A 56,017-nucleotide genomic window follows, 5' to 3' on the forward strand; every position below is an offset into this window, starting at 1 on the left:
TACGAGGCCGTACGCCGCCCGTTCATCGAGGCCTTCCAGTCGCTGCAGGTGAGCAACACCCAGCAGCCCCCGGCCCAGGCCGCCGAGGAGGAGCGCGCCCCCGAGTTCGAGGTGCTCGCCCTCGGACAGCCGCAGATCCGCCCCCTGATCGCCGACGCCGCGGCCTTCCTGGCCGACGACTCCGACCAGCACCGGAGGTAGCCGCAGTGTTCCGTCTGGACGCCTACACACAGCGCATCGGCTACACCGGTCCGCTCACCCCGACCCTGGACGTGCTGCGCGCGCTCTGCCGGGCCCACGCGCTGAGCGTCCCGTTCGAGTCGCTGGACGCGATCGAGCGGAAGATCGTCCTGGCGGACGAGCCGCTCTTCGACAAGGTGGTCACCGAGCGGCGCGGCGGCGCCTGCTTCGAGAACCACACCCTCTTCCACCGGGTGCTGCGCGAGATCGGCTACGACGTGTCGATCCTCGGCGCGTACATGTGGCGGCCGCACCACAACGAGTACTCGCGGGTCTTCGCCCACATGCTGCTCAAGGTCCGCCTGGAGGAAGCGGACTGGCTGGTCGACGTGAGCTTCTCGCACGACACGTTCATCGAGCCCGTCCCGTACGTCCACGGTGAGTTCCGGCAGCGCGGCTGGGACTTCCGCATCGCGGCCGCACCCGGTGTCGAGGGCGGCGAGGGCGTGACGGGCGACTGCGACGTGGTCGAGCGCCGCGGGGCCGACGGCGCATGGGTGCCGCTGTACAAGTTCGCCGCCCGGCCGCGCGAGGTGCGCGAGTTCCAGGAGTGCCTGGACTGGCTGTCCGGCCCCGACTCCCGCTCGCAGATCATGAACACGCTGATCTGCGCCCGGACCCTGCCCGAGGGCAAGCTCACCGTCATCAACGATCTGCTGATCACCTCGCGTCCCGGCGAGGAATCGGTGCGCAAGCTGCGCGACAGCGAGGAGGCCGATGCCGTCCTCGACGTGATCTTCGAGGGCCACGCCCCGCTGTCCGAGCGCGCCCGCCGAATCTGGCGCGAGCGGTTCGGGGCCCGGGGACGGGACACGGCGCCGGCCGAGCCCCCGGCCGAGCCGCCCACCGCACCGGCCGTCGCGGCATCCAACTGGTGAGCCACCCACAACCCGCACCACGGAAGGAACGAGCATGACGACCGAAGCCGTCCAGCCCCTCGGGTTCGGGGCCTTCCTGTCCCCGCTGCATCCGCTGGGGGAGGATCCCACCCTCACCATGTGGCGCGACCTCGACCTCATCGAATGGGCCGACCAGCTGGGCCTCGAAGAGTTCTGGGTCGGCGAGCACCACTCCGCGGGCTGGGGCGTCATCCCCTCCCCGGAGGTGTTCATCGCCGCCGCCGCCGAGCGCACCCGGCACATCAGACTGGGCACCGGCGTGATCAGCCTGCCCTATCACCACCCGTACATGGTGGCCGCCCGGGCCGTGCAACTCGACCACCAGACCCGCGGTCGGTTCCTCCTCGGCGTGGGCGCGGGCTCGCTGCCGTCCGACATGCACCAGCTGGGCATCGCGCCGGCCGACACCCGGCAGCGGACCGCCGAGGCCCTGGAGACGGTGCTGCACCTGCTGCGTTCCGAAGAACCGCTCACCGTCGACCGCGGCTGGTACCGCCTGCACGACGCCCGCCTCCAGCTCCGCCCGTGGTCGCGCGACGGCGTGCCGGTCGCCCTGTCCAGTGCCACCTCGCCCTTCAGCATGAAGCTGGCCGGACAACACGGCGTCGCCCCGCTCTCCTTCGGCGCGCCCAGGCCCGGCAGCGGGCCCAGCGACCTCAAGGAGCAGTGGACCCACCTGGAGGAGTCGGCCGCGGCGCACGGCCGTAGCCCGGACCGCTCGCAGTGGCGCATCACCCTTCCCCTGCACATCGCGGAGACGCGTGCGGAAGCCTTCGACCAGGTCCTCGACGGATGGCTGCGCCACCGCAACGAGTACTGGGCGGACACGCTCGGCCTGCCGGTCGCGCTCTCCCGCGACGAGGCCCGCAAGGCGCTGGAGGCGACCGCCGACAACCTCGGCGCGATCATCGGCTCCGTGGACGACGCCGTCACCGCGATCAGGCAGGTCCAGGAGGTGACCGGCGGCTTCGGCCGGTTCCTGGTCAACGTCCAGGACTGGGCCTCCCACGCCCACGTCAAGCGCAGCTTCGAACTCCTCGCCCGGTACGTGATACCTCGCTTCACCGGTGCGCTGCGCGGCCTCGAAGCCTCCCAGCGGTGGACCGCCGAGCGCAGCGAGGCCTTCCTCGGCGCGGCCTTCGCGGCCCAGCAGAAGGCCATCGCGGAGAGCACGCGTGCGCGGGTGGGTGACTGACGGTGAGTGCCGCGGCGGCCCCGGATCTCGTCCAGTTGCTCACTCCGGACGGCGAACGCGTCGAGCACCGCCTGGTCGACGGCGAACTCGGCTCCAAGGTCCTGGCAGACGTGGCGGCGATCCTCGAACAACCCAAACGACTGATCACCTGGGCATAGACAGAAGGCCCCGGCCTCAGCCGATGGCGTACGCCCGGTACACCGTCTCCACCGAGCGGTCCCCGGCGGAGTCGGTCACCTCGGAGCGCAGGGCGACGGCGCCGGAGGCCGGGTTGTGGACGGACGCCTGCCAGGCCGAGCCGGATTGCCTGACCGTCGCCGCCTGCCAGGTCCTGCCGCCGTCGGTCGACGACCAGACCCGGACGGACCTGGCCGTCACCTTGGTGAACTTCAGGTCGGGGCCCTGGGAGTCGCGTCCGGCACTCACGTCGACCGTCGTGGTGCTGTTCGGTGCGGCCTGGTTGTGGGTGTTCAGCCCGGTGGGCAGGAAGCGGGTCAGGAAGACGGGCGCGACCATCGACGCGGCCGGGTCGGCCCTGAAGTACCAGTCGAGGGTGGCTCGCGACGACAGCATGCCGGCGGGGAAGGTGATGCCCGGGCGGTAGCGCTGGGCGTCGACGGTCAGGCGGTACCAGCCGGCCGAGCGGATGCCGGCGGAGAACTCGGCGTCGCTGGAGCCCCAGTTGCTCAGGGTCTGTTTCTTGACGGTGGTGCTTCCCTTGGACAGGACCACCGTCTCCTTCGTCGGGTCGGCCCCGCTGGTGCCGACGTCGGGGTCGCCGATCAGGGCGTCCGGAAAGAAGGTGACGGACTTCCGGTCGACCACCGGCAGGTAGTGCATCGGACCCCACGCGGCCCGGCCGAAGGACTGGGTGGAGCTCTGCCCCGCCTGCAGTGTCCTGAGCTTCGGGAAACCGCCGCCGACGTCGTCGCCGTTGCTCGCGAAGATGTCGTCGCGCGGCTGCCAGGTCCCGGGAGTCACATGGACGGTGGCGCTGTACGGTGCGTCGTCGTCGCGGACCCCGGCCATCAGGTCGGTCGTGCAGTCGTCGGTCTTCGGCCGTGCCTGGAGCGCGGTGTCGTTCTGACGGGCCATCTGCGTACCGCCGCTCACCGAGAAGCGCATCGTCGCCAGCCCGGACCGCTTGAACGACCCGCCGGGCGCCGCCGGGATGCCCGTGGTGTTCTTCACGGCGACGTAGCTGTCGTCGCCCGACCACTGCGCCAGGTACCCGAACTGCAGCAGCTTGGAGGAGTTCGGGATGGCGTAGAGGGATCCCTCGTCGTTCCAGCCGCCCACGCTGAAGGCGGAGGGCATGTCGCTGACGGCGGCGGCGCACACCTGCGCGCTGATCCGCGGCGGGGCGGTCACGTCGGCGGGCGTGTCGAGGGACACCTTGACGGCCTTGCCCTTGCGCGCGTCGAGCGTCACCGACGCGCTGCCCGACACCTGGACGACCTGCGCGCCGATGGTGTCGGTGCCCGGACCGTCCGTGGCGCTCTCGTAGATGTCGGTCATCGCGATGTAGCGCCCCGACGGCAGGCTGATCCGCTTGCCGGACTTGACGCTGTACGTCTGACCGGACGGCACGGCGACGACGGTGACCGTCGTGGAGACCTTGCCTCCGTGCCGGCCCAGTGTGGTGACGGCCAGTGAGGCCGACGCCGCATGCGCGGAAGCGGCGGAAGCGGCGGAAGCGACCAGCGGTACCAGCGCGGCCACGCCGACGAAAGCAAGCGATCTTCGTCGCACCATCATCAACTCCCCCTCGAGCCCCGAAGTCGGCCAATCCTAGTCATGTCGGGGACATGGCAGATCAAGGCGAGGGGTACTGCTGATCAAGCTGTGGCAAAGGGGCGCGGGGCGAGGACGGCCTGGAGGCGGCTCCGGCACCCTGACCTCCCCCCTGCTCGGCCTGCCGCGGGGCACGAGGTCTACGTGTAGTACCCGATCACCTCCCCGACCGTCGCCACGGGGATGCCCCGGTCCGAGATCTCCTTCAGCAGGGCCGCCAAGCCGCTCTGGCTGATCTCGGTGCTGCTGCGCGGCCGCCCGGCGACGATCCGGTGAAGACAGAGGATCAGCCAGTCGCCGTTGGCGGCACAGCGGTCGAGTCTGCCGCCCGGGCCTGTGAGCCGGGACAGCGGCGTGCCGCCGATGCCGTCGCCGTCGGTGATGCCCGTCAGCGCCTTCAGGCGGTACGGCATGGCCGGCGCGAACGACTCGGTCGTCTCCGAGACGATCGACCGGGCCGTGGTGAAGTGCCTGCCGGCGATGAGATCCACCGGTACGCCGTCCGTCGTCCTGCCGAAGGCGCCGTGCGGGTAGGCGAAGTGCTCGCTGGTGAAGCCGTTCGACACCAGCCACTCGCGCAGCCTGCGGAAGTCGTCGTCGACCCGGTGGGCGGACAGCCTGCCGTAGCCCGCGGTGTGGGCGCTCGTCGCGTACGCGTGCCCCGCCATCTCCCAGCCGGAGTGGTCCTGCAGCGACCGCATCCCGTCGATCGTCAGGGAGCCGCCGGCACCGATGGCGTCCGCGATGTTGTAACTCGTGCCCGGAAAGCCGTGGGGGTCCATCACCGGCCGCGCCAGATCGTGCACCGAGCTGTGCGAGTCGTCGAAGGTGACGGACACGACGCCCCTGGGGAACACGGACGTGGTGTCGGGGACCAGCTCGACGGCCTGCAACCAGTACGTCACCGGCCCACCGGCGTCGTCGTACACGGCCAACGACATGTCGGTGAAGCCGGACCTGGTGGACGGCGCCCCGGTCGGCGCGATCGAGCAGGCCCCGGCCGCCGAGGTGACGTCGGCCCATTGCAGGTGGACCGTCACCCACTCCCCCGACTGGACATAGTTGGTGGCCGTCCTGGAGTGGGTGTGGAACTGCCAGACGAAGTAGTTGGTGAACGACCCGGTGCCCACGTAGAAGGCGAGCCTCGCCAGGTGGGTGGTGTCCGCGACACGCAGGATCAGGCGGACCATCCTGCCGGTGAGGTTCAGCGCGGTCATGCCGGTCCTGCGGACGTACGACTGCTTGCCGGTGCCGTTGGTGGTCACCCGCACCGACCGGCTTCCGCGGGTGACCACCGCGGTGTCACCGAGGTCGCTGGACGCGGTACCGGCTCCGGCGGCCGTCCATCCGTGCCCCCGCTGGAAGAGGTCACCGGCGGTCGCACTGCCACGGGGCGCGGCGGCACCCGTCAGCAGTGCTCCCCCTGCCACGGCAAAGCCGGACGCACCTGCGAGACGCAGAACCGACCTCCGGCCGAAAGATGGTGCGGTCACGACGTGCCCCCTGGCATCCGGAATGCGCTGCGCCTGCCGACCCAGCGTCGCGCAGCCGGCCCCGGCTCCGCGGCGACTCTCGAGGACCAGTGCTCGACAGCCGGAAGCACGAACCCGGCCGGTGGTACAGGGGCGCGCGCACCGGCGCGCGCCCACCGCCGATGCTTCGGCTCAGGGACAGCGATATGGGAACAACGCTTCCGTTTGAGGGACACATCTTGAAACCTTGACCATGCATGAACGGGAAGAAATTGTGAAGATCAACCGATGAGGCCGCGCCTCATCGCGTCTTCCCGTCCGTGTGGGGTCACTCGGCAGCCCTTCGGCTGCCCGCACAGACCTCAGGGGCGATTCATAGGTATCGGCCCGGCAAAGGGGGTTCCATGCCGGGGAAACCTATCGAGGCCTTGAGGTCCACATATAGGGGGGAATTGTGAAGATCATCTCACGCGTCTGGCACAGGACACGAGGTCCTCAGATCCGCGGTTGAGATCGCCGGTGCATCGAACCCAGCGGATTGCCGTGGCCCGACGGGGGCTTCGCCACACCCGCTGACACACCGCGATACACGCAGTAACCGACGCCGCGGTTGCCTGCTTCAGGAACAGGCAGCCGCGTTTCAGGGGCGCCGTTTTCCGGTCTGCGCTCGTTCGCAGGCCGGCTCAAGGGGAGGAACCACCATGCACATCTGTGTGCTCGGGCAGGGCTATGTCGGCCTGCCCTTAGCCCTCAGTGCCGCCGAAGCCGGACACGTCGTGACCGGCTACGAACCCGATCGAGAGCGTTGCGACAAGCTGGCCGCCGGCGCGTCGTACGTCGAGGACATCCCATCAGCCCGCCTTCAGGCAGTGCTGCGGACGGCCGCCTACCGCCCCAGCCCGGATCCGAAGGACCTCAAGGGCTTCGACATCGCGGTCATCACCGTGCCGACACCCCTGACCGACAGAGCCCCGGACCTCACCTGCGTGCGTGAGGCCGGGCGGACACTGGCGAGGTGGCTGGAGCCGGGGGCCACCGTGGTGCTCGAGTCCACCACGCACCCCGGCACCACCCGCGACGTCCTCATACCCCTGCTGGAGGAGGGCTCCGGCCTCGTCGCGGGGCGGGACTTCCATGTCGGGTTCAGTCCCGAGCGCATCGATCCCGGAAACGCCGACTGGCGCCTGGACAACACGCCCAAGATCGTCGCGGGTCTCACCGACGCCTGCCTGCAGCGCGTGAAGACCTTCTACGACTCGGTCACGGACGTCACCGTGCCCGCGTCCGGACTCGAAGAGGCGGAGCTGGCCAAGGTGTTCGAGAACACCTACCGGCACGTGAACATCGCCCTGGTCAACGAGCTGTCCCGCATGGCCCACGCGCTGGGTGTCGATGTCTGGCACACCCTGGAGCTGGCGGCGACCAAGCCCTTCGGCTTCACCAAGTTCCTGCCCGGCCCGGGCGTCGGCGGGCACTGCCTGCCCATCGACCCCGTCTACCTCAGCCACCACGTCAAAGCACGGCACGGGCAGACCTTCCGGCTCATCGAACTGGCCCAGGACATCAACGAAAGCCAGCCCGACTACGTCGTCCGGCGTCTGCAGGACGCCCTCAGCCGCCGCTTCCGCCGCAGCGTGCACGGAGCACGGATCCTCGCCCTCGGTGCGGCCTACAAGCCGGGTACGTCCGATGCCCGGCAGTCGCCGGCCGTCCAGGTCATCGACCGGTTGCGGGCCATGGGGGCCGACGTCCTCGTCGTCGATCCCCATCTGCCCGAAGGCAGTTGCCGGCGCATTCCCTTCGCCGGCTCCGCCGGAGCAGCGAGCGGCGAGCGCGTCGCCGACTTCGACGCCGTCGTGCTGCTCACGCCGCACGCCGAGTTCGACCTCGCCCAGCTCGCCGACGAGGCCGCCTATGTGCTCGACACCCGTGGCGCCATGGCACCCGCGCCGCACGTCGAGCGGCTCTGACCCACCCGAAGAACAGCAGCCTGGGCAAGCGACGGCCGACAGGCGCCGGCGGTACGTCCGCAGCACGGACGACACCCGGCGCGGATTGCCTTCCCCACCCGTGGTGGACGCCTTCCGCTTCGCCATGCCCACGGCGCGTTCGACACCCCTGACAAGGACGGAAGCATGTACGGACACAACGGTGCGGGTGCCGCGATCGGCACCGCGGCAGGAGGAGCAGCACTGGCCGCCACCGGCGGCACGGGGCTGGGATGGATCGTGCTGGGAGCGATGCTCCTGGTGATCGGCGGGGCGGCGGTCTTCCGCCTGGCGACCCGCGGCAGGCGGGTGTCCGCTTGAACACCTCATCACGGGCCAGGTTCTCCGTGGTGACCGCTGTGGTGGCGGCGGCCCTGGCCGCTGCCACCGTGGTGGTCCACCTCCGGTCGAAGAGCCCGATCCTGACGCTCTACTGGTGGCTGGGCATGGTCGTGATCCTGCTCTGCCTGCTCTCGTTCCTCAAGGGCCGGTCCTTCGCTCACCTTCCGGTCGCTCCCGGCCGGACGGTCGCGATCATCCCGGCCTTCGAGGAGCCCACGGAGAATCTGCACCGCACGGTGCGGTCGCTCCTGGCGCAGACGCACCCGGTCGACGAGATCCACTGATCGACGACGGCTCCCGGCAACACCCCGTGGAGCCCTTCGACCACCCCCGGGTCTTCTGGCACCGGCAGGAGAACAAGGGCAAGCGCGGGGCCCAGGTCACGGTGCTCCGCCACCTCCAGGCGGAGGGGAAGCACTTCGACTTCGTCCTCACCATCGACTCGGACGGCGAGCCCTTCCCGGACGCCCTGGAGCAGCAGCTCCGCGCCATGAGCAACCCGAAGATCCAGGCCACTACCGGCATGATCTACATCCGGAACTTCGAGGAGACCTGGGTCTCCAGGGCCGCGGACATCGACATCGGCACGTCCTGCGTGATGATGCGTTCCTCGCGCTCCATGCTGGGAGCCCTGGAGACCACCTCGGGGGCACTGGCCCTCTACCGGGCCGAGCTGCTCTACGACCACCTGGACGCCTACGAGGTGGAGTGCGGCACCGGCGACGACCGGTGGCTCGCGTTGCGAGCCCTCATGCGCGGTGAGGTCGTGGCCGTCAACGAGGCCGGCGTGGTCACGGACATGCCGACCACGCTCCGCAAGACCTATCGCCAGCGACTGCGCTGGGCGCGGTCGTGGTGGTGGATGCTGCCGTTCGTGTACTCGCGGCTGTCCTTCAAGCAGCTCATATCGCCGACGTTCGGCCTGCTCCAGCTGGTCATCACGCCGATCATGCTGGCCTGGACCGTCGTCATGACGGTGCTGACCCTCGGCGGGCGGTACCACAACCCCGGCGTCGCCCTGGTGTACCTCGGGACGTACGTCGTCGTCCGCTACGGCCAGGCGGGGCTGTACGTACTCATGCGACCCGACCTGACCACTCGCCAGCGCTGGCACTCATGGCTCGTCGGGACGCCTTCGGCGGTGTTCATGAACATCGTGCTGCTGTGCCCCACCCGCTACTGGGCTCTGTGCAAACTGCGTGACAACGCCTGGCAGTCGCGCGGGCTGACGGCCAAGACCGCCCTGCCGGGCGGGCGCCACCGCACCCGCCCGCAGATCTCGTAAGCGGGCAGTTCGGACAGACGCTCGGCTGGGGTGACCCAGCCGAGCGCGCTCACATGGTCGTCGCCATGGTCGAGGCGTCCGGCTGCGGGACGAGGGTGGTGGGCAGGGCGACGTACGCCATCCGCTGCGCGGTCATCCCGAGCCCCCGGTCGACCACGGTGAGGCAGTACTCGCCGCCGTCCCGCCGGCCGTCCACCGCCACGGGCTGCCGGGGCGGGCTGTACATGAGCGCGTTCTCCACCAACTCGGCCACCAGATCGGCGAGTTCGGCGGCACAGTGACCCCGGATGCGGCACTGCTCGATGTCGGTGACGGCGACCCGCCTCCCGCTGTGCCTGGCCGGAGGTGCGCGGGCTGAGTCCACGCCGCAGCCGTTCCCGTACTCTTCCTCAGAGCCGTCGCGCAGGACCGGCTCCGGAGGGGGCACGGACAACCGCGAGGGAGACGGCATGGGAACCGCTGACCGGCAGAGTGCCGGGGACTGGAACCGGGTCGGCGACCCGCCCCGGCCCCGGGGTGCGAGCGAGTACGGCCACGACTACGGGTACGGGAATCCTCCCGAGCCGCTGCCTCACCCCGGCTACGGACCCGATGCCGGCGCGGGCCACCTCCCCCTCTCTCAGGCGACAGGCCATGGACACGCACCGGCGACCGCCGCCGGACATGGCTCCGGTCACAGCCCCGAAGCGGGAGCCGACGGTCACGGGCACGGCCACTCGCACGGCCACAGTCACAGCCACGGGCCCGCGGCGCCGGTCTCCCGGCACCTGCGCAAGGTCATCGCGGCGATCCTGATCCCCTTCGCCGCCGCCGTCGTAGTGGGACTCGTCATGCTCTGGCCGGGCGGAGCCCCGCCGCACAAGCACACCGGTGTCGGCTTCGACCAGCAGACCCAGCAGGCCACCGTCACCAACGTCGTCGAGATCAGCTGCGCGTCGGTGAACGCCTCCGGCGAGACCCCGACCGGCGACACCTCCACCGCCGAGGGCTCCTCCGCACAACAACAAGCGAACGGCACCTGCCACAAGGCCACGATCCGCATCGACACCGGCCACGACAAGGGCCGTACCTTCACCGAGATCGTGCAGCCCGACCAGGCACGGCAGCTGCACCAGGGCGAGCAGGTCGTCACCGCCTACGAACCCTCCGCCCCCAAGGACCTGCAGTACTCCGTCACCGACGTCAACCGCCGCTTCCCCCTGGGCCTGCTCGCCGGCATCTTCGCGCTCGCCGTCGTGGTCGTGGGCCGGCTGCGCGGCGTGATGGCCCTGGTCGCGCTGGCCATCAGCTTCCTGGTGCTGAACTTCTTCATCCTGCCGGCCGTCCTGCAGGGCTCCGACCCGCTGCTCGTGGCGGTGGTCGGCTCCAGCGCCATCATGCTGATCGCCCTGTACATGTGCCACGGCCTGTCCGCCCGCACCTCGGTGGCCGTGCTCGGCACCCTGCTCTCACTGGCCCTGATCGGCATCCTGGGCTCGGCGTTCATCGGCTGGGGCGCCCTCACCGGCAACACCGACGACCAGACCGGCCTGATCCACGGCCTGTATCCGAAGCTCGACATGAGCGGCCTGCTGCTCGCCGGCGTCATCATCGGCTCGCTCGGCGTGCTCGACGATGTCACCGTGACGCAGACATCGGCCGTCTGGGAACTGCACGACGCCAACCCCACGATGGGCTGGCGCGGACTGTACCGGGCAGGCATCCGCATCGGCCGCGACCACATCGCCTCCGTGGTCAACACCCTCGTCCTCGCCTACGCCGGCGCCGCACTCCCCCTCCTGCTCCTCTTCTCCATCGCCCAGAGCGGCGTGGCCACGGTCGCCAACAGCGAGCTCGTCGCCGAGGAGATCGTGCGCACGCTGGTGGGCTCCATCGGCCTGGTGGCCTCGGTGCCGGTCACGACGCTACTGGCGGCCCTGGTGGTCGCAGCCGACCGCCCCGGCCCGGAGAAGGAAACGACCACCGCAAGAGCGGCAGCGGGCCGGGGCGGGCGCCGGCGGAAGCGTTGAGATCGATCTCCGCAAGGCGGGCGCAGGCCGCGTCGTACCGCCCAGCCCGTGGATCTCTAGTCGGCCTCGTCCGGTGTCGGCCTGGCGATGATGACGTGCCCGGGCCTGCCGGGCCGCCCGGGTCTGCCGTTGCGCCCTCTCCTGCCGCGATGGCCGGGTCTCCCGTCCCGGCCCGGCTTGCCCGACGGGCCGGTGGGGCCGGGCGGGCCGGAGGGGCCTCGGGGGCCGGGTGAGCCGTGCTCGATGCCGCTCGCCTGGAGGGCGATGCGCCGTGCCTGGAGTCCGTCGATCTGCTGCTCATGGGAGACGATGGCGGCTGCCTGCGCGAGGAACGTGATCGTCAGCAAGGCGCCGAGCACAAGCCGACGCCGCGGACCACGCAACGCCTCGTTTACGCTGTTCACATTGCTCCTCACGCTCTGTGGTCGCGAAAGTGGGGGGAAGAGCTAGCTCGACGACGTCGGCGGGCAGACGGCGTCCTTCCCGTCCTTGCCGGGACTGCCGTTGGTTCCGTTCTGCCCGTCCTGCCCGTCCTTGCCGTCATGGCCGTCCTTGCCCGCCGGGCCGACGGGGCCGGGAGGGCCGGGGGGACCGGACGGCCCGCGAGGACCGGGCGCGAGGGTTTCCCCGACGGGCTGTGTCCGCAGGCTGTCGATCTGCGATTCCTGGGCGACGAGCACGGCTGACTGCGCGACGAGCGCGAGGGTCAGCACTGCGCCAAGCACATGGTGGCGCCGCGGGTTGCGCAGCGCTTCAATCACGCTTCTCACATTGCTCCTCACGCTGAGTGACGGCGAAAGTATAAATCAGAGAAGCTTCAAGGCGGTGGAACTCCACGGCGAGTGTCCGTGTGCCGCGAAAGAGGCCGGCGGCCGCCTGGGCGGTGATGACTGCCGCCTCTTCGGCACGCAGGAACTTGACCGCCACGGGGCTCCGCAGCTCCCGGAAAGATAGTAGCCATGGCTATAGTAGCCATGTAATCTATTCACCATGAGCAAGGGTTCCCCGGGCCCCACGCCCGGCTTCCTGGTGTGGCGGCTCGCCAACAAGTGGCGCGTCGCGGTGGATCGCGCGGTGGCTCCACTGGGCCTCACCCACGCGCAGTACTCCCTGGTCGCGTCGCTGTACGGCATGCAGCGCACCGGCGAGCGGCCCAGTCAGCGCCGGCTCGCCGACCACACGGGCCTGGAGGCGCTGTACGTCTCGAAGCTGGCGCGCGCCCTGGAGGCGGCCGGCCTGATCGAGCGCACCCGCGATCCCCGCGACCCGCGCGCCGTACAGCTCGCCCTCACCGAGCGGGGCCAGGACGTCACACGGCGGGCCGTCGCGGTGGTCCAGGAGCTGCTCCAGCAGTTGCTGGAGCCCCTCGGCGGCCTCGACGCCCCGCGGACGCGCGCGTTCACCGACGAGCTGACGACCCTGCTCGACGCACCTCTCACCGCATCCGTACCGAACGACGAGAGCACTCAGGGGACAACGCCATGACCACCCATGCGTCCAGCACCGCCGCATCCACGACCACATCCGCCGGCACCACGTCGACCACCACCGCATCCGCCCCCGCGCCCGTCGCCGACGCACGCGCCCTCGGGCTGGCCCACTACGCCGCCCGCGGCGTCCTGGAGCACGTCCTGGCCCGGCACGGGATCACGTTCCAGCAGCAGATCGCCCTGCGGGCCGCCGTCACCGCGGACGCCCCGCGGACGCCGGACGAACTCGTCGCCCAGGTCCGGGCCTCCCTCAAGGCCGATCCGGCCGGCATCCGCGCCACTCTCGACGAGCTGCTGGCCCAGCAGCTGCTCGTCGCGGACGGCGCGCACCTTCGCCCCACGGACGCGGGGCGCGAGCTGCTCGCCGCCGTCGGGGCGGAGACCGCCCCCGTCACCGCCCGCGTCTGGGGCGGCATACCCACCGAGGACCTGGCCGCCGCCGGCCGTGTCCTCGCCCTGGTCACCGAGCGCGCCAACGCGGAGCTCGCCGCGCTGACCGCCTGACCGGAAGCCGCCGTCGGCCCCGCCGGAGTCACGCGCGCAAAGGCCCCGGACCGGTCGCGATCCGGGGCCTTTGGCATCCACTTCACACATGAAGACGACCGACGTCGACACGCAATTCGGTGAGCCGGCCGACCGGCTACCCGCAATCGGTGACCTGCGCGCCTGGATTGCCCTCGCCGTTCAGCAAGTTGCCGAGGATACCGTTCCCGATGCCCACGTTACCCAGGATGTCGATGCAGTCGCCGCCGCGGTGCATCACCGCGCGCTGGGCGGTGGTTGCACTGGCTGCGGTGGTGGCGGTGCCGGTGGCTATGAAGCTCACGCTAGCGATGACCGCGGCCGCCGCGGCGGCCTTGGAGAGCTGGCGCATGTGTCCTCCTTGGGTCGACTGGAGCGCACTGTCCAAAGATCCTTTTGCGCTCATTTCGGAGGCTAATCCGATATGCACCACGGCGCTCATCGGTGGCGCCATCCGGGCTCACGCGCTCACCCGCCCAGACCGGGCCGCTCCCGGCTCGGTGCGGCGTCCTTCCACACCGTGTGGAAAGCCAGCCGCAAGCAGGCGGCCAGAGCCGGGTGTTCGATGAAGAGGGTGGTGGTGGAGTCGGTGCCGGCCACCGGGTCCGGCATGTCGCACAGGACGAGTGAGGCGTCGGCGATGACCAGTTTCAGGGGCAGTTCGGGGGCGAAGCGGGCCTCCTCGCCCGCTGCGGCGAAGCGCCGTACGTGGTCCATGGTCCCGGGATCGTCCAGGGAGTCGTCGAGGTAGATCGCCCGGACCGTGCCGCCCGCCTCGCGGAGGCGGTGGACCACCGCCAGTCCCTCCGTGTTCTCGGTGGGGGCGACGAACGGCGGTTTGCAGAAGGTGAGAAGTTCGTGCCGCGCCTGCCGCTGGATGTCGGCGAAGCGTTCGGCGATCGCCTTCGGGTCGCGCAGGATCTCGATGTAGTCCAGGGGGTCGGTGTGGTCCCGCCCCTGGGACCAGAGGGGTTGGAGGACGCCGGCGAGGTTCTGCGAGACCCGCTCCAGGCGGTCGACGGTCTCCCGTTGCGTCGTCATCAGGCGCGCGAGGGCCAACTCGGGCGTGACGGCGGAGTAGGTGGCCACCCGCCCGGGGTGGGTGGTGGCCAGTTGCCGTCGTACGAGCGCGTCCAGGACGTCGTACACGCGCTGGCGCGGCACGTCGGCCTCCCGGGCCACCTCGGCGGCCGTGTAAGAACCACGCCTGATGAGGGTCAGGTAGACCCGTGCCTCGTACCGGGCCAGGCCCAGCGACATCAGGTCGTTGATGGTTCCGTCTTCAAGCTCCATGGCTGCACAACGTACCGGTCGACGCCGAGGGGTTGGGGGCGACTTTTTTACCAACTGGCTCTGTTCTCTTCGGCAAATTGTTCATAGCCTCTTCATAGCCACCACTGACCGGGGTGGCAGCATCAGCAGGATGCCCGACTCGACTCCGACCGGCCACCCCCAACGGAAAGCGGTTGTCATGTACGCAACATGCCGCATGGCGCGCACACCGCTTCCGGCCGCCGGTACGGAGCCACCCATCCCCCCACGGAGGGCAGTTCGTTGCAGTCTCATCGCAGAAGGACCCTGATACGCCGCGGCGCGCCCGCGATCCTGTCTGCAGCAGCGCTGATCACCGGCGGACTCGCCGTCGCCTCGCAGTCGGCGGCCTTCGCCACCACACCCACCGCGGCGCACACGACGGCCGACGCGTCGGCCGCGGCCTCCGCGGTGCACACCCGGCCGCTGTGTTCCGAGCCGATCAAGCCCGGCTACATGGCCTGCCAGGCGGTCGTCCGCACCGACCTCACACCGCAGAAGTCCCTCGGCCGCCACGACACCCCCAAGGGCTTCGGGCCCGCCGACCTGCAGGCCGCCTACAACCTCCCCAAGGACGGCGGCAAGGGCGCCACCGTCGCGATCGTCGACGCCAACGACGACCCGAACGCCGAGAAGGACCTGGCGGCCTACCGGTCCCAGTACGGCCTGCCGGAGTGCAGCACGAGCAACGGCTGCTTCAAGAAGATCGATCAGGACGGCGGCACCAACTACCCGGCGCCCGACTCCGGTTGGGCCGGTGAGATCTCGCTCGACGTCGACATGGTCAGCGCGGCCTGCCCCCAGTGCCACATCCTGCTCGTCGAGGCCAAGTCCGCCAGCATGGACGACCTCGGCGCGGCCGTGAACCAGGCCGTCAAGCAGGGCGCCAAGTACGTCTCCAACAGCTACGGCGGCGGCGAGGAGGCCGCCGACACCCAGGCGGACGACAAGTACTTCAAGCACCCCGGCGTCGCCATCACCGTCAGCTCCGGCGACAGCGGTTACGGCACCGAGTACCCGGCCGCCTCGCAGTACGTGACGGCCGTCGGCGGCACCTCGCTCAAGAAGGACAGCAGCACCCGCGGCTGGTCCGAGTCCGTGTGGGGCACCTCCGCCGGCGGTGAGGGAGCGGGCTCGGGCTGCTCGCAGTTCGACGCCAAGCCGTCCTGGCAGAAGGACACCGGCTGCGGCAAGCGCGCCGTCGCCGATGTCGCGGCCGTCGCCGACCCGGCCACCGGGCTCGCCGTCTACGACACCTACCAGGCCAACGGCTGGAACGTGTACGGCGGCACCAGCGCCTCCGCGCCGTTCGTCGCCGGCGTCTACGCCCTCGCGGGCACCCCGGGCTCCGGCGACGTCCCGGCGTCCTACCCCTACGCCCACCCGGACAAGCTGAACGACGTCACCGACGGCTCCAACGGGTCCTGCAGCGACTACCTGTGCAAGGCGGGCAAGGGCTACGACGGTCCCACGGGCCTCGGCACCCCGAACGGCGTCGCCGCCTTCACCAAGTAACACGCACCACTGGACAGTTCGCACCGCCCCGCCGGCCTTCCGGCGGGGCGGTGTGCTGTCAACAGCACTTGTGCGGGCGGCACTTGGTATGGGCCGCGGGTGGCCCCGGCCTGGGCGCCGCCGTGGTGGCCGTCCGTCTGCCCAGTCTGCTGCCGGCGTGCTTGGCGGGGGCCCGGGTGGGCGAGGGCGAGGGGACTCCGGGCTCGTCGCTGCCGTGGCCCAGGGACGCCGGGTGCGAGGAACGGGAGGTCGGGCAGGCCGGCCAGGGCGTCGCGCAGGTAAACGGTCCAGATCGCGGTCGGGATGTCGCCGCCGAACACCTTCCGCAGGCCGCCGACACCGACCAGGGACTGCAGCCGCGGATGCGCCGGGTCCTCCTTGAACAGGACGACCGAGGTGGCGAGTTGGCGGGCGCAGCCGATGAATCAGGCCGAGCGGTGGTCGTCGGTGGTGCCGGCCTTGCCCGCCGCCGTACGGCCGAGGGCCCGGGCCCTGGTGCCGGTGCCCCGGGCGACGACGCCCCGCAGGACGTCGGTCACGTTGTCGGCGACCGCCGGCACGGCCCGTACGGGGGCGGGGGCCGTGAATCCGGGGAGGGCCGCACCGTCGTGGGTCACCCTGGTCACCGAGTACGGCTCGGCCCGCATCCCGGAGGCGGCGAACGTCGCGCAGGCGCCCGCCATGCGGATCGCGCTCGGGGTGGAGGTGCCGATGGAGAAACCGGCGCTGGGCGCGGCGAGGCTCTCCGGGCGAAGGCCGCCGCCCCCGGGAAACGTCACCCGGGGCGGGACCGTCGGTCACCCGCGGCCCCCTGAAGGGCCCCTGGTACGTTGTGACACTTCTGCTGGGGGCAGACGCTGATCACCACGGGGGCGTCGATGCGAGTCGATGCGACAGGTGCACGGCTGACGGCACACGAACTGGCTATGAACCGGCTGAACGAGGACATCTTGGGCCAGGTACGGCAACCCCGGCGCGTGCAGGCGTACGACGCGGAACTGGGCGTGGCGGTCGCGCGGGCCCAGGAGGGCGACGAGGCCGCCTTCGCGGTCGCCTACCGGTTCGTGCAGCCGGGCCTGCTCGCCTATCTGCACGGCATCGTCGGCGACGACGCCGAGGACGTGGCCGCCGACGCCTGGCTGGAGATAGCCCGCGACCTCGGACGCTTCAAGGGCGACGGCGCAGGTTTCCGCGGCTGGACGGCGACCATCGCCCGGTACCGGGCGCTGGACCATCTGCGCCGCCGGCGGGTGCGGCCCCGGGCGGGCGGGACCGAGCAGGACGTACTGGACCTGCCCGGTCCGCACAGCACCCATGAGCAGGCGCTGGAGTCCCTCTCCACCGAGCGGGCCCTGGAACTGGTCCGGGGGCTGCCCCGGGACCAGGCCGAGGCCGTGCTCCTGCGGGTCGTGGTGGGCCTGGACGGCCCCGCCGCCGCGCGCGTCCTCGGCAAGCGCCCCGGAGCGGTGCGCACAGCGGCCCACCGGGGGCTGAAACGCCTCGCGCGCCAGCTCGGCATCGACGGGCCGGCGGAGAAGGGTGTGACGGATGGGGCTTCCCGCACGCTGGGGGAGTCGACATGAACAAACCGGTGCACCGCACGAATCGAAACGGCCGCACGCGAACGGACGGGAACGGAAGACGGACATGGGTGAACGGCTGAGCGGCGACGGACGACCGGGCCGTCGACGTGCGCAGCCCGGCGCCGTGTCCGACGCGCCGGACACGGCTGACGCCACCACGCTGGAAACGGAGCTGGCCGCCGTCCTGCGCACCGGCGACGCCGACCCGCGGGCCGAGCAGCGGGCCGTGGCCGCTTTCCGGGACGCGCGCGCCGCGGGCGCGCATCAAGCTCGTACCCGGCGGCGGGACGACTGGCGGCCGGCCGCGGAGCGGAGGGCCCGGCGGCCGCTGAAGATGACGTTCGGCGCGGTGTTCGCCAGCCTCGCGCTGGGCGGTGTCGCCGTCGCGGCCATCGGTTCCGCCGGCTCGTCGGGCGGTACGGGTGCCGGCCCGCGGACCGGCCACCCCTCGGCGGTCGCCCCGGCTCGGCCGGGCGGTGCGCCGGCTCCGTCCGACGGCTCCCGGTCGGCGGACCGCCCGCCGTCCACCAAGGACACCGAGGCCCACTGCCGTGCCTACGAGCAGATCCAGGGCCGGGGCAAGGCACTCGACGCCACCGCCTGGCAGCGGCTCGTCACGGCCGCGGGCGGCAAGGACGAGGTCGCCGCGTACTGCTCGGAGCAGCTGAAGCGGGCCACCGCCACGGCGAGCAAGACGGCCGGCAAGGGCAACACGGGCAACTCGGGTAACACGGGCAAGTCCGGCGAAGGTGCCGGGCACACCCGCAGCGGCACGACGGGCAGGACCGGCGGCTCGGGCAACGGCACCACCTCCGGCAGGACCGGCACGTCCGGCGGCACCTCCGCGGGCGGCGGCGACTCGGGCGGGAACGGCCGGGCGGGCGGCGGCGACTCGGACGGGAACGGCCGGGCGGGCGGCGGCGACTCGGGCGGGAACGGCCGGGCGGGCGGCGGGAAGAGCGGCGGCAAGCACTAGCCGCGGCACCACCCGCAGGCCGACCGGCCGGGACTCGTCGCCCGGGCAGGCCGGCCGCGTGGCCGTCAGGGCGTGCCGCTGGTGATCACACAGCCCCTCACGGCCCGCTGCAGCCGCCCCTTGCCCATGCCCGGGCCACCGGTGAGGAGCACCACCGGAAGGTCGGGGCCGTACAGCGGTGCGGCGGGCGTCAGGCCTCTGCCGTGACCGGGGCGCTCGCCAGGGCCGGCCCGGCCACGACGCGGCGGCGCCGGGCCGGCATCCCGAACGTCGGGTGGGCCGCGTTCCAGGCCGCGCCCTTGCAGACCAGTTCCTTGTAGACGGCGGCGAAGCGTCCCGTCAGGGCCGCCCGGACGGCGCGGTCGTCGGCGGTGACGTACTGGATCAGGCCTTCCCCGCGGCCCAGCGAGACGCACTGGTTGAAGTAGCGGATCGGCACCTTCGGGAGCCGGCCGCCGGTCAGCCGGGCCACGATGGCGTCGGCGGCCTGCCACGCGGTGAAGCCGCCCGAGGCGCACGACATCCGCAGCGGCTTCTTCCCGGGGCCCATCGCCAGGGCCGCGTCGCCGACGGCGTACACGTCCGGGTGCGAGACGGAGCGCATGGTGCCGTCGACGACGATCTGGCCCGTGTCGCCGACTTCCAGGGCGGTGGCCCGCGCGATCGGGTGCACGGCGAAGCCTGCGGTCCACACGGTGACCGCGGCAGGTACGGACGTGCCCTCGGCGGTGGTGACGTGGTCGGCCCCGACGGCGGTGACGGCGGTGTGCTCGTGCACGGTGATGCCGAGCCCGCCGCACACCTTCCGCAGGTGCCGGCGGCCCTTCGGGGAGAGCCAGTCGCCGAGGCGGGCGCGGGCGACGAGGGCGACGTCGAGGTCCGGACGGGCCTCGGCGATCTCGGTCGCGGCCTCCACGCCGGTGAGGCCGCCGCCGACCACGACGACGGGCTGTCCGGCGGACAGGGCGGCCAGGCGCTCGCGCAGCCGGAGCGCTCCGGGGCGGCTCGCGAGCTGCTCGGCGTGCTCGGCGGTGCCGGGCACGCCCTGGTCGTTCCAGCCGCTGCCGAGGGCGTACACGAGGGTGTCGTACGGCAGCTCCCTCGTGCCGCCCGCGTCGCGGACGGTGACGGACCTGCGGTCCACGTCCACACCGGTGACCCGGCCAAGCCTCAGCTCGACGCCGGTGCCCGCGAACATCTCGGCGAGGGGCCGGGGGCGGAGGGACTGGCCGGCCGCGAGCTGGTGCAGCCGGACGCGTTCCACGAAGTCGGGCTCGGCGTTGACGAGGGTGAGGGCGACGTCCTCGGGGCGCAGCCGCCTGGCGAGGCGTCCGGCGGCGATGGCTCCCGTGTATCCGGCTCCGAGGACGACGATGCGGTGCTGCATGCCCATCTCCTTGCTTCTGTCTCCATCGGGTTCGCCCCTTGAACCGGGCGGCTCGCCGATTCCTGACAGGAGTCGGATGTGAAGCAGCTCACATTCAGGTCGGTGGATGCCGGAGCACGGCTGAGGACGTCAGAGGTCGCTGAGCAGGGGTGCGCCGTGGTCGGCGGCCGCCCAGCGCCGCGTCGCGCGTTCCAGCTTGTCGGGGTTGACCTGGTTGCGGAACGCGGCGATGCCCTCGGCGGTGATCTCCAGGCACATGACGCCGACGACCCGGCCGTCCACGACCGCGACGAGGGCGGGTTCGCCGTTGGCGGTCGTGGCGTAGACCTCGGACGGGCCGCCGACCAGGCGGCGCTTGGCCTCGCTGGGCCTGAACAGGCCCCGCAGGAACGTCGCGACCGCGAGGGCGCCCTCGAACGCCTTGGCGCGGGCCGGGACCTTCCCGCCGCCGTCGCCGATGGAGACGGCGTCCTGGGTGAGCAGCCGGACGAGCGGCTCGGTCTTCCCGCTGGTGGCGGCCGCGAGGAACTCCTCGACGACCCGCCGGGCGGCGGCCTGGTCGACCTCGGTGCGGGCCCTGCCGTCGGCGACGTGCCGCTTGGCCCGGTGGAAGATCTGCTGGCTGGCGGCCTCGGTCAGGTCGAGGATCTCGGCGATCTCCCGGTGCGGGTAGCCGAAGGCCTCCCGCAGCACGTACACCGCCCGCTCATTGGGAGAGAGCCGCTCCAGCAGGGCGAGGACCGCGTACGACACCGATTCGCGCTGCTCCGCCGTGTCGGCCGGCCCGAGCATCGGGTCCCCGGCGAGCAGCGGCTCGGGCAGCCACTGGCCCACATAGGTCTCCCGCCGCGCGCGGGCCGAGGCGAGCTGGTTCAGACACAGGTTGGTGAGCACCTTCGTCAGCCATGCCTCGGGCACCTCGATGCGCCCGACGTCGGCCCCCTGCCAGCGCAGGAACGTCTCCTGCACGGCGTCCTCGGCCTCACTCGCGGAGCCCAGCAGACGATAGGCGATCGCCTCCAGCCGGGGCCTGCACGCCTCGAACCGGTCCACGTCGTCCACGGTCAACGCCATGCCCGCGATCCTAGGACCTGGGCCGGGATTCATCAGAGGGTGAACAACGAGCCGTGCGCTCGTCGAACTCCTTTCGCGCGGCCTGGATCGCGGCGATGTTCGTCTGCGACCAGTCGGTGATGTTCTGGATCAACCCGCCCACCTCCCGGCCGAGTCCGGTCAGCCGGTACTCCACGCGCGGGGGCACGGTCGGGTACAGGGTGCGGGTCAGCAGCCCCTCGCGTTCCAGGGCGCGCAGGGTCTGGGTGAGCACCTTCGGGGTGACGCCGTCGAGGCGGCGGCGCAGCTCGGCGAAGCGCATGGGGCGGCCGTCCTCCAGCGCCACCAGCACCAGCATGGTCCATTTGCCGGCGATCAGTTCCAGCACGGCACGGGTGGGGCAGTCGCGCAGGAAGACATCCACGCCACCGTGTTTCCTGAGGTCGAAGCCGGTATCCATGAGGAACCTCGATATCAGACAAGTGCGTTCTTCCGCAGGTGATCGCTCGGGCCGAGCATGGAACCCCCGCCAACCGCGCATTCCCGACGAGGAGTTCCGATGCCCGGCCGCCGTATGCACGCCATCGTCCAGTCCGTCTTCGGCGGTCCCGAGGTGCTCACCCCCACCGAGACCGACGTGCCCGATCCCGGCCCCGGGGAGGTGCTGCTGCGGGTCGCCGGCGCCGGGGTGAACCCGGGCGACGCCGTCATCCGGGCGGGCGGGGTGCCGGGGCTGGTGGAGCTGCCGTGGACGCCGGGCAACGACGTCGCCGGTGTCGTCGAGCGGCTCGGCGAGGGCGTGACCCGGTTCGCGCCGGGCGACACGGTGTACGGCATGCTCCCGGTCGGTCGGCGCGGCGCGTACGCCGAGTTCACCGTGGCACCGGCCGGCGCGCTGGCTCCCGCACCCGCGAACCTCGACCTGGCGCACGCGGGGGCCGTACCCCTGGTGGCGTTCACCGCCTGGCAGGCGCTGGCCGAGCTGGCGCGGGTCCGGCCCGGCGACCGGGTGCTGATCCACGCGGCGGCGGGCGGCGTGGGGCATGTCGCGGTGCAACTGGCCAAGGAGCTCGGCGCGTACGTCATCGGCACCGCCCGTGCCGTCAACCACGGCCTGCTGCGCGAGCTGGGCGCCGACGAGCTGATCGACCACACCGCCGCCGACTTCCGGACCGCCGTGGCGCCGGTGGACGTCGTGCTGGACCTCGTCGGCGGCGCCTACGGGCCGCGCTCCCTCGACGTGCTGCGGCCGGGCGGCCTGCTCATCGGCGCGTCGATCGACCCGGGCACGGACGAACGGGAGGCCGCCGCGCGGGGTCTGCGCTACGTCTGGGTCACCGCCGAGCCCTCGGGAAAGAAGCTGGAGCGCATCACCGAACGCATCGAGGCGGGTCGGCTGCGGGTCCTCCTCCAGGGGACCTACCCGCTGTCCGAAGCCGCCGCGGCCCACCGCGCGATCGAGACCAGGCGCACCATCGGAAAGATCGTCCTCACGCCCTGACCGGGGCGCGGGCGCGGTGGGGTCGAGTTTCCGGGGGCGTACGGGGCTCGGCGTGTACTCGGCTCGGCGCAGCGGGCGTTACTCCCCCCGTCGGACGCGCCGGACCGGGGTGGCGGGCGAGCCTGGTGGGGTGCCCGGCCCCGGATCCGGAGGAAGCGAAGTGAGCCGTCGATTGTCGCCGAGGGCCCGGAAGATCTGGGTCGTCGTCCATGTGGTCGCCTCGGTCGGCTGGCCGGCGCTGATGCTCTGCCTGCTCACCCTCGGGGTAACGGCCCTGGCGACCGACGACGCGGACACCCTGCGGACCGTGTACCGGGCGATGGGGATGCTGGGCGACGCCCTGATCGTGCCGCTGAGCCTGCTCACCCTGCTCAGCGGGGTGGTGCTGGGCCTCGGCACGCCGTGGGGCCTGTTCCGCCACTACTGGGTCGCCACCAAGTTCTGGCTGACCCTCGCGGCCACGGCGGCCTCGGTCTTCGCCCTCACGGCCCGGCTGCACGACGCGGTGCGGGCCGTGGACCGCCGTCCGACCGGCTCGATCGCGGCCATGCACCTGGGATTCATCCGCTACATCACGGTGATCGTCCCGTCCGTCGCGCTGCTGCTGTATCTGGCGCTCGTCGTCCTGTCCGTCTTCAAGCCGTGGGGGCGGCGTTCGCCCGCACCGGTGGCGGGCAAGTCCCGGGTCGGGCAAGGAGCTTGAGCAGCGCTCGTCAGGTCTGGCGCGGGTCCGGCCGCAGGACCGCGAAGACCGCCTGGGCCGGGTCGGCCAGCCAGGCGATGCGGCCGACGCCGGGGACGTTCGCGGCCGGCATCAGCACGGAGCCGCCGCTGTCGCCCACCGCCGCGACGGTCGTGTCCGTGTCGGCCACGGCGAAGTACGGCACCCAGCGGGCGTCCTCCCGGTCGTCCCGCAGCGGGGCCACACCGCCGAAGGAACCCTCCTGCTGGTCGCACTCCCCGATGCTGAGCACCTGGTACGTCATGCCCGGCGCCTGCATCTCCTGCGACCGCCAGCCGAACAGCCCGCGGTAGAAGCCGATGGCCGCCCGCGGGTCACGGACGTGCAGCTCCACCCACACCAGCGCGTCGTCCTCCGAAGCCCGCTGCAGCCCCTGCCCGGACTGCAGCACCGCGAACTGCGCGCCCTGCGGGTCGGTGAACTGGGCGATGGTGACCTCGCCCATGCTCATCGGCTCGGCGCGCACCCTGCCGCCGGCCTCGGTCACGGCCCGGGCGGCGGCGCGGGCGTCCTCGGTGCGGAAGTACGTCATCCAGGCGGATCTCGCCCCCTGCTCGGTCAGCGGGCCGAGACCGGCCACCGTACCGCCGTTCTTCTGGAAGAAGCCGTAGCCGCCCCCTCCCGAGCCCGCGGAGGCGAACTCCCAGCCGAAGACGGCCCCGTAGAAGGCGACGGCCGCCTGGGTGTCCGGGCTGCCGAGGTCGATCCAGATGGGCGATCCGGTGCGGAAGTCTGTGCCGAGCATGTGTCTCCTCCTGCCGGTCCGGTGCGAAGCCGCCCGCCACTATGCCGACGGAAGCGGCCCGGACCCGGCCGGGACACGGGAAAAGAACCCCGCAAATCTGCGCAGGAGCGCCACACGGACTGCACACAGCCTTTCGAAAGGCTCGTTACCGTGACGGACGCCCGCTCCCCTGGACTCAGGAAGACCACTGATGGACTACTGCTCCTCGTGCCGTCGGCACCTCAACGGCGCCCTGGTCTGCCCTGGGTGCGGTGCCTACGCCCCGGACATAGCCCCGGCCCGCACCGACGCCGGTGTCACGGCCGCACCGCTCGCGGCCGACAGCTGGTTCGGCGCCGAGTCCCCCGCCGCCGAGCCGCCCGCCGGCCTCGCGGACACCGCCACGGACGCGCCGCCCGCGGACGTCACCGACGCCCCGCCCGCGCCGCAGGGACGCGCCGCCCGGCGCCGGCAGCTGGCGCGCTGGAAGAGGAACCAGCGCCGGGCCGTGGTGGCGACCGCCGTCGCGCTCGTCGGCGGCGGCCTGACGCTCGCCTCGCTGGACCGCGGCAACGGCGACAAGGCCCAGGCGGCCACCGCACCGGACCACCGGAGCATGGGCCTCACCGAGGACCCGTCGGCCGCCCCCAGCGACCCGGCGTCCACACCGGCACCGCCCGCCGCCACCCACCGGCACACGTCCGGCACGCCGACGGCGCACACGCCCGCCGTGAACGTCCCCCGGCAGCAGTCCCTCGCGCCCGCGCCGCACACGGCCGGGCCCGCCGCCCACCCGCACACCGCCGCGGCCGCCGCACACCAGGACGCACCGGCCGCCGCACTGCCGGTGAGCACCCCGACGACCTCGTCCGGAACGGCAGGTTCGACCGGAACGGCAGGTTCGACCGGAACGGCAGGTTCGACCGGAACGGCAGGTTCGACCGGAACGACGGGCACGACCGGCAGTACCGGTACGAAGACACAGCCGAGCCCCTCCACCGGCACGGGCAGCGGCACGGGCAGCGGCACCTCCACCTCACCGACGTCCCCGTCGTCGACCTCCTCCAACCAGCTCTGCCTGGTCCTGGTCTGCCTCGGCTGACCTCCGCCGACCGCACCCCGCGGACGCTCCCCGGTCAGCCCTCCCCCGCGGAGCGGATCGCCGATTCCACCGCCGCGATCCGGTCCGCGAGCAGGCCCAGTGCCGCCACCGCCCGGGTCACCGGATCCTCCTCGGGGCCGCCGAGCGCGCGGGCGCGCGCGTGGGCGGTCTTCACCTCGGCCCAGCGAGCGGCCTGCGCCGGGCTCAGCGTTCCGCGCAGTTCCGCCAGTTTCAGCAGGTTGGCCTCCGCACCCGTGGTGAGGGTCTGGGCCTCGGCCGTGTAGTGGTCGTCGACGACGGCCTCGCGTTCGGCGTCGTTCATGACCGGCCGCAGCCGCCCGGCGATCCTGTTCATGTCGCGGTAGGAGCCCTGGAGGCGGAAGGGCGGCTCCGTGCGGGCGGCCTCCGACTGGGCGGCGGAGGCGATGTAGGCCGCGTTGACCCGCAGCACCGTCTCGCGCACCGCCATCACCTGCCGCAACACGGCCACGGCGGCCTCCAGTTCGGCCGGCGGCATCGGCTGGGCGAGGCGGTCGGCGCGGGCCGTCGGGTCGGCGGCGGCGAGCCGGACCAGGAGGTCCAGGTCGGCGCGGTCGCGGGCGGCGAGCGGGGCCAGCACCGGGTTGGCGGTGAGGGCGTTCTCGACGAAGCTGAGCGCGAAGACGTCCTCCTTGCCGGTGAGGACGTCGCCGAGGTTCCACACGTCGGCCCGGTTGGCGAGCATGTCGGGGATGCGGAAGCGTTCGCCGGACTCGGTGTAGGGGTTGCCGGCCAGGCAGACCGCGAAGCGCTTGCCGCGCAGGTCGTAGGTGCGCGGCTCGCCGTCCCACACGCCGTCCACCCGCCGGGTGGCGTCGCACAGCGGGATGAACTTCTGCAGCAGCTCGGGCGAGGTGTGCTGGATGTCGTCCAGGTACAGGAGCGTGTTGTTGCCGGCCGCCAGCGCGAAGTTGATCTTCTCCAGCTCGCGGCGGGCGGTGGCGTCCGGGGCGTCGGCCGGGTCCAGCGAGGTGACGGTGTGGCCGAGCGCCGGGCCGCTGACCCTGACCAGCATCAGGCCGAGCCGGTCGGCGACGTACTCCATGAGCGTCGTCTTGCCGTAGCCGGGCGGGGAGACGAGGAGGAGCAGACCACCGGTGTCGGTGCGCTTCGAGTCGCCGGTGGTGCCCAGCTGCCGGGCCAGGCTGTCGCCGATCAGCGGCAGGTACACCTCGTCGACGAGCCGGCCCCGCACGAACGCCGGCATCACCCGGGGGCGGTGGTCGTCCAGGCGGAGCCGCTCGCGCTCGGCCGACACCAGGGCCGTACGGCGGCGCTGGTAGGCGCGGAAGGCGGGCATGTCCTCGGCGGCGAAGCGGGACGTGCGGGCGAGGAACTCGTCCAGCCTCAGCTGCAGCCGGCCGCCGGTCACCCGGGGGTGGGCGCCCAGCAGTCCCTCCGCCGTCGCGGTGAGCGGGGCGTCGCCGTCGTAGCGCGGCAGGCCGGGGCAGAGCTCGGCGGCGACCGCCTCGGCCAGCTCGCCGGGCCCGGTCTCGGTGCCGGTGGCGGCGGCGTACGCGGCGAGCCAGGCCTGCACCACCTGCCGGCGCGCGGCCAGGTCGGCCAGGCCCTCCAGATCGGTGCGGTAACTCCCCTCCGCGTGCCGGAACTTCTCCAGCAGGGTGCGCGCCGTGACCCCGAGCACGAAGCCTTCCGGGCCCCCGGTGAGCTCCTCGAAGAGGTACGCGGCGGCCGGCCCGCCCGCCACCCGCGCGTCCCAGGCCTCGATCGCCGCAGCCAGCTCCCGCTGCAGCTCACCGATGGCCGGTACGGCACCGAAGGCGTCCCGGGCCCGGGCCAGCGACACCGCCCGCCGGGACCAGGCGGTCCGGGCCTCCTGCGTCGTGCCGTGCGCCCAGAACAGCTGGGCGGCGGCGCGGGCGGCGGGCTCGTGGCGCAGGGTGCCGGCGCCCTCGTACAAGGGAAGCAGCGCCTGGAGCACGAGGGTCGCGTCGTGGTCGTGGACCCCGCGCTCGTAGCCCTCGTCGTACGCCTCCTGCGCCGCCCGGCGGACCAGGTCCGGCAGGTCGTCGGCGGCGGCGAGGGCGGCCGGGCCGTGCTCGGCGAGCAGCCGGGCGGCGAGGTGCTCGGCGCGGTAGACCTCGGGCGACTCGGACGGCAGGTGCCGGTCCCAGTAGGGGCGGTACGCCGCGAAGTCCGGGTCGGTGACCGGGGCGCGGTAGTCGGTGCCGGTGACCGCGAAGGCGAGCGTGTCGCCGTGCGGGACGAGGGTGAGGTCGAGCGGCTGGGTGTTGACGGCGAAGCGGTGGCCGCCGAGCAGCAGGCTGCGGCCGTCCTCGGCGTACAGGTCGGCGCGGTCGCGCAGGGCGCGGACGGCCTCCTGGCGGGCGGACTTCAGCCGGCCGTCGAGCTCCTCGGCGCGCACACTGTCGCCGAGGGCGCGCAGTTCGTCCGCGGTGCGGCGGACCTTGGCGACCAGCGGGTCGGAGGCGAAGTACGTGGTGACCGCGTCGGCGTCGGCGAGCGTGGCGGCCCGGCGGGCGACCGTCTGCAGCATGCGCCCCGCCGAGAGCGCGAGCTGCTCGGCGCGGCGGGCGCGGGCGTCGGCGAGGGACTGCTTGCGGGCGGCGAACGCCTCGTAGATCTCGGTGCGCCGGTCGGCGAGTTCGGTGAGGAAGTCGTCGAACTCGGCGAACCGGCCGTCCAGGTCCTCCAACCGGGCCAGCACGGAGGCGAGTTGGTCGTCGCACTCCTCGGGCGTGCCGGACGCGGCGAGCGCGGCGGTGACGGCCTGGGCGAGCAGCGCGGTCTCGGCGGCGAACTCGGCCCGGCCCTCGCTGTCCTGGAGGCTGCGGCGGCGGGCCTCCAGGGTCGCCCGGGCCCGGTTGACGCCCCCCAGCACCTCGGCGATCCGCTCCAGGACGGCCGTACGGACGACTGCGTCGGCGATGTCGAGTCCGGTCACCACCTCGGTGACCGTGCGCAGCCCGTCGGCCAGCTCGTCCAGCCGGGCGGCGACGGGCGCCCCGCCGGCCACGGTCTCGACGGCCGCCGCCTCCCCGACCAGCCGCTCGACCTCCGTCTGCTGCCCCGCGAAGGCGTCCTCGCGCGCCAGGAACTGCACCGCGCGCCGCCCGAAGGAGGCCAGGTCGTCCTCGGCGGCGGCCGCCAGTTCCTGCAGCCGGGCGGCGTCGACGTACCGCAGCTCCCGCAGGGTCAGCAGGTGCCCGTGCGCGCGGCGGAGTTCGGTCAGCCCGTGCACCCAGGCGGCGGCCTCGCGCGGGGCCTCGCCGCGCAGCCGGCGCACCACGGCGGCGATCCGCGCCTCGGCCTCGTCGAGGGCGTCCGCCGCGTGCCGGGTCAGCTCCCGTACGGTCTCGAACTCGCCCAGCACCTGCTCGGCGGCCGTACGGACCTCACCCAACGGGCCTGCCAGCAGGCCCAGTTCGGGATCGGCCAGCCAGTGATGGGCGTCGGCGGCCCGCACACAGGCCGCCACCAGCGCCCGGTACCCCTCGCTGGTCTCGATGCCGTCGGTGACCAGCCGGGCCACGGACAGGCAGTCGGCGAGCCCGCGCACGAGATCCGCGTTGCCGACCCGGGCGAACGCGCCGGTGCCGGTGCGCAGCGCGGCGGTGTGCGTGTCGGAGACGTACGGCGAGGTCCACCACTGCACCGGATGCGTGTGCGCGGGCTCCTCGCCCCCGTCGCGCAGCACGGCGAGCGCGCCGTCCTCGAACAGCGCCCAGCCCCGGCACGGCAGCGGGTTCGCGACCTCCTTGCGCAGGGTGTTGTACGACAGCAGCAGCGTGCGCCCGCCGGCCCGGGACCGGAAGGCGTACAGCACGTCCTCGCCGTTCGGCGCGCGGACCTCCCGCTCGAACTCAAGCCCGAAGGCGTCGAGTTCGTACGTCTTGTGGGTTCCGCCCGCCAGACAGTACCCGCCCGGGAAGACGATCCCCTGCTCCTCGGGCAGCCGCCGGCACGCCTGCCCGATCCCGTCGAGCCGGACGACGGTCCGGGTGAGTGTGTCGAACACCAGGTGCCGGTCGTCCTCCTCCTTGTACGGCCGCACCCGCAGCAGCACCAGCGCACCGACCCGCGCATGCGCGACGGCCGCGTCCGCGAGCGCCTGCAGCGGCTCCTGCACGGGTTCGGCGTACAGCTCCTCCCCTTCCGGGGTGCGGACGGTGAGGGAGCCGCCGACGGTACTCACCCCCAGTCCCCCGGGGACGGCCACATACTGCTCCCGGCCCAGGACGTGGTCCTCGCGGGTGGTCTCCGTCCAGGTCACGTCCTGGGCCGGCGGGAAGACGTCGTCGCGGTCGCCGCGCGCGTCCAGGAACGCCACGCGGCCGTCGTCGGCGACGCTCCAGCGCAGGACGCGGACGTCCTCGGCCTTCTCGCCGGTGCGGAACACCGCCAGCAGCCGGCCGTCGACCCGGCGCAGCCGCAGCAGGCTCGCTTCGCGGTAGTAGCGGCGCAGGGCGGTGAGCTCTTTGACGAACGCCGTGTCGTCGAGGAGCCCGGGTACGGCATCCTCGGGCAACCGCGCGCCGTTACGGTCGTACAGCGCGAGGATGTCCGTGGCTGTGCCGGTCGCGCCGAAGAGGAGAGCGTCCCCCACGGCCACGATGTCGCTCGGCACGCACGCCTGCGGCGTCCCCAGCCGGGCAGTGGCAACGAGGTCCAGTTTCGCCGACCCGAACTCCTCGCTCCGCCGCGCGTTGAGTGCGTCCGCCCTCCGGGCGAGGTCGGCGGCGTGCGCGGCGAGGCGGTCGCGGAGCACCTCGTAGGTACCGGCCTCTACGGCACCGTCGGTTGCCATGGCGGATGGGTTTCCCTTCGTGGACTGTGCGGCTGACAGCTCGGGGCTGCGGGTCGTCTCCCGACTGCGGGTGCGCGGTGGCTGGTCGCGCAGTTCCCCGCGCCCCTTCGGGGCGCTGGTAGCTGCGGGCAGTCGTGCCGCTGGGGCGATGGGGGTCCCCCCGCTCGAGCGAAGCCGAGAGTGGGGGAGGGTGGGCGCAGCGGCACCTCACAGCGAGCAGCGCCCCCCGCCTGGCCTCAGCTCCCCGCGCCGCTTCCGTTCAGGGCTGTGAGCGGGGTGTCCTGGAGGCCCAGTTCGCTCGCCCTGTCCAGGAGTTTCTGGAGTTGCCCGGTGTTCGGGCCGCCGCCCTTGATCTGCTTCATCAGCAGGGCCGAGACCGTCAGGTTGCGGATGTCCGCCGAGCCGAGCGAGCCCAGCACCCTGCTCAGGTCGTCCGTGAAGCTGCCCGTGCCGTCCAGCCACGGCTTCGCCAGGGCCTGGGCGGTGTGGGAGTTGTCGAGGAAGCCGTCCACGCCCTTGCCGAGGGCGATGGAGGACACCAGCCGGTCGAAGAAGACGGACTCCCCGCCGACGATGTCGATGTCGGCGTGCTCCAGCCCGGTCGCGAGCACCGTCGCCTGCGCCTCGGCCACCTGCCGCTGGGTCTCCAGGCCGGCCAGCCGGATCTCCTTCTCCGCCTGGAGACGCAGCCGGTACTCCTCGTGGCCCCGCGAGGCCTCGTCCAGCGCGGCCATCGCCGCGGCCTTCTCGGTCAGACCGGCGGCCTCGGCCTTCAGCTTCTCGCCGATCGCGGTGGCCTCGGCGAGCGCCTTCGCCTTGGTGCCCTCCGCCTCGGCCACGCCCTTGGCCCGGGCACCCTCCGCCTCGGCCCGGAGCCGCGCCTCGGTGGCCTCCGCGGCCGCCCGCGCGCCCTCGGCCTCCGCGAGGCCCTTCGCCCGCGCGCCCTCGGCCTCCGCGAGCGCCTTGGCCTGGGTGCCCTCGGCCTCGGCCCGCAGCCGTGCCTCGGTGGCCTCCGCCTCGGCGCGTCCGGCCTTGACGGTGACCTCGGCCTCCTTGTCCCGGACCTGCACGGCGGCGAGACCCTCGGCGGCGGCCTCGGCCTGGACGCCCTCGGCGAGCCGCAGCTTGGCCCGGGCGTCGAGGTCGGCGGTCTTCAACCGGGCCTCGGCCAGGGTGAGTTCCTCGGCCGCGCGGTGCGTCGCCGCCTGTTCCGCCGCCTCCGCCGCCTTGATGTCCTTGACCAGCTTCTCCTGCGCCTCCGCCTCGGCGGCGATGACGAGCGCCTGCCGCTCGCGCTCGGCCTCCTCGACCACGCGCAGCTTCTTGATGGACTCCTCCTGCTCGGCGACCGTACGGTCCACCGCGACCCGCTCCCGGATGACCTCGGCGATCTCCCGCTTCTCCGCCTCGACCTCCTTCTCCGCGGCGATCTTCGTCAGCTGGGTCTCCCGTTCCCGGGCGATGACCTCCAGCAGCCGGTCCTTCTCGATGCGCTCGTTCTCGACGGCGAGGACCCGCTCGCGGTTCTTCGCGGCGACGGCGATCTCCCGGGCCTGGTTCTCGCGCTGGACGCCGAGCTGTTCCTCGGTGCGCAGGAAGGCGGCCTGGGCGCGCAGCCGTTCCTCCTCCACCACGCGGGCGGTCTCGGCCTCCTCGCGGGCACGGGAGGTCTCGATCTCCCGCTTCTGCTTGATCTCGGCGTCCGCCTGCCGGCGCTCCAGCTCCAGGATGGCCTCGCGGGCGTCGACGTCCTGACGGGTGATCTCCTTCTGCTCGTTGCGGCGGGCCTCGTTGGTGCGGACGTGCTCGACCGCCGTCAGCTCGGTGATCTTGCGAATGCCCTCGGCGTCGAGGACGTTGGCCGGGTCCATCTGGGAGAGCGGGGTCTGCTCCAGGTAGTCGATCGCGGCGTCCTCGAGGTGGTAGCCGTTGAGGTCGATGCCGATCAACTCGATGATGTGGTACCGGAGTTCCTCGCGCTTGGTGTAGAGGTCGGTGAAGTCCATCTGCTTGCCGACGGTCTTCAGCGCCTCGGAGAACTTCGCGTGGAACAGCTCCTGCAGCGTGTCCTGGTGGCTGGCGCGCTCGGTGCCGACGGTCTGGGCGACCTTGATGACGTCCTCGACGGTCTTGTTGACCTTGACGAAGAACAGGATCCGGATGTCGGCGCGGATGTTGTCCCGGCAGATCAGCCCGTCCCGGCCGGAGCGGCTGATCTCGATGGTCTTCACCGAGATGTCCATGACCTCGGCCTTGTGCACGATCGGCAGCACGACCTGCCCGGTGAAGGACACGTCGACCCGCCGCGTCTTCGACACGATCAGGGCCTGGCTCTGGTCCACCTTGCGGTACAGCCGGGAGAACGCGAGCACCGCGAGCACCACGACGACGAGACAGGCGGCGACGAGCACGCCGAGGGCTTCCATGGCATACGTCCTTGCGTCAGACGATGAAGTACGGAGCCCCCCGGGATCGCGGTGCCGGACGTCGGTACCGGACCCCCGTACCGGTCCTTGAGTACCGGTCCTCGGCCGGTGCCCGGCACCGCGACCCTCCGTAGTGCTCCCCGCTGACGATGGTGCGGCCGGGGCGTACACCCGCGCATTGCCGGTGTCCGGCAGTGTTCACTAGGGTCTTGATGCCGGACAGGCGCTAGGAAAACGTCACCGGCGCGTCAAGATCGCGGTACACGGGGCACGCGGCACGGGGGACCAGGACGGGGGCCGGGACCGGCAATGGGGGACAAGCACGACATACGCGACACCTCCGAGCAGTATCTGGACGGTTTCGCCCGGACGCTGGCCGAGGTCTCGGCCACCGGCCGGCGGCTGACCAGGGAGGAACTGAAGGCCCGGCGGACCCTGGGCGAACAGGCCGCCGAGGCCGGGCACGGGCTGCGCGCGCTGATCGTGGCCCACCTGGCCGCCACCCGCGCCGCCTGGCCGGCCGTGCCCGGCTCGGCGGAGAGCAGCCTGGCCACGCTGGCCGCCGTCGAGCAGGCGATCGACGCGTTCGCCGAGGGCTACGAACGCGCCCAGCGGCTCTCCGTGCGCCGCGAGGAGGCCGCGCGCCGGGAGTTCATCGACGACCTGCTCTACGGCCGCAGCGACCTGGGCCGCCTCGCCGAGCGCGCCGAACGCTTCGGTCTGCACCTGTCCCGGGCGCACGCGGTGGCCGTCGCCGAGGGCCCGTCCGCGTATGTCGAGGGGGGCCCGCTCGCCCGCCGGGTCGAGGCGGCGGTGCTCGCCCGCTTCGACTCCCGCAGCATCCTGCTCACCACCAAGAACGGCCGTCTGCTGTGCGTGGCACCCGGCGACGAGGACGAGATCCTGCTGCACTTCGCCAAGCAGGCGTACGCGGCGTCGGACGGTGTCCGGGTCGCCGTCGGCCGCCCGCAGCACGGCGCCGGCGGGGTCGTGCAGTCGTACGAGGAGGCCCTCGCCGCGCTGGAGATGGCCATCCGGCTGGGCCTGGCCGGTCCGGTGCTGCGCGCCGCCGACCTGCTCGTCTACCCGGTGCTGGCCCGGGACCGGCAGGCGCTGGTCGACCTGGTGACCCACACCCTCGGCCCGCTCACCAGGGCGCGCGGCGGCGCCCTGCCCCTGCTGGAGACACTCGGCGCCTACTTCGACTCCGGCTGCGTGGCCGCCGAGACGGCCCGCCGGCTCTCCTTGAGCGTCCGCGCGCTGACCTACCGGCTGGAGCGCATCCACAAGCTCACCGGCGCCGACCCCGGCGACCCGGCGCACCGCTACATGCTCCAGACGGCCGTACTGGGCGCCCGCCTGCTGGACTGGCCGAACCAGCCCCTCTGAAAGTACTTGCATTCTAGGAAAGTAATGTCCATGCTGACACCATGACCGGGGCGGACCGACCAACCGCCCCTGCCCATACCGGAGGTGCACACATGGACAGCACGGGGGAACCGATGGACGCCCAGCAGGCGGAGCGGGCACTCGCCGCCGCACGCGCGGCGCAGTGCGCGGCCCGGACGGCGGGCGACGAGCGGAACAGGCCCAGGTGGTACGCCATCGCGCAGGGACTGACCTGCGCGCCCGGCTTCATCGCACTGGGCCTGGCCGAGAAGTACCCACAGTGGGGTGCGTGGCCGGCGGTCGCCGGAGGGCTGTCCCTGGCCGCCTTCCTCGTGCTGGTCTGGCTCGGCGCGCACCACGGCGGGGTGACCGGCTGGTTCAGCCGGGACTGCGGGTCCGGCCGCCGCGGCTGGCGCGCCTGGGTGGTCCCCCTGCTCCCCTGCACCGTGGCCTTCCTGGCCTACCTCCTGTACGGCCCCGCCGCCTGGCTCATCGCCATGGGCCTGGCGAGCGGCATCGACTACCTCCTGCGCGCGACACGGCAGGGCCGCACCGCATGACCGGCTCCACCGGCGGCACCCCTCCCGCTCTCGACCGCGAGTTCCACCACCCCACCCGGCTGGCCCTCGCCGCCTATCTCTCCGCGTGCGGCGAGGCGGAGTTCGCCGTCCTGCGGGACTACTGCCAGGTCTCCGACTCCACGCTCAGCAAGACCCTCTCCGCGCTGGAGAAGACGGGCTACGTCGGCATTCGCAAGGGGTACCTCGGCAAGCGCCCGCGTACCTGGGCCGCGCTCACGCTCACCGGCCGCAGGGCCCTCGCCCGGCATCTGGCGGCGCTGGAGGAGATCGCGGCGACGGCCCGCCGGGCCGCGGGTGCCGGCGCGCAGGACACGGGCGACGTCTGACGGACGCCGCGGATCTACCCCTCGTCGGTGGTGCGCACCGGAGTCGCCCGGCCCGGCTCCGGCAGCTCGGCCAGCTCCGCCCGGACCAGCAGGACGTCACCGATGAAGAGGTCGTACACGGCGATCCCGACCACGCCGCCGACCAGCGGCCCGACGATCGGGATCCACCAGTAGCCGCTGTACCCGCCGGACACGCTGCCCGGGAAGGCGAGGCTGCCCCAGCCCGCCGCGTAGGTGAGCAGGCGCGGCCCGAAGTCACGGGCCGGGTTGATGGCGTACCCCGCGTTGGCGCCGTAGGACATGCCGATGGCAGCGACGACGAAGCCCACGACCAGCGGGCCGAGGTTGGCCTGCACGGCCTGGTTGCGCAGGTCGAGGACGGCGGCGATCAGCATCAGCAGGAACGCCGTACCGACGATCTGGTCGATCAGCGGCCCCCAGATCCCGCCGTGGTAGTAGGCCGCCGGGAAGGTGGCGAAGATCGAGAAGGTGGCGTTGGTGTGCCCGTTCACCTTCGGCGCGGGCGAGACGGCGTCATACGCGTTGATGGCCTGGTGGTACACGAGGTAGACCAGCGCCGCGCCGGTGAGCGCGCCGGCCACCTGCGAGAACCAGTACGGCAGGACCTTGGCCCAGGAGAATCCGCGGCGCACCGCCATGGCCAGGGTCACCGCCGGGTTGATGTGGGCACCGCTGACGCCACCGGCCACGTACACGCCGAAGACGACCGCGAACGCCCAGCCCCAGGTGATCAGCAGCCAGTCACCGGCCGCCAGGAAGATCGTGGTGGGCGTCGCCGCACGGCCGGAGCCGGGCAGCGCGGCGACCGCCGTCGCGACCACACCGCAGCCGAAGGAGATGAGCACGAACGTCCCGAGGAACTCGGCGAGGCACTCGCCCAGCAGTCCGCCCCGGGCTCTGAGCCGGGACGGCTTGATGATCGCGGGGATTTCGACAGCCACGGAGGCCCCCTTGGAGAGAGCAATACGGCCAACATCACCATATTGGCTTACAAAGCCCCGCCCCGCAGGGTGACAGTGCTCCGTCAGCCCCAGGGCCCCGGCTCAGCTGTCGAGATCGTCGGCGAAGTGCCGGAACCCGTGCCGGTCCCGGTGCAAGCCCCACAGCGTCTCCGCCAGCACGGCCGGGTCCTTGCGCGCGTGCCCCGGGGTGATCGCCCCCGGGATCACCAGCTGCGCCACATGGATGCCCTCGCCGGCCAGCCGCTCGTGCAGCAGATGGCCGTACGCGCTCTCCGCGGCGAACGCGATGGACGTCCCCGCCCGTTCGGTGTGCGGGACGACGGCGGTGCCGCCGTTGACGAGGAGGATCGTCCCGCGCCCCAGCCGGCGCATCCCCGGCAGCACCTGCTGCACGGCGGCGACCGGGCCGTACACGGAGAACTCGATGGGCCCGACCAGATCCCGGTGCCGGGTCTCCAGCACCGGCCGCATGAAGTCCCGGTGCGGCACGGGGCTGTACTGCAGCACCTCGACGGTCCCCACCTCGGCCGCCGCCCGTCCCAGCGCCGCGGCCAGCTCCTCCGGCCTGCGCACGTCGGCGACGAACCCCCGGGCCGCCACCCCACTGCCCTCGAGGTCCCGCACCAGCGTGTCGAGCCGTTCCCGGTCCCGGGCGAAGAGGGCCACCGTGAACCCCTCCCGCCCGAACCGCCGCGCGACGGCGGCGCCGAGCCCGGGCCCGGCGCCCACAATGGCGATACTGCTCATGCCCCCATTCTGGTGGCCCGGCGTGCGGCGCGCGGCCTGGACGCCCTGGGCCCCGGGGGCCCCGTGCGGGCGGACGCCATCGAGCCGGTGCGCCGGCGGCCGGCCACTGCTCCGTCCGGGTGCATCCGTCACGCGGTCGGCCGCGCGTCGGGGGGCGCGTGCGGCGCTCCGCGGCAAAGGATGGCCAGTAGCAGACGTATGGCGTGCGCGGACCGCGAGCATCAGGAGACAGACGAGTTGTGAGCATCCTCAACGAACCCCATGGTGCCGCCGCGGCCGAGGACGCCTACGAGAGCGAGGTACCGGTCCGGGGCAGGCGGCCCGGCAGCGTCGTGGTGAAGTGGCTGACGACCACCGACCACAAGACGATCGGCACGCTGTATCTGGGCACGTCCTTCGCGTTCTTCCTGATCGGTGGCTTGATGGCCCTGATCATGCGCGCCGAACTGGCCCGGCCGGGCCTGCAGATCGTCTCGAACGAACAGTTCAACCAGCTGTTCACGATGCACGGCACCGTGATGCTGCTGATGTTCGCCACCCCGCTGTTCGCCGGCTTCACCAACTGGATCATGCCGTTGCAGATCGGCGCGCCGGACGTGGCGTTCCCGCGGCTGAACATGTTCGCCTACTGGCTGTACCTGTTCGGCTCGCTCATCGCGGTGGCCGGCTTCCTCACCCCGCAGGGCGCGGCCTCCTTCGGCTGGTTCGCCTACTCCCCGCTGACCGACGCGGTCCGCTCGCCGGAACTCGGCGGCGACCTGTGGATCATGGGGCTGGCCTTCTCCGGCTTCGGCACGATCCTCGGCTCGGTCAACTTCATCACCACGATCATCTGCATGCGCGCTCCCGGTCTGACCATGTTCCGCATGCCGATCTTCTGCTGGAACGTGCTGCTGACCGGTGTCCTGGTCCTGCTCGCGTTCCCGGTCCTCGCCGCCGCCCTGTTCGCCCTGGAGGCCGACCGCAAGTTCGGCGCTCACGTGTTCGACGCCGCCAACGGTGGACCACTCCTGTGGCAACACCTCTTCTGGTTCTTCGGCCACCCGGAGGTGTACATCATCGCCCTGCCGTTCTTCGGCATCGTCTCCGAGATCATCCCGGTCTTCTCCCGCAAGCCGATGTTCGGCTACATGGGCCTGATCGCCGCGACCATCTCCATCGCCGGTCTGTCCGCGACGGTGTGGGCCCACCACATGTACGTCACCGGCGGGGTGCTGCTGCCGTTCTTCGCCTTCATGACCTTCCTGATCGCCGTGCCGACCGGCGTGAAGTTCTTCAACTGGATCGGCACCATGTGGAAGGGCAGTCTGTCCTTCGAGACGCCGATGCTGTGGTCGGCGGGCTTCCTCGTCACGTTCCTCTTCGGCGGCCTGACCGGTGTCATCCTGGCGTCCCCGCCGATGGACTTCCACGTCTCCGACTCGTACTTCGTGGTGGCCCACTTCCACTACGTGGTCTTCGGCACGGTCGTCTTCGCGATGTTCGCGGGGTTCCACTTCTGGTGGCCGAAGTGGACCGGCAAGATGCTGGACGAGCGCCTCGGCAAGATCACCTTCTGGACGCTGTTCGTCGGCTTCCACACCACCTTCCTGGTCCAGCACTGGCTGGGCGCCGAGGGCATGCCCCGCCGCTACGCCGACTACCTGGCGGCCGACGGCTTCACCGCTCTGAACACCGTCTCCTCCATCGGCTCGTTCCTGCTCGGCCTGTCGATGCTGCCGTTCCTCTACAACGTCTGGAAGACGGCCAAGTACGGCAAGCCGGTCGGCGTCGACGACCCCTGGGGCTACGGCCGCTCCCTGGAGTGGGCGACCTCCTGCCCGCCCCCGCGGCACAACTTCCTCACCCTCCCCCGGATCCGCAGCGAATCCCCGGCGTTCGACCTGCACCACCCCGACATCGCGATGCGCGAGCACGAGCACCAGATCCCGGCGCGGCCCTACCGAGGGCAGGGGTGAGCGGTCCGCCGGCGCGGGGAGCCGACGACGCGCTCGCCAACGAGGTGGAGGGATACCTGCTCTGGCAGGCCCGAATCGCCGAGGCGGAGCAGCGAGCGCACGAATTCACCGGTCCCCTGGAGTGGCTGACGACCGCACAGCGCGAGGAGATCGAGCGCCGGTACGTCACCGACGCCCTGGCCCGCTCCCGCGCCGACCTGGAACGCATCGCGGCCCGCTGCACGTCCCTGCGCGCCGAGTACGAGCACCGCTACCGGGAACTGAAGCGCCGCTGCCTGGCCGTGACCCTCGCGGTGTGCGCGGGCTGCACGGCCGTGGCGACACTGTTGCTGCTCCTGTGACCCGGGCTCACGCCATCCAGAAGAAGACCGCCGTCATCCGCTTGTCCTCCAGCGTGGTGCCGCAGTAGTCCGTCGCGCTGTGCACGAGGTTGGCGTTGTAGAGGAGGAGGCGGTTGTACTTGTGGGGGACGCGGACGTCCTCCTCGAAGTGGCCGGCCGGGACGAACCTCGTGCCGAGGGCCTCGACGAGGTTGTTGTGCGGGGCCTGGACGATGTTGCCACCGAGCCGGCCGCCGGGCAGTGACTGGCGGTAGAAGGCGGTGCCGCAGTTCTTGGGGACGCCGGGATTGAGGTACAGCACGGCGGCGTACCGGCACAGCGCCCGCGAGTCCGTGTGCGGGCGGGGCTCGCTCTCGCCCTCGCCGACCACCTGCACGCAGTTGTGGTTGAGGGTGCCGCCGCCCGGCGCCTGCTGCACCCACAGCTCCTTCGCCCCGGTGGCCTGCTTCACCAGCCGCTCCACCCGGGCGAGTTCACCGGGTTCCAGACCGGGCATGGCCCGCAGGCCGGGCCAGGTCTCGGAGGTGTACGGATAGCCCTTCACCCAGTCGTCCTTGGCCAGGCACCGCTCCCGTACGGCGTCCACGTCGGGCAGGACGTCGTCGAACACCCAGTAGTCGCGGCCCTTGGTGGGCTTGCGGTAGGGCAGGACGGGAAGGGCGCCGGAAGCCGGGGGCCGGCCGGCCGGCATGCGGGGCGACGGTGGCTGTGGGGGCATGCGGCGAATCTATGCCAACGGTTCCTCTCGCCTCTCCCGAGGAATGGTCAACTCTTCTTTTACCTGCCGCACCGATACGAACGGCGTCCGCATCCGTACTGCTGTGCGTCCGAACCACCCCGAGCCGTCATCGGGGCGGGATCCACGACCGGGCAGGAGGCACGGTGCGCTTTTCGCGGAACGCGACGGGAACCCTCTTCGTGGGCGGTGCGATGGCCATGACCCTCGTCGCACTCGCCTACCCGAGCATGCTCGGCGTGACCAAGGTGACCACCGCGCAGGACCGCGTCATCGCCAACACCCAGTGGGGGCCGCTCACCGAGCAGGACCGCGACTTCGTGGTGAAGGTGCGGGCCGCCGGTCTGTGGGAGTACCCGGTGGGGCAGATGGGGCTGCAGAAGGGCACCACTCCGGGGGTCATCACGGCCAGCAAGCACCTGGTCGACGGGCACGCGGCCCTGGACACCACCTGCCGCAAGATCGCGCCGATGCTGAACATCACGCTGCCCAATCTGGCGAGCCCCCAGCAGCAGGGCTTCGTCAGCCAGTTGAAGGCGGACAGCGGGAAGAAGTTCGACAGCGACTTCGCCAACATCCTGCGGATGACGCACGGCGCGATCTTCAACACCATCTCGAAGATCCGGTCCACCACCAAGAACTCGCTGGTGCGCGCCCTCGCCGACCAGGCCAACAACACCGTGCTGGACCATATGACGGTGATGGAGAAGACCGGTCTGGTCGACTTCGACCAGACCCTCTTCCAGCAGACGACCCCGCCCAAGCTGCCCGCCTCCGACCTGACCCCGCCACCCCCGGCCGCCGGTCAGCCGGAGGTGGTGCTCACCCCGCCGCCGAACCCCACGTCGACGCCCGTCGACCTCAGCGGTCTGACCGGCGGCAACGCCCCGGCGGCACCGAGCCCCGGGCCGACGGCGGGTTAGCCCCTGGGGGCCAGCCACACGGTCGTGTCCGGCGGGAGCGCCCTGCCGTCGAGCGGGCAGCTGGCCAGCAGCACCTCGCCCGGCGGCAGCGGCAGCGGTCGCTCGCCCAGGTTGGTCACGCAGCGCCAGGCCGCCGAGCGTGTGAAGTCCAGCACGCCGGCGGGGGCGTCCGGGGTCCAGGTCAGCGCCTCGCCCTCCAGCAGCTTGCGGCGCAGCCGCAGGGCGGTGCGGTAGAGCTCCAGGGTCGAGCCCTCGGCCTCCGTCTGCGCCTCGACGGCGTACGCCGCGAAGGACGGAGGCTGCGGCAGCCAGGCGGCGCCCGGCCCGAAGCCGTACGAGGGCCCGGTCGTCGTCCACGGCAGCGGCACCCGGCAGCCGTCGCGGCCCTTGCGGACATGGCCGGTCTGCTCCCAGATGGGGTCCTGGAGCACCTCGGTGGGCAGGTCGGCGACCTCGGGGAGGCCGAGTTCCTCGCCCTGGTAGAGGTACGACGAGCCGGGCAGCGCGAGCATCAGGAGGGTCGCGGCGCGGGCCCGGCGCAGGCCGGCGGCGGGGTCGACGGCGGGCGCGGTGCCGCCGGACAGCAGCCAGGCGGCCGGATCGGTGCCGGGCGGAAGCATCAGGCGCGAGGCGTGGCGTACGACGTCGTGGTTGGACAGCACCCAGGTGGCGGTGGCGCCGGCGGCGTGGGCGGTGGCCAGCTCGTCGGTGATGACCCGGCGGAGCTCACCGGCATCCCAACGGGCTTCGAGGTATTCGAAGTTGAAGGCCTGGCCGAGTTCGTCCGGGCGGGCGTACAGCGCGCGGCGCGGCCCGGGGACCCAGGCCTCGGCGACGGCCGTGCGCGGCGGGCGGTAGGCGTCGAAGACCTTCCGCCAGTCCCGGTAGATCTCGTGGACCTCGTCGCGGTCCCAGTAGGGGTGGCTGCCCGGCGGGACGAGCGGCAGTGCCTCCTCGCCGGTGGCGCCGAGGTTCCCGGTGTCCCGCAGGGGCTCGCCGAGGTCCTTGGCCAGGCCATGGGCGACGTCGATGCGGAAGCCGTCGACGCCCCGGTCGGCCCAGAAGCGCAGGGTGGTGCGGAAGTCGGCGCGGACGTCCTCGTCGTCCCAGTTGAGGTCGGGTTGTTCGGCGGCGAAGAGGTGCAGGTACCACTCGCCGTCCGGGATCCGCTGCCAGGCGCTGCCGCCGAAGACGGACTGCCAGTCGGTGGGCGGGAGTTCGCCGCGCGCGCCCCGGCCGGGGCGGAAGACGTAGCGCTCGCGGGCCGGGGAACCGGGGCCGGAGCGCAGGGCCTCCTGGAACCAGGGGTGCCGGTGCGAGGTGTGGTTCGGGACGATGTCGACGACGACCTTCAGGCCGAGCCGGTGGGCCTCGCCGACCAGGGCGTCGAAGTCGTCCAGGGTGCCGAGGCGGGGGTCGACGTCCCGGTGGTCGGCGACGTCGTAGCCGCCGTCGGCCAGTTCCGAGGGATAGAAGGGGCTCAGCCACAGGGCGTCGACGCCGAGGCGGGCGAGGTGGTCCAGGCGCAGGGTGATGCCGCGCAGATCGCCGAGCCCGTCGCCGTCGGCGTCGGCGAAGCTGCGGGGATAGACCTGGTAGATGACGGCCTGACGCCACCAGTCGGGGCTCTTGGAGGAGAGGTCCGGGAAGCGGTCTGCCATACGGGATCCCTTCGGGAAGGACACGACGGTACAGGGAATCTGTCCATATTGCCCGGAAAAGGAACCTTCGGCCGACGCGGAGCGGCACCCGACCGCCGACGCCTAGCGTGGCGCGGCGCAGTGCTCCAGCAGCCCCGCCACCTCGCCGTCCACCACCCGGTACCGGACGACCCGGCCCTCCTTCTCGCCCGCGACGACACCGGCCGCTCGCAGCAGCCGCAGGGCCTGGGAGACGGCGGGGTCGTTCATGCCCGTGGCGATGGCGAGGTCGGAGACGGCGAGGGGACCGGTGTGATGGAGGGCGAGCAGGAGGGAGAGCCGGTTGGGGTCGGCCAGCAGGGAGAAGCGGTCGGCCCAGGTACGGACGTGGCCCGCGTCGCCGATGGCGGCGATCGCCTCGCACACCCGGTGACCGTCGATGGTGCGGCGGTCGGCTCGGTCGGCAGGCACGAGATGCATGGCCTCATCCTCGCAGCCCTGCATGTGATCTTGAATACCTGCTCGGTTGTGCAGCTATGCAGAAGACCGCCGGCACCCCTACGGTGGTCGGGCCGTGGTGTTCGGGAAGTCGATGCAAGGTCGACGCGGCCCTCGCCACTGTGATCGGGGAGTTCCCGTCCCGTCCGGCACCCGCCGGGCCACTGGTCGGTCGTACGACTGGGAAGGCAGGGACGGCGAACGCACCACCCCGTAAGCCAGGAGACCGGCCACGGCAGCTCACGAAGTGATCCACGAGGTGCTGGAGCGTGAACCGATGGCCAATGCTGCCGATACCCCTGCTGTGACGGCTTCCTTCCGCTGGCGGCGCGAGGACACGATCAGGACGGCGGGGCTGCTGGCGGTCATCGCCGCCCTGCACGTCGTGGCGTTCGGCGTCCTCTTCCTGCTCGTCGCCCCCGAGCACTACAAGGTCGGCCGGGACGTCTTCGGCATCGGCCTCGGCGTCACCGCGTACACGCTGGGCATGCGGCACGCCTTCGACGCCGACCACATCGCGGCGATCGACAACACCACCCGCAAGCTGATGGCCGACGGCAAGCGGCCGGTGTCGGTGGGGTTCTGGTTCGCGCTCGGCCACTCCAGCGTGGTGGTGGTCCTGGCGCTGCTGATCGCGGGCGGCACCGCGCTGGCCGGGAAGGTCATGGACCAGCACTCGCACACCCACCAGGTGCTGGGTTTCCTCGGTACGACGATCTCGGGTGGCTTCCTCTACCTCATCGCCGCCCTCAACCTGGTCGCCCTGGCGGGCATCCTGCGGGTCTTCCGGGCGATGCGGGCGGGAACGTACGACGAGAAGGAACTCGAACAGCACCTGGACTCCCGGGGGTTCATGAACCGCATCCTCGGGCGCCTGACCAAGTCGATCTCCCGCCCCGGCCAGATGTTCCCGCTCGGCTTCCTCTTCGGGCTCGGCTTCGACACGGCCACCGAGGTCACGCTGATGGTGATGGCGGGCTCGGGCGCGGCGGCCGGCCTGCCCTGGTACGCGGTCCTCTGCCTGCCCCTGCTCTTCGCCGCCGGGATGAGCCTGTTCGACACCCTCGACGGCACGTTCATGAACTTCGCCTACCAGTGGGCCTTCTCCAACCCGGTGCGCAAGGTCTTCTACAACCTCACCATCACCGGACTGTCCATCGCCGTCGCCTTCTTCATCGGCACGATCGAGCTGGTCGGCGTCCTGCACGACAAGCTCGCCCTGAGCGACTCCGTGACCGGCTGGATCGCTGGGCTGAACCTGGACAGCGTCGGCTACCTCATCGTCGCCCTGTTCGTCGTGGTGTGGGCGGCGGCGCTGGCGTACTGGCGCCTCGCACGGGTGGAGGAGCGCTGGACGGCCCCCGCGCCCGGCGGCCGGTGACGGGACGTCACGCAGGCTGCGGAGCCGCGCGTTCGACCGTCTCCAGGTACAGCTTCACGTAGCGGTCCACGGCGACCTCCAACGCCACGTCCGCCATGGCCTGTTGGCGCCTGCCCTCGTGGATCTCGGACTCGCCGGGGCGGGGACGGCGGTCGACGATCGTCTGGCCCCGGGTCGGGCCGGGGGCCAGGGACACCTCGACCGGGAGCAGCCGGGTGGTGATGCCCTGCGGGTCGGCGACCGCGCACACCGCGCCCGCGTCACCCAGGCCGCCCGCCTCCTCCGCCTCGGGCGCCTCGCCCTGTGCGGTCGGCCGGTGGGCGAGGAGTTCGCCGGCCAGGCGGGTGCCGGGCTCGGCGCTGGCGCGCAGCCGGTGCACCTCCGGGGCGGGCACGACCACCTGCATGAAGACGTCGAGGCCGTACATGGTGAGCGGCACCCCGGCCGTGAGCAGGATCGCCGCCGCCTCCGGGTCGTGCCAGACGTTGAACTCGGCGACCGGAGTCGCGTTCCCGACGGCCACCGCGCCGCCCATGAAGACGATCCGCTCGATGTTGCGGGTCACTTCCGGGTGCGTGCGCAGCAGCAGGGCGATGTTGGTCAGAGGGGCGGTGGGGATCAGGGTGACCGGGCGCGGGGAGGCCAGGATCTCGCGGCGGAGGAGGGCCACGGCGTCCAGCTCGCAGGCGCGGCGCTTCGGCGCGGGCAGACCCAGGTCGCCCATGCCGTCGGCGCCGTGCACATGCTGCGCCGGGCGCGCCGGTTCGATCAGCGGACGTTCGGCGCCCCGGCCCACCGGGATGTCCGGGGCGCCCGCCTGCTCCAGCACGGTCAGGGTGTTGCGGACCACGCCGTCGACGTCCGTGTTCCCGGCCACGCAGGTCACCGCCCGCAGGTCGAGGCCCGGATGGCGCACGGCCAGCAGCAGGGCGAGGGCGTCGTCGACCCCGGTGTCGCAGTCGATGATCACGGGGATGGGCTGACCGGTCACGGCGGGCTCCTTCCGTCAAGCCGACCTTAGATCAGTACGGTCACTCCCACAGCGCGGTGCCGCGTGCGGCCACCCGTGCGCAGATCCGCCGCAGCAGCTCCGGCACCGGCAGCTCCCCGGGCCTGCGGCCGTCCCGCAGCCGTACGGCGGCCAGGCCCGCCTCCGCCTCGCGGGCGCCGATCACCGCCTGGTACGGCACCAGGCGGGCGGCGCGGATCCGGGCGCCCAGGGTGCCCTCGGCGGGCCCCGCGAGTTCGGCGCGCAGGCCCAGCCCGGCCGCCTCGCGCACGAGCTCGGCCGCCTGCCCCAGCTGCTCCTCGCCGACCGGCAGGACGGCCAGCTGCACCGGGGCAAGCCAGGCCGGGAAGGCGCCCGCGTGCGCCTCGATCAGATGGGCGACGGCCCGCTCGACGCTGCCGATGATGCTGCGGTGCACCATCACGGGCCGGTGTTTCGCGCCGTCGGCCCCGATGTAGTGCAGGTCGAAGCGGGCCGGCTGGTGGAAGTCGATCTGCACGGTGGACAGGGTGGACTCGCGGCCGGCCGGGTCGGCGATCTGCACGTCGATCTTCGGGCCGTAGAAGGCGGCCTCGCCCTCCGCCTCCTCGTACGCCACGCCGGAGGCGTCCAGCACCTCCCGCAGCAGCTCGGTGGCCCGGCGCCACAGCTCCGGATCGGCGACGTACTTGCCGCCCTGACCGGGCAGCGACAGGCGGTGCCGTACGGCCTCGATGCCGAGGTCGGCGTAGGCGCGGGCGATCAGCTCCAGCGCGGCGCGGGCCTCCTCCACGGCCTGGTCCAGGGTGCAGAAGATATGGGCGTCGTTGAGCTGGATGACGCGGACGCGGGTCAGGCCCCCGAGGACGCCGGAGAGTTCGGCGCGGTGCATGCTGCCCAACTCGGCGAGCCGCAGGGGCAGTTCCCGGTAGCTGTGGGAGCGGGAGCGGTAGATCACGGCGTGGTGGGGGCACAGGCTGGGCCGCAGCACGACCTCCTCCGCACCGAGTCTCATCGGCGGGTACATGTCGTCGCTGTAGTGGTCCCAGTGCCCGGAGATCTCGTACAGCTCCCGTTTGCCGAGCGCGGGCGAGTACACGTGCCGGTACCCGGCCCGGCGTTCGGCCTCGCGGATGTACTCCTCCAGGGTGTGCCGTACGACCGCGCCGTCCGGCAGCCAGTACGGCAGGCCCGCGCCGATCAGCGGGTCGGTGTCGAACAGGCCGAGCTCACGGCCGAGGCGGCGGTGGTCGGGAAGTGCGGCGTCGCCGTTCATGGGCGGTCTCCTCGCTGCGGGAGGCGGACGCCCACGGCACACGAAAACCCCGGGGCGTTCGCCCCGGGGCTTCGATGCTGGTCAGGTGTCAGCGCGCCGGGACGGTCTCCGGCGTCGTCGTGCTCTTCGGGCACTGCTGGGCGCGCTGCATACGGCGACCGTAGCAGCCGCCGGCGCACCAGGGCGAGGCGATTTCCGCCGCCCACCCGCCCTGACCCTGGCGGCTCGTTCACCCGGACCGGCGGGCCACTCACCCGGACGGCCCGGAGCGCTGGTGGGCCGGTCGGGGCGGTGGTGCCGTGAGATCAGGCACCCCACCGCCCCGCAGCCCAGGAGGCTCCTCGATGACCTCTCTGCACGACGCGCTACGCCCCCGCGGCCTCCCGCTCTGGCTCACCATTGCCGGGCTCCTCGCGATGGGCGGCTGCGCGGCGCTCGGTCTGAGGCAGCCGGAGACCGCGACCCCGCCCCTGCCGACGATCGACAAGCCGTCGCCGACACGGAAGGGGGCCACCCGGGCCGACGGCACCCTCACCGACGAGCAGGCGCAGGCCGCGCTGCTCAACCAGAACGACCTCGGCGCCCCCTGGACGGCGACCGGCGGTGCGGCCACCTGGCGGGACCAGCTGCTGAAGGCGACCACCTCGGCAGGCGCCTGCCAGCGGCTCCTGGACGCCCTCTACAGCGACGAACTCCTCGGCGGCCCCGCCCGGTTCGCCGTCGGCCTGGACGACACCGACACCGACGCCCAGCTGCGCTACCAGATCGCCGACCGCCGCCCCTCCGACGTGGACGCGGCGCTCGCCTGGCTGAAGACGATGCCGGCGCAGTGCGCGCGGTTCACGGCCACCACGCAGACCGGGATCACGGAGGACGTCCAGGTCTCCGACGCCCCGTTGCCGCAGGTCGGGGACGCGCGCCAAGGCCTCAGGATCAGCATCGCCGCCACCGACACCGACGACCGGCACGCCACGCTCACGCTGGACGTGGCCGCCGTCCGGGTCGGCCCGGACGCGTTCGCCCTCACCAACGGCGGCCTGCGCGACGTACCGAACGACGCCACCCAGGCCGCCGTCCAGATCGGCGCCCTGCGCCTGGCGGACATCCGCAAGCAGGGCCGGGCACAGGTCTGAGCCGCGGGTCTGAGCCGCGGGCGTCACAGCGGCGGCTGGGCGGGCGCCGGTCCCAGGGTGGTCGTGCCCGGCGTCGTGCGGTGACCGAGGCCGGTCCGGTACGCGTCCAGGGCGGCCTCGATACGGCCTGTGCGGCGCAGCAGGTCGCCCAGGAGACGGCACAGGTCGGCCAGGTCGCCGGCGGCCCCCGCCCGTTCCAGCAGGCTGAGCGCGCGGACGTAGTGCTCCTCGGCGGCCTCGGTGTCCCGGGCGTCCTCGGCGATGATGCCGAGCAGGCGGTGGGCCGCGGCGGCGTGGACCGCGCCGCGCTCGGAGGAGAAGTCACCGAGGACGCCCCGCAGGAGTACGGCGGACTCCTCCGGCTTGCCCCGGCGGTGCAGGACGTCGGCGAGCTCCACGGCGGCCTGGCTGCGGTACAGGGCGGCCCGGCTCTCCGAGAGCATCGTGTACGCCTGGCGCAACTCGGCCTCGGCGCGCTCCAGTTCGTCGTTCTGCGCGCAGACGTAACCGCGCATCCAGTGGCAGTTGGCCAGCTCGGTGCGCAGCCGCAGCGTGCGGTACAGCTCGGCCGCCTTGGCGAGGGAGGCGTCGGCCTCGGTGACCCGGCCCTCGGCGATCAGGGTGCGGGCCACCGAGCGGTGCATCCGGGCGATCAGCGCGGGGTCGCCGGCCCGCGGTGCGAGGGCGAGGGCGAACTCGGCGGCCTGGGCGGCGCGGGCGTGCGCGCCCATGTCCATGTACGGGCCGATCACGCTGGCGTAGAGCAGCAGCAGGGCGTCGGGGTCGTGCAGTCCGCCGCGGTTGAGCTCGTCGAGCGTCGACTCCAGCAGATAGACGGCGTAGCGCAGTTCACCGGCCAGGTAGTGGGCGACGGCGCGGCCCCGGACGGCGGGCACCCGCACCGGCAGCGACTCCTCGGCCAGCCGCGACTCGGCACGCTCGAAGAACTCCCGGGCCCCCTCCAGCTCGCCCGTCTCCAGCGCGCACTCACCCAGGCCCAGCAGCGCGGTGGCCTGCTCGGAGCGCAGCCCGTGGGTCTCCGCCTCCGCGAGCAGCGCCGCGTACTGCCCGGCGGCCTCCTCGGCCCTGCCGTCGGCGAGGACCCGCTGCGCCTCGGTGAGGCGCAGCCGCAGGTCGGTGGCGAGGTGGGCGGGGCGGCCGACGGCCAGCTCCTCGAAGGCCACGCCGAGCCGGCCGGCGATGTGCCGCAGCGCCTCGTCGGAGGCCCGGACCCGGCCCGCCTCCAGGGTGGAGATGTAGGCGGGTGTGTAGGCCGGCTCCGCCAACTGTCGCTGGGTCAGCCCGCGTTGGGTGCGCAGATGCTGTACGCGCCGCCCGATGACCTCGGGGTCGTCCCGTTCCCGCATGGTCCCCGCCCCCCCAACTCCCTTGATGGCCCTTGCCGTTCGGCCCGTTCAGCCCCTAGGTTAAACGGCGGATTAAGTCTGCTTAATACGTCGCTGTTGTGTTGCGAGGTCGCCGTGCCCGGACGTACATCCGCACCCTACGGAAACAACACCACCGCACGCCGGGCCGTCGCCGCCGCGGTGATCGCCGCGACCGCCCTGATCCTCGCGGCGAACGCGGGCCCGGCCCGGGCGGCGGCCCCCGGACCGGGCACCCACAGCCAGCAGGCGATCAGCACGTCCAGGTAGCCCGGAAGAGGTTGCCCTCGAACCGTCCGGCCATGCCACTCCACCGGGCCCGCGGCCTGCTCACCCAGCGGCATCTCGAACGCCCGCCAGGCCGCCGCCCTGCTGGCGATCGCCCTCGACCACGGCTCCGGCCCGAACCCCGGGGACGCACGCCGACCGCAACCACGCGCGCGCCGGGGTCCGGCCTGCGCGCAGGCGGGAGTGTTCGGCCGGACCGCGCCCGGGACAGGGTGTTCGCACAACCGCCGGAGGCCTACGCTCCCCCCATGACCTCTGCCGCCGCCCGTACCGCCCTGGACCTGACCTCCGGCCTCCCGGTGACGGACCTGGAGGGCCTCTACCGCGACCTGCACCGCCATCCCGAGCTGTCCCTGCGCGAGCACCGCACCGCCGGGACACTGGCCGGGCGGCTGCGGGGCGCCGGGTTCGAGACGGCGGAAGGCGTCGGCGGCACCGGGGTCGTGGGCCGGCTGGCGAACGGCGACGGGCCGACCGTGCTGCTGCGGGCCGACATGGACGCGCTGCCGGTGCGGGAGGCCACCGGACTGCCGTACGCCTCCGAGGCCGACGGGGTGATGCACGCCTGCGGGCACGACCTGCACGTCACCTGGCTGACCGGCGCCGCCGAGGCACTGGCCGCCGGGCGGGAGACCTGGCGGGGCACCCTGCTGGTGGTGGGACAGCCCGCCGAGGAGACCGGGCAGGGCGCGGCCCGGATGGTCGCGGACGGGCTGTACGAGCGGTTCGGGCGGCCGGACGTGCTGCTCGGACAGCATGCCGCCCCCGGCCCGGCGGGCCTGTACCCGCACGCGCCGGGCCTGATCATGTCGGCGGCGACGGACGTGGACATCGTGGTGCACGGCCGGGGCGGGCACGGCTCGCGCCCGGAGTCCACCGTCGACCCCGTCGTCACCGCCGCCTACCTGGTCACCCGCCTGCAGACGGTCGTCTCCCGGGAACTCGCCGCCGGCGAGTCCGCCGTGCTGACCGTGGGCCGGATCGAGGCCGGCACCCGGCACAACATCATCCCGTCCGAGGCCCGCATCTCGCTGAACCTGCGCAGCCAGTCCGAGGCCGTCCGGCAGCGCATGCTGGAGGCCATCCGGCGGATCGCGCACGGCGAGTGCCTGGCCGCCGGCTGCCCGCGCGAGCCCGACATCACCCTCGGCAACACCTTCCCGGTGACCGTGAACGACGCGCCCACCGACGCCACGGTGGCCGCCGTGCACGGCGAGGTGTTCGGCGCGGGCACGGTGTTCGACCCGGGCCCGGCGATGGGCAGCGAGGACTTCCCCGCGCTGGCGCTCGACGGCGCCATCCCGTACTCGTACTGGTTCGTGACCACCACCCCGGCCGAGGTGTGGGACCAGGCGCCCGGCGACACCCTCCCGGAGAAGTTCGCGGCCGTACCGAGCAACCACAGCCCGCACTTCGCGCCCGACCTGTCCGTGATCGCCCCGGGTGTCCGCACGCTCGTCTCGGGGGCCCTGGCGCTGTTGTCCGCGGCATGACGCCCGCGTGACGTCCCACTCCTCCCCCACACCGAGCAAGGCCCCGCCAGGCCCTACTGCGCGGCCTGAAGCTGCCGCAGCTGCCGCCGGACGTTCTCCAGCGCCCCCTGCCGGCGGCCCGGCACCCGCAGCCGCAACTCCGCGAGCGCCGGCCCGAGTTCACGGGCCCGCGCCACGTCCTTGATCCGGCCCCACTGGTGGTGCGCCCGGTCCACAGCCGCCTCCACGGCAGGCGCGTCCACCGCCTGCCCGGCGGCCAGCCGCACCCCCGCGACCGCGAGCCACGCCCGGCAACTGCCCACCGTGTCCCCCGCGAACATGGCGAGATCCGCCCGGACTTCGGCCCAGTGCAGGGCCTCGTCGGAAGCCGGGCCATGAGCACGCACGGCAGCCTGCTCCTGCCGAGCGGCAATCACATCGGCATCGGCATGCCGCCCGTCCTGCACGGCGGCACTGATGACGGCATGGGGGTCCTCGCCGATGGCACCGGCGTCCCGCTCGACGGCGTGGGGCTGTTGTCCGATGCCGGGCGGGATCTGCTGCACGCCGAGCGGAGCCTGACCGGTCGCAGGCGAAGGCGGCTGCACGGCGAGCCGGGCCTGACCGGTCGCGGACGAAGGCTGCTCGGCGCCGGACGGCGGCTGCTCGACGGTGTGCGGCGCTGGTGTGGTGCCGGGCTGGGTCGGCCCGGCGGCATACGGCGCCTGCCCGGTGGCGGGTGGGGGCGGGGCCTGCCTCAGCGGGAGGGGGTGCGGGGGGTGAGGCGTGCCAGGTGCGGTGGGGGGCCGGGCTTCCGGCCGACCGGTTCGGGTGGACGGGTGGGCGAACGGGCGGCTGGGGGCCGATACCCCGGGAACGGCAGCCAGCACCAGGTCACGGCCCGCGCTGGACTCGGCGATCCGGGCCAGCGCCTGCTCGTGCAACTGAGGGAGCGGCGGCCGGTGTCCGCTGCGCAACAGCGTCGCCACCGCCTTCATGTACGCCGGCTCGGCCGCCCCCCGCCGCCCACCCGGCGCCACACGGCCGTACACCGCCGCGCCGGCCCCGCACTCCAGCCCCCGCTCGGCGACGTACCGCCACGCCTCCGCATCCGCGTGCAGGTCCACGACCAGCGCGGTGTCCGCGGCGGAGCGCAACCGCAGCTCCTCCCGTATCCAGTGCCAGGGCAGCGCGGTGTAGCGAACCGTCGTCGAGGTGGTGCGCGCCAGCGCCAGATGGGGCAGCCGCTGCCTGCGGTCCAGCTGGAGCTGCCCGGCGATGTACACGGTCAGCGGCCCGGGCGCGGCCGCGGCGGCGCGCAGCCGGGTCAGTACGGCCTGCGGCTCCAGCGGATCGGCGAGTTCGACGACGTTGGCGGTGTCGGTGCCGGACAGCACGGCGGGGGCGACAGCGGCCAGCACCGGCAGCACACCGGCCGCGTCCACCAGGCGCCCCCGGCCCAGCGGCGAGGCCGCGAGCAGCAGCACGGTTCCGGGCATCGGTCCTCCCCCTGCAGCCCCTGTCGGCCCCTGCCGACCTGGCCGGCTCCGGGCACTCTCCACGCTCTCCAGCCAGCACCGTAACCGCTGCGGCTGCGAACGCGCGCCTCAGGCAGGCACGGGAAGGCGTCAGGACCGCAAAAGTCCCCCTTAGCCGTGTTCACCGCGTTCGCCACGCTCTCCGCGTTCTCCGTCTTCGCCCTGTTCGCCGTTTTCGCCGTCCGCCCCCGCCGCCTCCCGGGTTCCCCGCATCCTCCGCAGCCGCCGCACGGCGAACACCGTGGTGTCGTCGGCCAGCCTGCCGCCGCAGTGCCGCAGTACGCCGTCGCGGACCGTGCGGACCAGCATCCGGGGGTCGGCGTGGCCGGCACCGGCGGCGACCGCGGGCGCGAGCTGCCGGGCCAGTGGGTAGAAGGTGCCGCACCGGTCGCGGGCCTCGGCCACCCCGTCGGTGACCAGCAGCAGCGTCTCGTCGTCGGTGAGCGGCACCCGGTGCACGGGTGGCAGACCGCCCGCGAGGTCGGCGAAGCCGAGCGGCAGCCCGTCGCCGCTGGGCAGCTCGCGGACTCCGTACGGGCCGACGGCGAGCGGCGGCTCATGGCCGAAGTTGGCGATCTCGATGCTCTCCGGGGCGTCCTCGGGGAAGCCGATCAGCACGGCGGTGGCGAACCGGTCGCCGTCGGCGCGGCCGAGCGCGGTGGTGTGCCGGCGGTGCCGCAGCATCCGGGTCTCCAGCCGCTCGGCGACGGTCGCGAGGTCCTTCTCGTGGTAACCGGCCTCGCGGAAGGTGCCGAGCAGTGCGGCGGCGGTCTCCACCGCGCCGAGCCCCTTGCCCTGCACATCGCCGACGAGGACGCGGGTGCCGTGCGGGCCGGGCTGGATGTCGTAGAAGTCGCCGCCGACCCGGGCCTCGACGTCGGCGGCCAGATACACCCCGGCGTGCTCCAGTCCGGCCCAGCGCGGCGGCAGCGGGCGCAGCACGGTACGGCGGGTGGTCTCGGCGATGTCCTGGATGTGCAGGGTCTGCCGCTCCTTGCGCAGCCGTACGGCGCAGGCCACCACGGCGACCAGGACGAAGTCGCCGAGACCGGCCTGGTACTCGCCCGGCCAGGCGCTGTCGACGGCGACGTACGTCACCACCGCCAGCACGGCGAAGGCGCCCGTCGTCCACACCCCGCAGATCGCGGCGGCCGTGCCGGGGACCAGCACGATCCAGGTGATGATCCGGAACCGCTCGGTGGTGTTGAAGTCCAGCAGCACGATGCCGACGAGCAGCAGCAGGGACACCCAGCCGACGTTCCGGCCGCGGACGCGCAGCCGCCGGCGCCGCCGGCCGTACTCCATGTCCGTCACGAGATGTCCGTCACGAGCGGGCGGCCCTCCAAGTCTCTCGGCGCCTCCCAGCGAAACACGGGAGAGAACCCGCCGCATCCGGGCACTCGTCACTCTCCTGGCCGACTTGCCAGGCCCTGCCCCCCGGTGTGCTCTGGAAGGCGGGGGCGAGGAGAGAGGAGTGCTCTCATGGCTCAAGCGGCACCCGTGCCCGGCGGCGTCTCCCGCCCCGGTCGCAGGGAGATCGGAGGACGGGCCTACAGCGGGCGCGCCCGTCCGCCCGACGTCTTCGACGCGCGCACCCACCGCATCGCCCACTTCGCCGTCCCGGTCGTACTGGGCCTGATCTACGGCTACTGGGTGGCCGCCGACGCCCGCCAGGGCGGCCCCATCACCGGCGGGAACCTGCTGCTCGGCTGGCTGAGCGCGCTGGTGTTCGCGGGGGTGTCCATCGCCCTGCTGAGGCTCGCCCCACGGATGCAGCGGGAGCTGCACGCGCTGCTGTGGTCGGCGTTCGCCGGCATCGCGTTCGGCTTCCTGTACATCCAGACGCCGCACTCGGTCTGGCGGTCCGTGATGATGTCGCTGCTCGTGGCGGGATGCACCTTCGGCGCGTTCTTCTACCGCTACTACACGCGCGAGGACGCTTTCGGGCGCCGCGTCCACTGATCCGCCCGGGCCGCGAGGGCGACGGGCGCGGGCGTGGGTCCCGGCGGGCCGGGACCCACGCCTCCCCTGTTCCCCACTTCCCTCACCCCGGTCTCCTCCCCTCACACCAGGAAACACCCGTTCGGGTGAACCCTCCACCGGAGCTCGGCGTCCCCGGTTCCGCCAAGGGGTGCGGGCCTTCGCCCGGATGCACGCGCCCCGCTCGCGCCCGCGCCCGCAGGGCCGTTGGCTGGAAGCGTGCCCCCACGCCTCAGGAGCGCCCTGTCGGCCGTACTGCTCGCCCTGTCCTGCCTGCTCGTGCCGTTCGGCGCGCTGGCGGCCTGGGCGGCGTACGGGCTTCTCGACACGGGCCGGTACGTCACCACGATGGCTCCGCTGGCCGCCGACCCGAACGTGCGGGAGGCCGTCGCGGACACGGTCGGTGACGGCATCCTGCGCGCGGTGGACCAGCATCTGGGCGTCCGCCCCGCCGGGGGCACCCCCTCCGGGGGCGGCTCCGTCCGGCCGTTCGTGCGCGACGCGGTGCGCTCCTTCACCCAGACCGAGGCCTTCCGGCTGGCCTGGGACACCGGCAACCGGGTCATCCACGACGCGGTCCTGCGCGCCCTGCGCGACGAGGAGGACGGCGTGACGGCCGGGCGGCCGGTCACCGTCGACCTCGCCGCCGTCACCGACCAGGTCAAGCGGCAGCTGACCCGGGACCATGTACCGCTGGCAGCGCGCATCCCGGTGGAGCACACCGCTGTCTCCGTGCTCCCGGCGGGCCGACTGGCCTCCTTCCGGAAGGGTTTCCACGTGCTCGAAGTCGCCAGTCTCTGGCTGCCGGTGGCGGCGGTCGCCTTCGCCGCCACCGGCATCGCCCTCGCCGTCCACCGCAGGCGCGCAGTCGCAGCGACCGCGCTGGGCACCGCCCTGGGCGGCGGCCTGCTCAGCCTGGCCCTCACGGTGGGCCGCAGCCTCACCCTCGCCGGCCTGCCCGCCGACGTGCCCCATCCGGCGGCCGGCGCGGTCTACGACGCCCTCACCGGCACCCTGCGCACGGTGGCCTGGCTGCTGCTCGCCCTGGGCCTCACCGTGGCCCTGACCGCCTGGCTGACCCGCCGTCCGGACCGACACCGCCCGACACGCCACCGCACCACACCCGTCACGGCCACGCCGGCCACGCCCCTCACTCCGGCCCCCGCCCCCGTCACAGGGGCGGCGGAGCCGCCTCCGGCATCTCCGGCATCCACAACCTGGGGATGAGCCGGGCGCCCTGGCGGGACGCGGGGCCACATCGATCAGCGGCTCCGCCGCGGGGCGCGGGCAAGCCCAACGCCCCCGCGGCCGGGAGCGGCCCCGGGAACAACGGCGATTCCCGCACCGGGCGGCACACACCCCGTACGCTCGGCCCGTGAACCGAAGCCGCGTGCGCGGGCTCGGTGTCTGGTGCGCCGGGCTGCTGCTGGCCGGGGTCGGTGTGGTGGCCGGCTGCCGGGTCGCCGGCACCGACGGGGTCACCCCCGTGCCCCAGTTGCTCGCCTTCCTGCCCTGGCTGCTCGTGCCGGCCGGTCTCGCCCTGCTGTGCGCGCTGCTCGCCCGCTGGTGGCCGGGCGTGCTGTGCGGGGCCGTCGTACTCGGCGTGCTCGCCTGGTACCTCCAGCCGTACGACGGCACCACCGGCCCCGGCGGCCCGCCGCTCGCCACCCTGCGCGTGCTGACCTCCAACCTGGAGTTCGGGCGCGGCACCCCCGCCCTGGTCCCGTGGATCCGGGCCTTGCGCCCGGACGTCGTCTTCGTCGAGGAGTGCGAGTTCACCTGCCAGGCCACACTGGAGGCCGACTTCGCGACCGGCTACCCGTACCGGCAGGCGGTCCGCGCGGCCGGCTCCCACGGCTCGCTCATCCTCAGCCGCCGGCCCCTGAGACCGACGGCCGGCGTGCCCGGCACCATGGGCATGCCCGGCGCGGTCGCCGACGTGCACGGACACGCCGTACGCCTCCAACTCGCCCACCCCATGCCGCCGTTGCCGGGCCAGGTCGACCTGTGGCGGCGCGAGCTCGGCAGGCTCCGCGCCTTCGCGGCCGCCGACCCCGCTGCGCCCACCGT

54 protein-coding genes, 1 pseudogene and 1 riboswitch (2 of these 56 only partly in view) are annotated in these 56,017 nt (G+C 72.7%); of the genes and pseudogenes, 30 read left to right on the forward strand and 25 right to left on the reverse strand.

Features of this window, described 5'->3' with window-relative positions; all coding sequences use genetic code 11:
• The 4 genes and pseudogenes from FB563_RS13505 to FB563_RS45450 form a co-directional block, all read left to right on the forward strand.
• Positions 1–201, forward strand: partial view of an FAD-dependent oxidoreductase gene (locus FB563_RS13505; protein ID WP_055705170.1) — the final stretch only. The gene continues 1,044 nt to the left of window position 1, outside the view; 201 of the gene's 1,245 nt are visible here — the last part of the coding sequence; the start codon falls outside the window, past its left edge; it ends in the stop codon at positions 199–201.
• Positions 202–206: 5 nt separating this feature from the next.
• Entirely contained in the window at positions 207–1,118 is a 912-nt protein-coding gene (locus FB563_RS13510; protein WP_055705171.1) for an arylamine N-acetyltransferase family protein, read from the forward strand.
• Between the two features lie 34 nt (positions 1,119–1,152).
• Positions 1,153–2,334, forward strand: coding sequence for an LLM class flavin-dependent oxidoreductase (locus FB563_RS13515; protein WP_055705172.1), 1,182 nt, complete (start codon positions 1,153–1,155; stop codon positions 2,332–2,334).
• A 62-nt stretch (positions 2,335–2,396) separates the two neighbouring features.
• Positions 2,397–2,492 (forward strand): annotated as a pseudogene (locus FB563_RS45450) (2-oxo acid dehydrogenase subunit E2); the annotation flags it as partial.
• Between the two features lie 16 nt (positions 2,493–2,508).
• Here FB563_RS45450 and FB563_RS13520 read toward each other — a convergent pair.
• Together FB563_RS13520 and FB563_RS13525 are read right to left on the reverse strand one after the other, a co-directional pair.
• Complete coding sequence (locus FB563_RS13520) at positions 2,509–4,056, reverse strand: hypothetical protein (RefSeq protein WP_055705173.1); 1,548 nt, start codon at positions 4,054–4,056, stop codon at positions 2,509–2,511.
• Between the two features lie 212 nt (positions 4,057–4,268).
• Positions 4,269–5,558 (reverse strand): polysaccharide deacetylase family protein, encoded by a 1,290-nt coding sequence (locus tag FB563_RS13525; protein ID WP_234357648.1) that lies wholly within the window; start codon positions 5,556–5,558, stop codon positions 4,269–4,271.
• 743 nt (positions 5,559–6,301) lie between these two features.
• Between FB563_RS13525 and FB563_RS13530 the strand changes: the two genes are divergently transcribed.
• From FB563_RS13530 to FB563_RS13540, 4 genes are all read left to right on the forward strand, one after another.
• Complete coding sequence (locus tag FB563_RS13530) at positions 6,302–7,570, forward strand: nucleotide sugar dehydrogenase (protein WP_055705174.1); 1,269 nt, start codon at positions 6,302–6,304, stop codon at positions 7,568–7,570.
• A 165-nt stretch (positions 7,571–7,735) separates the two neighbouring features.
• On the forward strand, positions 7,736–7,909 hold the full coding sequence (locus tag FB563_RS13535) for a peptidase (RefSeq protein ID WP_107100563.1): 174 nt from the start codon (positions 7,736–7,738) through the stop codon (positions 7,907–7,909).
• Positions 7,910–7,938: 29 nt separating this feature from the next.
• Entirely contained in the window at positions 7,939–8,214 is a 276-nt protein-coding gene (locus FB563_RS43995; RefSeq protein WP_234357649.1) for a glycosyltransferase family 2 protein, read from the forward strand.
• 26 nt (positions 8,215–8,240) lie between these two features.
• Positions 8,241–9,215, forward strand: a complete 975-nt coding sequence (locus tag FB563_RS13540; protein WP_234357650.1) for a glycosyltransferase family 2 protein — start codon at positions 8,241–8,243, stop codon at positions 9,213–9,215.
• 49 nt (positions 9,216–9,264) lie between these two features.
• On the opposite strand, the gene FB563_RS13545 is transcribed toward FB563_RS13540, so the two are convergent.
• Positions 9,265–9,579, reverse strand: a complete 315-nt coding sequence (locus tag FB563_RS13545; RefSeq protein WP_055705175.1) for an ATP-binding protein — start codon at positions 9,577–9,579, stop codon at positions 9,265–9,267.
• Between FB563_RS13545 and FB563_RS13550 the strand changes: the two genes are divergently transcribed.
• Positions 9,518–11,224: a YibE/F family protein gene (locus tag FB563_RS13550; protein ID WP_411573171.1), complete on the forward strand. Its 1,707-nt coding sequence runs from the start codon at positions 9,518–9,520 to the stop codon at positions 11,222–11,224. The two genes, FB563_RS13545 and FB563_RS13550, sit on opposite strands and share 62 nt — an antisense overlap.
• A 56-nt stretch (positions 11,225–11,280) precedes the next feature.
• Here FB563_RS13550 and FB563_RS13555 read toward each other — a convergent pair whose 3' ends face one another.
• The 3 genes from FB563_RS13555 to FB563_RS42920 form a co-directional block, all read right to left on the reverse strand.
• The gene (locus tag FB563_RS13555) at positions 11,281–11,571 is read right to left on the reverse strand and encodes a hypothetical protein (protein WP_142218676.1); all 291 of its coding nucleotides are present in this window, start codon (positions 11,569–11,571) and stop codon (positions 11,281–11,283) included.
• A 99-nt stretch (positions 11,572–11,670) separates the two neighbouring features.
• Positions 11,671–11,985: a hypothetical protein gene (locus FB563_RS42915; RefSeq protein ID WP_234357651.1), complete on the reverse strand. Its 315-nt coding sequence runs from the start codon at positions 11,983–11,985 to the stop codon at positions 11,671–11,673.
• Entirely contained in the window at positions 11,978–12,151 is a 174-nt protein-coding gene (locus FB563_RS42920) for a hypothetical protein (RefSeq protein WP_159045473.1), read from the reverse strand. The genes FB563_RS42915 and FB563_RS42920 overlap by 8 nt, the downstream gene beginning before the upstream one ends.
• A gap of 63 nt (positions 12,152–12,214) precedes the next feature.
• On the opposite strand from FB563_RS42920, the gene FB563_RS13565 reads away from it, so the two are divergent.
• On the forward strand, positions 12,215–12,709 hold the full coding sequence (locus FB563_RS13565; RefSeq protein ID WP_055705178.1) for a MarR family winged helix-turn-helix transcriptional regulator: 495 nt from the start codon (positions 12,215–12,217) through the stop codon (positions 12,707–12,709).
• A complete protein-coding gene (locus tag FB563_RS13570) occupies positions 12,706–13,218 on the forward strand; it encodes a MarR family transcriptional regulator (protein ID WP_079048652.1) in 513 nt (170 codons plus the stop codon). The genes FB563_RS13565 and FB563_RS13570 overlap by 4 nt, the downstream gene beginning before the upstream one ends.
• 136 nt (positions 13,219–13,354) lie before the next feature.
• Here FB563_RS13570 and FB563_RS13575 read toward each other — a convergent pair whose 3' ends face one another.
• Both FB563_RS13575 and FB563_RS13580 read right to left on the reverse strand, forming a co-directional pair.
• On the reverse strand, positions 13,355–13,588 hold the full coding sequence (locus FB563_RS13575; protein ID WP_055705179.1) for a hypothetical protein: 234 nt from the start codon (positions 13,586–13,588) through the stop codon (positions 13,355–13,357).
• 116 nt (positions 13,589–13,704) lie between these two features.
• Positions 13,705–14,529 (reverse strand): TrmB family transcriptional regulator, encoded by an 825-nt coding sequence (locus FB563_RS13580; RefSeq protein ID WP_055705180.1) that lies wholly within the window; start codon positions 14,527–14,529, stop codon positions 13,705–13,707.
• 261 nt (positions 14,530–14,790) lie between these two features.
• On the opposite strand from FB563_RS13580, the gene FB563_RS13585 reads away from it, so the two are divergent.
• The gene (locus tag FB563_RS13585) at positions 14,791–16,062 is read left to right on the forward strand and encodes a S53 family peptidase (RefSeq protein ID WP_234357652.1); all 1,272 of its coding nucleotides are present in this window, start codon (positions 14,791–14,793) and stop codon (positions 16,060–16,062) included.
• 425 nt (positions 16,063–16,487) lie between these two features.
• On the opposite strand, the gene FB563_RS13590 is transcribed toward FB563_RS13585, so the two are convergent.
• Positions 16,488–16,841 carry a penicillin-binding transpeptidase domain-containing protein gene (locus FB563_RS13590; RefSeq protein WP_055705181.1) on the reverse strand — a complete coding sequence of 118 codons (354 nt, stop codon included), beginning with the start codon at positions 16,839–16,841 and terminating at the stop codon, positions 16,488–16,490.
• 171 nt (positions 16,842–17,012) lie between these two features.
• On the opposite strand from FB563_RS13590, the gene FB563_RS13595 reads away from it, so the two are divergent.
• Positions 17,013–17,645 carry an RNA polymerase sigma factor gene (locus FB563_RS13595; protein ID WP_055705188.1) on the forward strand — a complete coding sequence of 211 codons (633 nt, stop codon included), beginning with the start codon at positions 17,013–17,015 and terminating at the stop codon, positions 17,643–17,645.
• A gap of 64 nt (positions 17,646–17,709) precedes the next feature.
• Entirely contained in the window at positions 17,710–18,621 is a 912-nt protein-coding gene (locus tag FB563_RS13600; protein ID WP_208766295.1) for a hypothetical protein, read from the forward strand.
• A gap of 190 nt (positions 18,622–18,811) precedes the next feature.
• Here FB563_RS13600 and FB563_RS13605 read toward each other — a convergent pair whose 3' ends face one another.
• The 3 genes from FB563_RS13605 to FB563_RS13615 all read right to left on the reverse strand — a co-directional run bounded on the left by FB563_RS13605 (position 18,812) and on the right by FB563_RS13615 (position 21,521).
• Positions 18,812–20,008 (reverse strand): NAD(P)/FAD-dependent oxidoreductase, encoded by a 1,197-nt coding sequence (locus FB563_RS13605; protein ID WP_142218678.1) that lies wholly within the window; start codon positions 20,006–20,008, stop codon positions 18,812–18,814.
• Between the two features lie 129 nt (positions 20,009–20,137).
• Positions 20,138–21,082 carry an RNA polymerase sigma-70 factor gene (locus FB563_RS13610; protein ID WP_055709088.1) on the reverse strand — a complete coding sequence of 315 codons (945 nt, stop codon included), beginning with the start codon at positions 21,080–21,082 and terminating at the stop codon, positions 20,138–20,140.
• A 10-nt stretch (positions 21,083–21,092) separates the two neighbouring features.
• Positions 21,093–21,521: a winged helix-turn-helix transcriptional regulator gene (locus FB563_RS13615; protein WP_055709089.1), complete on the reverse strand. Its 429-nt coding sequence runs from the start codon at positions 21,519–21,521 to the stop codon at positions 21,093–21,095.
• 99 nt (positions 21,522–21,620) lie between these two features.
• On the opposite strand from FB563_RS13615, the gene FB563_RS13620 reads away from it, so the two are divergent.
• Positions 21,621–22,562 (forward strand): NADP-dependent oxidoreductase, encoded by a 942-nt coding sequence (locus FB563_RS13620; protein WP_234357956.1) that lies wholly within the window; start codon positions 21,621–21,623, stop codon positions 22,560–22,562.
• A 160-nt stretch (positions 22,563–22,722) separates the two neighbouring features.
• Complete coding sequence (locus FB563_RS13625) at positions 22,723–23,265, forward strand: hypothetical protein (RefSeq protein ID WP_063797137.1); 543 nt, start codon at positions 22,723–22,725, stop codon at positions 23,263–23,265.
• A 10-nt stretch (positions 23,266–23,275) separates the two neighbouring features.
• On the opposite strand, the gene FB563_RS13630 is transcribed toward FB563_RS13625, so the two are convergent.
• Complete coding sequence (locus FB563_RS13630) at positions 23,276–24,049, reverse strand: VOC family protein (RefSeq protein WP_055709091.1); 774 nt, start codon at positions 24,047–24,049, stop codon at positions 23,276–23,278.
• A 190-nt stretch (positions 24,050–24,239) separates the two neighbouring features.
• Between FB563_RS13630 and FB563_RS13635 the strand changes: the two genes are divergently transcribed.
• Positions 24,240–25,130: an SCO2400 family protein gene (locus FB563_RS13635; RefSeq protein ID WP_055709092.1), complete on the forward strand. Its 891-nt coding sequence runs from the start codon at positions 24,240–24,242 to the stop codon at positions 25,128–25,130.
• A 34-nt stretch (positions 25,131–25,164) separates the two neighbouring features.
• On the opposite strand, the gene FB563_RS13640 is transcribed toward FB563_RS13635, so the two are convergent.
• Positions 25,165–29,958 carry a DNA repair ATPase gene (locus FB563_RS13640; RefSeq protein WP_055709093.1) on the reverse strand — a complete coding sequence of 1,598 codons (4,794 nt, stop codon included), beginning with the start codon at positions 29,956–29,958 and terminating at the stop codon, positions 25,165–25,167.
• 236 nt (positions 29,959–30,194) lie between these two features.
• Positions 30,195–32,384, reverse strand: a complete 2,190-nt coding sequence (locus FB563_RS13645; protein WP_055709094.1) for a flotillin family protein — start codon at positions 32,382–32,384, stop codon at positions 30,195–30,197.
• A 309-nt stretch (positions 32,385–32,693) separates the two neighbouring features.
• Between FB563_RS13645 and FB563_RS13650 the strand changes: the two genes are divergently transcribed.
• The 3 genes from FB563_RS13650 (at position 32,694) to FB563_RS13660 (ending at position 34,680) form a co-directional block, all read left to right on the forward strand.
• Positions 32,694–33,773: a PucR family transcriptional regulator gene (locus tag FB563_RS13650; protein WP_055709095.1), complete on the forward strand. Its 1,080-nt coding sequence runs from the start codon at positions 32,694–32,696 to the stop codon at positions 33,771–33,773.
• Between the two features lie 92 nt (positions 33,774–33,865).
• Positions 33,866–34,333 (forward strand): hypothetical protein, encoded by a 468-nt coding sequence (locus FB563_RS13655; protein ID WP_055709096.1) that lies wholly within the window; start codon positions 33,866–33,868, stop codon positions 34,331–34,333.
• Positions 34,330–34,680 (forward strand): winged helix-turn-helix domain-containing protein, encoded by a 351-nt coding sequence (locus FB563_RS13660; protein WP_055709097.1) that lies wholly within the window; start codon positions 34,330–34,332, stop codon positions 34,678–34,680. Before FB563_RS13655 ends, FB563_RS13660 begins: the two co-directional genes overlap by 4 nt.
• A gap of 14 nt (positions 34,681–34,694) precedes the next feature.
• On the opposite strand, the gene FB563_RS13665 is transcribed toward FB563_RS13660, so the two are convergent.
• Together FB563_RS13665 and FB563_RS13670 are read right to left on the reverse strand one after the other, a co-directional pair.
• A complete protein-coding gene (locus FB563_RS13665; protein ID WP_055709098.1) occupies positions 34,695–35,642 on the reverse strand; it encodes an MIP/aquaporin family protein in 948 nt (315 codons plus the stop codon).
• A 102-nt stretch (positions 35,643–35,744) separates the two neighbouring features.
• Entirely contained in the window at positions 35,745–36,410 is a 666-nt protein-coding gene (locus FB563_RS13670; RefSeq protein ID WP_055709099.1) for an SDR family NAD(P)-dependent oxidoreductase, read from the reverse strand.
• Positions 36,411–36,649: 239 nt separating this feature from the next.
• On the opposite strand from FB563_RS13670, the gene ctaD reads away from it, so the two are divergent.
• Both ctaD and FB563_RS13680 read left to right on the forward strand, forming a co-directional pair.
• Complete coding sequence (gene ctaD, locus FB563_RS13675; protein ID WP_142218679.1) at positions 36,650–38,368, forward strand: aa3-type cytochrome oxidase subunit I; 1,719 nt, start codon at positions 36,650–36,652, stop codon at positions 38,366–38,368.
• Positions 38,365–38,709, forward strand: coding sequence for a hypothetical protein (locus FB563_RS13680; protein ID WP_055709101.1), 345 nt, complete (start codon positions 38,365–38,367; stop codon positions 38,707–38,709). The genes ctaD and FB563_RS13680 overlap by 4 nt, the downstream gene beginning before the upstream one ends.
• Before the next feature lie 7 nt (positions 38,710–38,716).
• Here the strand turns inward: FB563_RS13680 and FB563_RS13685 are convergent, their stop codons facing one another.
• Positions 38,717–39,427, reverse strand: coding sequence for a DUF6445 family protein (locus tag FB563_RS13685; RefSeq protein ID WP_055709102.1), 711 nt, complete (start codon positions 39,425–39,427; stop codon positions 38,717–38,719).
• Between the two features lie 218 nt (positions 39,428–39,645).
• Between FB563_RS13685 and FB563_RS13690 the strand changes: the two genes are divergently transcribed.
• Positions 39,646–40,368 carry a DUF4142 domain-containing protein gene (locus FB563_RS13690; protein WP_425281731.1) on the forward strand — a complete coding sequence of 241 codons (723 nt, stop codon included), beginning with the start codon at positions 39,646–39,648 and terminating at the stop codon, positions 40,366–40,368.
• On the opposite strand, the gene FB563_RS13695 is transcribed toward FB563_RS13690, so the two are convergent.
• Both FB563_RS13695 and FB563_RS13700 read right to left on the reverse strand, forming a co-directional pair.
• Positions 40,365–42,029 (reverse strand): glycoside hydrolase family 13 protein, encoded by a 1,665-nt coding sequence (locus FB563_RS13695; protein ID WP_142218680.1) that lies wholly within the window; start codon positions 42,027–42,029, stop codon positions 40,365–40,367. The two genes, FB563_RS13690 and FB563_RS13695, sit on opposite strands and share 4 nt — an antisense overlap.
• Before the next feature lie 102 nt (positions 42,030–42,131).
• A complete protein-coding gene (locus tag FB563_RS13700) occupies positions 42,132–42,488 on the reverse strand; it encodes an ArsR/SmtB family transcription factor (RefSeq protein WP_055709971.1) in 357 nt (118 codons plus the stop codon).
• A 78-nt stretch (positions 42,489–42,566) separates the two neighbouring features.
• Positions 42,567–42,755, forward strand: a riboswitch (cobalamin riboswitch).
• A 28-nt stretch (positions 42,756–42,783) separates the two neighbouring features.
• Here FB563_RS13700 and nicT point away from each other — a divergent pair.
• A complete protein-coding gene (gene nicT / locus FB563_RS13705; RefSeq protein ID WP_199833018.1) occupies positions 42,784–43,887 on the forward strand; it encodes a Nickel transporter NicT in 1,104 nt (367 codons plus the stop codon).
• Positions 43,888–43,894: 7 nt separating this feature from the next.
• Here the strand turns inward: nicT and FB563_RS13710 are convergent, their stop codons facing one another.
• Positions 43,895–44,878, reverse strand: coding sequence for a nucleoside hydrolase (locus FB563_RS13710; protein ID WP_055709968.1), 984 nt, complete (start codon positions 44,876–44,878; stop codon positions 43,895–43,897).
• Between the two features lie 40 nt (positions 44,879–44,918).
• Positions 44,919–46,151, reverse strand: coding sequence for a threonine--tRNA ligase (gene thrS / locus FB563_RS13715; RefSeq protein ID WP_055709967.1), 1,233 nt, complete (start codon positions 46,149–46,151; stop codon positions 44,919–44,921).
• Positions 46,152–46,495: 344 nt separating this feature from the next.
• On the opposite strand from thrS, the gene FB563_RS13720 reads away from it, so the two are divergent.
• Positions 46,496–47,284: a hypothetical protein gene (locus tag FB563_RS13720; protein ID WP_055709966.1), complete on the forward strand. Its 789-nt coding sequence runs from the start codon at positions 46,496–46,498 to the stop codon at positions 47,282–47,284.
• 23 nt (positions 47,285–47,307) lie between these two features.
• Here the strand turns inward: FB563_RS13720 and FB563_RS13725 are convergent, their stop codons facing one another.
• A complete protein-coding gene (locus FB563_RS13725; RefSeq protein WP_055709965.1) occupies positions 47,308–48,651 on the reverse strand; it encodes a helix-turn-helix domain-containing protein in 1,344 nt (447 codons plus the stop codon).
• Positions 48,652–48,765: 114 nt separating this feature from the next.
• Between FB563_RS13725 and FB563_RS42925 the strand changes: the two genes are divergently transcribed.
• Both FB563_RS42925 and FB563_RS13730 read left to right on the forward strand, forming a co-directional pair.
• The gene (locus tag FB563_RS42925) at positions 48,766–48,939 is read left to right on the forward strand and encodes a hypothetical protein (RefSeq protein ID WP_159045618.1); all 174 of its coding nucleotides are present in this window, start codon (positions 48,766–48,768) and stop codon (positions 48,937–48,939) included.
• Between the two features lie 266 nt (positions 48,940–49,205).
• Complete coding sequence (locus tag FB563_RS13730) at positions 49,206–50,450, forward strand: amidohydrolase (RefSeq protein ID WP_055709964.1); 1,245 nt, start codon at positions 49,206–49,208, stop codon at positions 50,448–50,450.
• A gap of 53 nt (positions 50,451–50,503) precedes the next feature.
• Here FB563_RS13730 and FB563_RS13735 read toward each other — a convergent pair whose 3' ends face one another.
• Together FB563_RS13735 and FB563_RS13740 are read right to left on the reverse strand one after the other, a co-directional pair.
• Positions 50,504–51,928, reverse strand: coding sequence for a hypothetical protein (locus tag FB563_RS13735; protein WP_142218681.1), 1,425 nt, complete (start codon positions 51,926–51,928; stop codon positions 50,504–50,506).
• Between the two features lie 150 nt (positions 51,929–52,078).
• Positions 52,079–53,272, reverse strand: a complete 1,194-nt coding sequence (locus FB563_RS13740; protein WP_234357666.1) for a PP2C family protein-serine/threonine phosphatase — start codon at positions 53,270–53,272, stop codon at positions 52,079–52,081.
• Between the two features lie 177 nt (positions 53,273–53,449).
• Here FB563_RS13740 and FB563_RS13745 point away from each other — a divergent pair, with 177 nt between their 5' ends.
• The 3 genes from FB563_RS13745 to FB563_RS13755 all read left to right on the forward strand — a co-directional run.
• Entirely contained in the window at positions 53,450–53,929 is a 480-nt protein-coding gene (locus FB563_RS13745; protein WP_079048670.1) for a hypothetical protein, read from the forward strand.
• 237 nt (positions 53,930–54,166) lie between these two features.
• Positions 54,167–55,174: a hypothetical protein gene (locus FB563_RS13750; protein WP_079048671.1), complete on the forward strand. Its 1,008-nt coding sequence runs from the start codon at positions 54,167–54,169 to the stop codon at positions 55,172–55,174.
• Between the two features lie 148 nt (positions 55,175–55,322).
• Positions 55,323–56,017, forward strand: partial view of an endonuclease/exonuclease/phosphatase family protein gene (locus FB563_RS13755; RefSeq protein ID WP_055705335.1) — the 5' portion only. Its footprint extends 259 nt past the window's final position; only the first 695 of its 954 coding nucleotides appear in the window; it begins with the start codon at positions 55,323–55,325; its stop codon lies beyond the right edge, outside the window.

The organism is Streptomyces puniciscabiei, assembly GCF_006715785.1.
Classification (GTDB): domain Bacteria; phylum Actinomycetota; class Actinomycetes; order Streptomycetales; family Streptomycetaceae; genus Streptomyces; species Streptomyces puniciscabiei.

Excerpts from the sequence above, each read along its gene's own strand:
- FB563_RS13570 (WP_079048652.1), top strand. The coding sequence starts at position 12,706 with ATGACCACCCATGCGTCCAGCACCGCCGCATCCACGACCACATCCGCC.
- FB563_RS13740 (WP_234357666.1), bottom strand. The coding sequence starts at position 53,272 with ATGGAGTACGGCCGGCGGCGCCGGCGGCTGCGCGTCCGCGGCCGGAAC.
- FB563_RS13720 (WP_055709966.1), top strand. The coding sequence starts at position 46,496 with ATGACCTCTCTGCACGACGCGCTACGCCCCCGCGGCCTCCCGCTCTGG.
- FB563_RS13620 (WP_234357956.1), top strand. The coding sequence starts at position 21,621 with ATGCCCGGCCGCCGTATGCACGCCATCGTCCAGTCCGTCTTCGGCGGT.
- thrS (WP_055709967.1), bottom strand. The coding sequence starts at position 46,151 with ATGAACGGCGACGCCGCACTTCCCGACCACCGCCGCCTCGGCCGTGAG.
- FB563_RS13730 (WP_055709964.1), top strand. The coding sequence starts at position 49,206 with ATGACCTCTGCCGCCGCCCGTACCGCCCTGGACCTGACCTCCGGCCTC.
- FB563_RS13600 (WP_208766295.1), top strand. The coding sequence starts at position 17,710 with ATGGGTGAACGGCTGAGCGGCGACGGACGACCGGGCCGTCGACGTGCG.
- FB563_RS13700 (WP_055709971.1), bottom strand. The coding sequence starts at position 42,488 with ATGCATCTCGTGCCTGCCGACCGAGCCGACCGCCGCACCATCGACGGT.
- FB563_RS13725 (WP_055709965.1), bottom strand. The coding sequence starts at position 48,651 with ATGCGGGAACGGGACGACCCCGAGGTCATCGGGCGGCGCGTACAGCAT.
- nicT (WP_199833018.1), top strand. The coding sequence starts at position 42,784 with ATGGCCAATGCTGCCGATACCCCTGCTGTGACGGCTTCCTTCCGCTGG.
- FB563_RS13535 (WP_107100563.1), top strand. The coding sequence starts at position 7,736 with ATGTACGGACACAACGGTGCGGGTGCCGCGATCGGCACCGCGGCAGGA.
- FB563_RS13655 (WP_055709096.1), top strand. The coding sequence starts at position 33,866 with ATGGACAGCACGGGGGAACCGATGGACGCCCAGCAGGCGGAGCGGGCA.
- FB563_RS13530 (WP_055705174.1), top strand. The coding sequence starts at position 6,302 with ATGCACATCTGTGTGCTCGGGCAGGGCTATGTCGGCCTGCCCTTAGCC.
- FB563_RS13670 (WP_055709099.1), bottom strand. The coding sequence starts at position 36,410 with ATGAGCAGTATCGCCATTGTGGGCGCCGGGCCCGGGCTCGGCGCCGCC.
- FB563_RS13640 (WP_055709093.1), bottom strand. The coding sequence starts at position 29,958 with ATGGCAACCGACGGTGCCGTAGAGGCCGGTACCTACGAGGTGCTCCGC.
- FB563_RS13735 (WP_142218681.1), bottom strand. The coding sequence starts at position 51,928 with ATGCCCGGAACCGTGCTGCTGCTCGCGGCCTCGCCGCTGGGCCGGGGG.
- FB563_RS13745 (WP_079048670.1), top strand. The coding sequence starts at position 53,450 with ATGGCTCAAGCGGCACCCGTGCCCGGCGGCGTCTCCCGCCCCGGTCGC.
- FB563_RS13515 (WP_055705172.1), top strand. The coding sequence starts at position 1,153 with ATGACGACCGAAGCCGTCCAGCCCCTCGGGTTCGGGGCCTTCCTGTCC.
- FB563_RS13660 (WP_055709097.1), top strand. The coding sequence starts at position 34,330 with ATGACCGGCTCCACCGGCGGCACCCCTCCCGCTCTCGACCGCGAGTTC.
- FB563_RS13610 (WP_055709088.1), bottom strand. The coding sequence starts at position 21,082 with ATGGCGTTGACCGTGGACGACGTGGACCGGTTCGAGGCGTGCAGGCCC.
- FB563_RS13630 (WP_055709091.1), bottom strand. The coding sequence starts at position 24,049 with ATGCTCGGCACAGACTTCCGCACCGGATCGCCCATCTGGATCGACCTC.
- FB563_RS13580 (WP_055705180.1), bottom strand. The coding sequence starts at position 14,529 with ATGGAGCTTGAAGACGGAACCATCAACGACCTGATGTCGCTGGGCCTG.
- FB563_RS13635 (WP_055709092.1), top strand. The coding sequence starts at position 24,240 with ATGGACTACTGCTCCTCGTGCCGTCGGCACCTCAACGGCGCCCTGGTC.
- FB563_RS13565 (WP_055705178.1), top strand. The coding sequence starts at position 12,215 with ATGAGCAAGGGTTCCCCGGGCCCCACGCCCGGCTTCCTGGTGTGGCGG.
- FB563_RS13550 (WP_411573171.1), top strand. The coding sequence starts at position 9,518 with ATGTCGGTGACGGCGACCCGCCTCCCGCTGTGCCTGGCCGGAGGTGCG.
- FB563_RS13575 (WP_055705179.1), bottom strand. The coding sequence starts at position 13,588 with ATGCGCCAGCTCTCCAAGGCCGCCGCGGCGGCCGCGGTCATCGCTAGC.
- FB563_RS13645 (WP_055709094.1), bottom strand. The coding sequence starts at position 32,384 with ATGGAAGCCCTCGGCGTGCTCGTCGCCGCCTGTCTCGTCGTCGTGGTG.
- FB563_RS13605 (WP_142218678.1), bottom strand. The coding sequence starts at position 20,008 with ATGCAGCACCGCATCGTCGTCCTCGGAGCCGGATACACGGGAGCCATC.
- FB563_RS13690 (WP_425281731.1), top strand. The coding sequence starts at position 39,646 with ATGACCCTCGTCGCACTCGCCTACCCGAGCATGCTCGGCGTGACCAAG.
- FB563_RS13685 (WP_055709102.1), bottom strand. The coding sequence starts at position 39,427 with ATGCCCCCACAGCCACCGTCGCCCCGCATGCCGGCCGGCCGGCCCCCG.
- FB563_RS13695 (WP_142218680.1), bottom strand. The coding sequence starts at position 42,029 with ATGGCAGACCGCTTCCCGGACCTCTCCTCCAAGAGCCCCGACTGGTGG.
- FB563_RS13615 (WP_055709089.1), bottom strand. The coding sequence starts at position 21,521 with ATGGATACCGGCTTCGACCTCAGGAAACACGGTGGCGTGGATGTCTTC.
- FB563_RS13650 (WP_055709095.1), top strand. The coding sequence starts at position 32,694 with ATGGGGGACAAGCACGACATACGCGACACCTCCGAGCAGTATCTGGAC.